The sequence below is a fragment of the Parasphingorhabdus sp. genome (genome assembly GCF_039968395.1).
Lineage (GTDB): Bacteria > Pseudomonadota > Alphaproteobacteria > Sphingomonadales > Sphingomonadaceae > Parasphingorhabdus.
On the sequence record NZ_JBDVPV010000001.1, the window covers coordinates 115,344 to 172,553 of the forward strand.

Here is a 57,210-nt window from a genome sequence, read left to right on the forward strand (position 1 = left end):
GCAGGGCGCTTCGATTGTGGCGGGCGGAAAGGTCGAAAATCTTGGTGGGGGTCTCTATCTCAGACCAACAGTGTTGACGGGCGTCACTCCGGATATGGAGATCATCAGCGAAGAGAATTTCGGCCCGGTCGTTCCCGTGATCATCTTTGATGATGTGGATGACGCGATCCGGCAGGCCAACGACAGCCAGTTCGGTTTGTCCGCCGCTGTCATCGGGGCTGATATTGCGGAGGCCGAGACGGTTGCTGCGCGGCTGAATGCAGGTGCGGTGTCGATCAACGACGGTTCGCTTACCTCGATGGTCTGGGAAGCAGAGAAATCCAGCTTCGGCTATTCCGGGCTGGGTGCCTCGCGCATGGGAGAAAGCGGCCTGATGCGCTTTTTCCGCAGGCAGGCCCTGATCCGGCAAACGGGTGACGCAGCCGTAATTGACGCCTTTGCGGAACAGAATTTTTGATAGCTGCTCTTGCCTTCAGTTGCGTGTAGCTATTGTACAATTGATCGAGATTTCTTGAGGAGCGAGAGTTATGGGCGTGGAACTGCAACATCCAATGAAACCCCAACTGACGGCTGATGAAGCGGCTAGAGGGCGGTTTGTATCGGGCATCCGGGCATTCATCCTGAATGATCTCGCAGGTGATATGCGCAAGGCCTATGATGATCGCGCGGCACCTGCTTTTGCACGGGAAAACGGCAGGGCGCCGGAAACCAGCAATGAAGCGCATCAGGCGATGCGGGGCGACCCGGCTTTCAATATATATTCGGCGATGCGGGTCCAGGCGCAGAAAATGGTCTGGAACGCGGCGGGTTCGGTGGTTGAACGCGACATTGCACGGATGGAGGCGGAAGCCGGCAAAGCGGATTCGCAGCCTGGCTCGCTGATGCTCGATCCCGATCTGGAGATTCCGCGCAACGTGGATGCGATTGAAGTGCATCTTATGCCCGGCAGCTACACGCGCGGCGGATCTTCGCTCGAAGCCGGAGCGGTCTATGATCAAGGCCTGGCTGTTTTCTCCATGGGCCTGATGGGGGCTAATCTCGATGATATCGGTCTGTCCATGGCCGCCTATGTGTCCGGCAAATTTCCGGACTTCAAACCGGAGCGGATACTGGATACAGGCTGCACCATTGGGCATAACACACTGCCCTGGAAGCAGACTTATCCTGATGCCCATGTCGAAGCGATCGATGCGGCTGCGGGCGGCTTGCGCTACGCTTCTGCACGCGCGAAAATGCAGGGGCAGGAGGTGCATTTCCAGCAAATGTCTGCGGATGCGCTCGACTATGAAGACGATAGTTTTGATCTGGTTTTCTCTTCGATGTTTTTGCATGAGCTTTCGAAAAAGGCGCGGGCTGCGGCGTTCGAAGAAGCCTATCGCGTGCTCAAGCCCGGCGGCTTGCTGCTGCATATGGAGTTGCCGCCCAATGACCAGATGAATGCTTTTGACGGCTTTTATCTCGACTGGGACAGCTGGTATAATTCAGAGCCCTTCTACAAGGGCTATCGCGACGAAGACCCAAAGTCGCTTTGTGAAGCCGGCGGTTTTGCAGCCAGTGACTATTTTCAGTTTGTTGTGCCCAGTATTGGAATATACGGCGCAGATGCCGTTGCCGAAGCCATAGCCAATGAAGATGCCAATGCTGTCGACAGCGAGACGACCGGACGATTGGCCGAGGGTATCATGTGGTTTGGGTTCGGGGCATGGAAACAGTAATGGCCGATCCTGTTTTCAAACCAGACGACACGCCAAAGGACATATATGGTCCGGATGGCCAGCCGCGATTTTTTGATGACCCCGGCATGGACCGATATGTCGCCGTGGTTATGAATATGGCGCAGGAAATGTGGGTGCAGGAAGAACGCCTGATGGCGCTCGAAGGCGGCGACGCATCTGCTGCCGATCGCGAAGCCAAGCTGAAGGAATTTGTTGACCGAATATTCGCGCCGCTACGCGAACAAGGGAGTGAAGACGCATGAGAGCATGGCAAATGGGACCAAAGACCGGAATTGACGGTTTGCAATTGGCGGAACACCCGGATCCGGTACCAGGGCCCGGCGAGATTCTTGTCAAAGTCTCTGCAGCAGGCCTCAACTATCGCGACTTGATGGTGTTGCGCGGAGATTACGGATCCGATCTACCGGAAGATCGCGTGCCCTTGTCCGATGGTGTGGGCGTGATTGAAGCGGTTGGTGATGGGGTTACCGGACTGGATGTCGGGACGCGCGTGATGGCGCCGCATTTTGTCACCTGGCTGGAAGGTGCCTACAGCATGGCCGTGTTCGGCAATGACCTTGGAGTTACGGCAAATGGCTGGCTAGCCGAGAAAATCATCTTGCCGGCAAATGCGGCGATCGCTGTACCGGAGAATATTCTCGACGCCAGCGCCGCAACTTTTTCTGTCGTGGGCAGCACAGTCTGGCACGCAATGATCGCGTTTGGAGGGGCCAAGCCCGGCGATCTGGTGCTTGCGCAGGGAACCGGGGGTGTTTCGATATTTGCCCTGCAACTTGCCAAGGCCATGGGCATGGATTTTGCGATCACGTCTTCCAGTGATGAAAAACTCGATCGCGCCAAAACAATGGGTGCGGACTATTGCGTCAATTATCGCGACCGACCGGATTGGGCAGCGGCGCTGCTGGAAGCGACCGGCGGACGCGGTGCCGATGTCGTGGTCGATACATTGGGCTTTCCGGCACTCGGAGAAACCATGGCGGCATGCGGCGTCAATGCGCGGATTGGCAGTCTCGGGGCGCTTTCCGGGACACCGCAAGACCCATCCAGCGCCAGTCAGGGTGCGATGATCGGCAAGAATCTGGCAATCAAGGGGATTGCGTCAGGAGACCGCCAGATGCTGCAGCAGGCACTTGAAATCGTGAGCGAGAACAATATCGAGCTTGTGGTCGAGAGCGTTTTTGATTTTGCCGACGCGCCAGCCGCGTTTGCCCATCTGGAGAGCGGGGCTCATATGGGCAAGGTGATGATTACCGTTTGAGCTCGACCAGTTCGTACCAGGTCATCATGTAACCACCGACGCCGCCTTGCACAAAAATCCCGTCTTCGTCATCTGTGATCCAGACATCATAGGCAGGATGTTCACCGGCCATCCCGCCTGTGCCGGGCACGATACTGGCATCATCGACAAATTGCAGATGCTTGCATTGGAAGGTTCCGGCTTTCACCGTGACTTCTTCCTTGCCCAGATAGACGGCGCCAATCTTGACCTGAGCGATCTGCGGCGGTGTGGCACCGCGATGATCGGGTGAGGGCAAATAGCAATTCAGAAGCCGCGCCTGTCCTTCGTCCCAATCCTTCATTGACAGCATATATCCGTCGGAAACGATAGGATGGGTGCCGAACCCGTCCAGCGGCAGTTCGGCATGCACTTGCTGGGACAGTCTGCCAATGGAAGGTCCGTATGATTCCATTTCAATCTGCTCGCCGTCAAAACGCATCCAGCCGGAACCCATGAATGCATCGCCAACCGTCAGCCGGACGTGCAGATCCATCGGCTGCTTGTGCTCATCAATGGCGTAAATAATATCCCGCATGACCGTTGGTTCGGGCTCGTAAATCTCGCAATGCGCGCGCATCGTGACCTTGCCATCGCTGTGATGGGTGAACATGAAAGTCTCGAAGCCGCGATTCTGGCCCTGCATTTCAGGCTTGCGCGATGTATATTCCAGACGCCCTTCGACGATGCGATGTTTCATGTTTTTCTCCTTGTTTGCTTCATGCCAGTGCATTTTTCTCTTGCCAAGAGGAATTTGTCCGGACAAATTGGAGGGGAGATGAATTCAGGTTCGAGGGGACGCAAAATATGGAATTTTTGACCGCAAATGAGCTGAGCATCCTGCGTTGGGTGCATATTTTGGCAATGGTTTACTGGCTGGGCGGCGAATGGGGCGTGTTTCAGACCAGCTATCATGTCACGAATCGCGAATTGTCGCTTGAAGAACGCCGCCGCCATATGGAAACCGCCTATCGAATCGACATATTGGCACGGACCGGGATTGTTCTTTTGCTTCCACTGGGTCTGCATATGGGCAAGCTGTACGGATTTGTTCCCTTCCTTGACGGTGCCGGGATTTGGCTGATGTGGCTGTTCTTCGCGATCTGGCTCGGCATGACATGGACTGCCTTTCTCAAACGTGAAACCGACATCGGGATTACGGTGACGATGCTGGAAGAAAAGCTCCGCTATCCCCTGATATTGGCTCTGTTTGTGGTTTCCTTCATGGCCTTTGGTGGCAGTGGACCCATCGAGTCAGGCGATGGCAATCACTGGTATCCGGCAAAAATGGCCCTCTATGCCTTCGCCCTGTGTATCGGATTGTTTTTGCGGCTGGTCATGCGGCGCTGGACAGAGCGGTTCCGGATATTGGCAGCGGGTCCCAACGCTGCCGAAGAGGCTGCGCTGGAAAAGGAAATCGGACAGGCGCGAATCGCTGCTTATATTTACTGGATCACGATCTCTGGTGTCTGTTTCCTGGGCGCCGTGAAACCGTTTTAGAACCGCAGCATGATCTTGCGCGCAAGTGCAGGAGAGATGCTGTTCACGAGCTGCAGGATTTTGACCATGCCGACATTGGCTTCGGGGCGGTTGCTTTCCATGGCAGAGACAATCTGACTGGCGCATTCCTGCGCTGACATTTTATTGCCGTCGCGATCTGCCGTCATACTGGTGTCGACAACGGGAGGTAAGGCCTCGACCACGTTTATCGAGCTATGCTTGAGATTGTGGCGCAGGGCTTGTGTAAAGCTTCTCAATCCTGCCTTGGCGGCACAATAGACCGGACCTCCGCCACGCGGAGCGAGCGCCAGTCCGGACGTAACGTTGACAATCATGGCTTCGGGGCGCGTCTGGAGCTGCGGCAGCAACTGGCCGATCAGATGAAGCGGCGCATTGAGATTGAGAAAGATTGCCTTGTCGGTCAGCGCGAGATCAAGCGGATCATCCGGTCCGAAATTGCCCGACATGCCGGCATTGTTGACCAGAATATCGATCGTTTCATTGTTCAAAGAACCCGCAAATTCACTGCATCCTTCAGCCGTGGAAAGGTCTGCTGCAATCGCTTTCAGACCTTCTTTTCGCGTTTCCTCGAGACGCTGTTCGTTCCGTCCACAAATGATCACGGATGCGCCTTTGGACTGGAGCAGGCGTGCAAGTTCAAGGCCGATGCCATCGCTCCCTCCGGTTACGACGGCGGTTTTGCCTGATATTTGCATCAAATCTCCCTTAGTTGACGACTCACCTCTTCCACCGGGAGTTCTGTCTGTTCCAGCTCCTCTACCATTTGATGGGGGCCGCGCATAACCCGGTAAATATATTCCCGGGTCATCGCGCCGCGCTCATAGGCGGCATCCTTGTCCGGGACATAGTTTTCAATATCCGCGCGACTGATCGATCCCTTGCTGTCCAGCAACCGCTCAACTGTGTCAAGGCGCTGGCGCATGACCGAAACTTCGCCAACCACTGCCATCAGGATCGAGAGCATCCGGTCGTCTTCCGGATCATCAAAATATTCCGGGCGCTTGCCTTTGGCTTTTTTGTTTGCTGCTGCCATCCAGTCAAATGCTGTATCGGTCATTCTGCTGCCTCCTGAATTTCATTGCTGTTCTTCCAGGCGCCATATGCATGCCAGAATGCGGCGCGTCCGTGATCCTCGTTATCGTCATTCTGATTGGTCGGGAATATGTCGGTATCGACGACCGCGCGGACCCCGCTCTCGAAAAGTTCGCTGCGATCAAACCCCGCCTTCACCATTTCGTCTTTCATATCCAGTGCATGCATTGCGGACCAGAAAGGTTCGTTATTGTTGAACGCGTCCCAGTCCCGGATAAACTGTTCGTACAACGGCATTTCATCCGAATATTCCGGTTGCTCAAGGTGGAACATCAGGCCGTTGTCAGCCAGAACGCGATAACCTTCGCTGATGATTTTCGGCAACGCCTTGCCGCTGGTTTCATGCAGGAACATTGTCGTCTGGACCCAGTCAAATGTCCCGTCATCCCAGCGCGACAAGTCTTCGGCATTTGCCTGGATAAATTTGATATTGGTCGCACCCAGCGACTGCGCGCGCGCATGGGCGTAACGCAGGATCGGCGCTGCGGTGTCGATCGCAATAAACTCGCAATTGGGGAACGCGAGCGCCAGCGGCACGATATTATGTCCAACTGTCGTGCCGATATCGAGCACGCGGCGTGGTTCCCATCCGGGGCGTTGTTCCTTGATCCATTTCACCAGTGCCTGTCCGCCGCCATCGGTCAGCGCACCCAGACCACCTCCAGTTGTCGCGAAGATGCCGCAATCATAATTGGCTCCGGCCGAAACATCACCGGCCAGTTCCTCGCCATGATAGCTGCCAGGCATGCAATGAATGTCCACGGCGCTCTGATAGCGGGGTATTTCAATCTCCGGATGAAGCTCCAGCGTATCACGGCCTTCATTAAATTGCTGCGCCTTGGCGTTCAGTTCGTCAATCTGGCGCAATGTGATCGCGCGCCCGTTTTGCTGGCGCATTTCCATCGAGTTGCGTTTCAGCGCGGACCAGAATTTGTGAAACGGATCCTTGTTCATTGCATGGCGGATTTCAAACCGGTCCTTGGGTTCGCGGCCATGTTCTTTCTGAAAGGCGGGCAAAACACGTTTGTCATAAGCCAGTTTGTTGCCGGTACCCAGCGCGCTGGCCATGAACTTGTTGAAGTTTGCAAGGAAATCAAACCGGGCCACCTCGTCATGATTGGGTTCGGCTGAAACGCCATGCCGGGCAACCGCACTATAGGGCGGAGGGACATCCAGTTTTTGATTGTCGGGTGTATTTTTCGTCATATCAGACCATCCTTGATCATGCGTTCGATTGTTTGTTCCTGGGTACGGAGGAAATAATCGCGATTCGCGGACCGGATTTCATTGTCCTGGATCAAACCATCGGCTTTTTGTACGGACAATTCGCTATAGGTCGCTGCAAACAGCTCGAGTCTCTGGCGGGCGAGGAAATTGGTCATTGCCGGTTTGCGTCGCGTGGCGCGCAATGCACCCAGATCGATGTCGGCAAAGGCGGTGAACGTCTCCCCGCTGTTCGATTCGGACATGACCCGGCCTTTGTAGTCGACGATCATGCTGTTCCCGTCGGCGGAAGCGAGGGGTAAGGTTGTTCCTTCAATACCGGCGGTATTTGCGGATATCACATAGGCCATATTTTCCTGTGCGCGGGCGCGCTTGCCGATATCCTTTGGTGTGTCCAATGGTGACCCAATTTCGGAAGAACTGTGCGCGAAAACTTCCGCACCGCGCAGAGCCAGGGCCCGGGCGATTTCGGGATAGAGAATTTCTTCCGAAGCAATTGCGGCAAGATTGCCGATTTCGGTTTTGGCGACCGGAAACACGCCATCGAGGCCGTAAATGTCGAGATATTTCGACCAGACATCATGAGGCGTCGGTGCGAACATGCTGTTGAGTCGGCGATAGCGCAGAACCACGTCTCCGGACGGGCCGATAATGAAGCAGGCCTGAAAATAGAGGCCGGGGAAATTGGCGTCGACTTCATAAGCATTGCCAGCAATAAACATGCCGAGCTTTTGCGCCATTGCACCCAGCGCTTCATATTCGGGCCCGTCAATTTCCAGGGCAGCCTTGTCGGCAAAATCGGGAATCGAAATTCTGCCCGGATAGCTCGTCAGCAGATATTCCGGCAGCACCGCGAGCTTCACAGGGGTGCCGGCATATTGCTGGATGAAAATCGTCGCGGACCGGATCTTGGTTTCAATATCGCCAATCATGGCCAGCATCTGCGCGCGGGCACCCGCTTTGTCCGGTGTCTTTTCTATCGAATGCGCGGCCAGTTGCATGGCCACCGCCGCGTAGTTTTTTGGGTCTGTCATAGCTTCTGATTTATCACTTTTCCCTGGTTGTGCCAAAACGCTGGTGTTCATGGCCGCACAAAGGGCCGCTGCCATCATCTGTCGGCGATCTATATTCATTCGCGATAGTCTGTGCGTGCTTGCATTTCAGTGTCCTGGTCTTGGTGCGGGCTGCTATGCCGTTTCCGTTGCAGGAGACGATGCAGGTTCCTCCTCTGATTCCGGAAAACTGTCTGGATAGCGGCCGAGGAACAGCAGCAGACCGCCGCCGACAATGAAGCCAAATAGCGCGACCTGTAAAATCGGATCATAGCTTCCCGTAGTATCGCGGACATAGGCATAGATGATCGGCGACAGGGCAGAGAAAAATCCGAACGGCATGTAGAGCATGCCATAGACTTTGCCGTAATGCGCCATCCCGAAATAGCGGCCGGTCAGATAGGCGACCAGATCACTTTCTGCACCCGCCGCAAATCCGAGAAGAAATCCGGCTATTGCCGCCATTGGAAAAGCGATAGTGTCACCGATCAGGACATAGCAGGAAATTGCCGGCAGGCAGAGCAGCGGAAAAGCCACAAACCCCTGCCAGAATCGATCTAGCAGAGCGCCGGTAATGATCCGGCCTGACAGGATACCCAAGCCCAATATGCCCATGACAGATGCCGCAGTTTGTGCTTCCAGTCCGCGATCTGCCAGCATTGTTGCCATATTGATAAACGCGCCGCCAAAGGCGGTTGAAATAATCGCAATTGACAGCCAGATAATCCAGAATCTGCGATCTTTCATCGCTGTTCCCAGGGTCACGCCGGTCAGCTTGCCACTGTCGCTGGAAATGGCCTTGGGGCGTTCTTCCGGACGCGGTTCGCGGAACAGAAAATAGCCAATCGGCAAGGCAACGAACAAAGGCAAAATAGCGACGATCGCGAACATGTTTCGCCAACCGTAATTTTCGATTGCCCAGACCGCGAGCTTAGGCACGACTATGGCGGCAAGGCTGGTCCCGAGAAGCAGGATACCCAGCGCAAGACCGCGGTTTTTGAAGAACCAGAGATTGATAGCGCGGCTCCAGCTGACCGGTGTTGACCCGATGCCAATCAGACCAACCACCACCCACATCGCGTAATAAATATAGAGCGTGGACGTGGCCTGCGCTGTCGGAGTCAGCGCGATAGCCGCGAAGGACAGGCCAAAGGCGAGCAGGGAATAGAGCGCAACTTTCCGTACGCCATATTTGTCCGCCAAAGATCCGAAAAACGGTGCCAGCAACGCGGCGATTATTCCGAAAATGGTAATCGGCAAAAGAATCTGGGTGCGGCTCCATCCAAATTCCTCGATCATCGGTTCTACGGTGAAGCCGATAATGTTGAACGGGATTGGCGAGGCTCCGCAAGCGACGCCCAATACGCCGGCCAGCAGGACTTTCCAGCCAAGTGAAAACTCGCCCGGCCCGTCGATAGCAGCAGCCGTTGCTGACGATTGTGTTTTGCTCATCGCTTTATTCTGCCCCTCGATACGATATCAGGCAAACTGCGCCCGTTCGCGGAAGGATCGCGGTTTTAAGACTGTTGGTCAAATTTATTCAATCCTAGACTATCATATTTGTCCGGACAAATTTACACGTTAGGTAGGTTTTGGCAAGAAAATGATTCTTGCATCATATACTGTCATACACTGTCCAAAATCTGGATACACATCCTACCCTGGGGGAAGCCTGATGGAATTTTTCGCGATGAGCTACTATCAATTACTGGTCTATGTGCACATTTTGCTGTTCGTGCTCTGGCTTGGTGCGGATGTAGGCGTGTTCATGCTTGGTCAGCATTTCCGCAAACGTGAGAAATATGACCTATCTCAGCGGTTGATCTTGCTGCAGTTACTGGTCAATCTCGATATGGTTCCGCGGTCTGCTTGGGCGTTGATGGTTCCGCTGACGATCACGGTGGTTGATGCCGGAGGTTGGTGGGATCTCCCGGGCTGGGCGGTTCTATTGTCCTGGGCGGTAGGCGGCTTGTGGTTGTGGCTGGTCTGGGATGCACATGCGCATGACCAGACTGATCGCGCAGCGCGGGATCGCAAGATTGAATCATGGCTCAGAATCGGGTTGACCGTTTTTTATCTGGGACTGGGCATATTGTCGCTGGTCAATGAAGCTCCGCTCATTCCCATCTGGCTCGCCACAAAAGCGCTCATGTTCGGATTGATCTTTGCCTCTGCGATTATGATCGATGTGGCGTTCAAACCAGTGGGGTCGCAGCTTGGCAAATTGATTGCCGAGGGCTCGTCGGATGAAACCGAAATACCATTGCTGCGGACTATGGATCGCACCCGGATTTGGGTGTGGATCGTCTATATCCTGCTGCTGGCCACCGCGTTCCTGGGCAATGTCAAACCGTTCTGAGTTAGACCCTTCTGGTAAAAAAGAGGCCGGCATTGCTGCCGGCCCCCAGGGAGAAAACTCTTTGATCTCGAAGATTATTTTTCTGCTTTGGCAGCTGCTCGTTCCGCGTCGATCGTTTTTCTGAATACTGTCCAGGTTGTTTCGTTTTTGCGCTGATCATCGCCGGGGGGCGGTGCCGTATATTCAGGATAGTTGAGTGTAATCTCATCCTTGATCACGTCAGGTAGTTCATCATAGTTTTTCAGCTTGGCACCCATGGCATTGAACACCATCTGCCCCTGACGACCGCGCATTTTCATCCACGGCATCCAGTCGGAAATCCGGACCCAGCTGATGGTCGGATAAGAGGTTGGATATTTGGTATCGAGCATTTCTTCGGCCAGAAAGGCAAAATCAAAAATTTCCATCGCGTGATATTTGTTGCCGACATAATCCTGATAATCACCTGCGAGCACGTTATGATAGAATAGCGGTACTTCGAACGGCATGAACATCCACTTGCCCTGACGGCGAAGTGTTGAAATCTTGTAGGGCTTGCCATCGGCACTATAAGGATAATTGGCACGGCTGTTCACTGGATCATTGGCGATTTGCATGACGTTGACGGTTTCACCGCTCCATGGGTTGTCCCAGGTCCGCAGCACTTCGTTGGTTTTGGGATCAAGATAGAACATTACTTCGCGGCTGACTTGCTTGTAACCCACGCCCCGTTTGGGGTCTTCGATCCTCACGCACTGACGAATGTTCATCCCTTCGCCATTGAACAGATGGCGATCCGGTTCACCGCGGACCCGCGAATAGACTTTGCCTGACCAGTGATAGACAGCAGCGACGCCATCTGCTTCGCCGCACTGGGTCCGTTTCATGATTTCCAAAGCATCTTCGGGTTTGTCGGGATCCAGTGTTCGCCCTGCGAGCGGCGTACTGATCACCGTTGCAATAACCGTTGCGGACATCAATCCGCGCTTTAAATGCCTGTTCATTTCATCATTCTCCCATCAATTGGATCAGTAAATATTTTCACTTTCTGGTTGACTTTAGATTTGTCCGGACAAATTGTGAAGAGGCAATATCAAACTCATAGCAAAATGGACCCCATGACCGGATTGACAAACTTTCTTTTCGCACCCGCCAATCGGCCCGAACGCGTTGAAAAAGCAGCGAAAAGTGGTGCTGATTTGATATGTATTGACCTTGAAGATTCCGTTCCGCCTGCGGAAAAATCCAGCGCACGCGAATCCGTGTTGTCGTTGTTAAGAGTGCTGGACAGGGCAAAAACAGCCGTTCGAATCAATGGATTGAAAACGGAAGCGGGCCTTGCCGACCTATTGGCACTATCCGCTTCGGAACATCTACCTGCACTCGTTTTTTTGCCAATGGTGGAAAGCGTGACCGAAGTCGAAATTGCGCATCACATATTGGGCGACCGGATTGCGGGGCTGATTCCGTTGATAGAAACAGTGAAAGGTCTGCGGGTCGGAGACGAGATAGCCGCGGGCCCGGGGATAGCCGGCATGATGTTCGGCGGTGGCGATTTTTCTGCCCAGCTGGGCACAAAGCTGGATTGGGAACCGCTTCTCGTGGCGCGAGGCGAGTTCATCCTGTGTTGCGCTTCTGCAGGTGTGGCGGCATTTGACGTGCCGTATATCAATCTGCAAAATGACGCGGGCCTGCGGGAGGAATGCGAGAAGGCCAAAGAGCTTGGCTTCCACGCCAAAGCTGCCATCCATCCCAAACAACTTTCCATCATCAGCGAGGTCATGCGGCCTTCGGTTGTGGAAATCGAAGAAGCCAAGGATGCGATAGCCGCCTTTGATGCAGCGGGTGGAAAAGCGGTTAGTCATAATGGCCGTATGCTCGAAGCGCCGGTAATGCAAAGATACCGGAATATCGTTGCAGCGGCCTCGATACGAAAATGATGATTTGAAATTTATCGAACAAGGACAGAAATTATGCGTGATGGAGTGATTGAAGTTAGCCCGGGTCGGTTCCGCGAAACATTCGGCCGATATTTTGAGGATTTTGAAGCGGGGCATATATATGAACATCGGCCGGGACGGACCATTACCGACACGGACAATGTGCATTTCACTTTGCTGACGATGAACACCCATCCCGCACATTTCGACTATGAATTTGCGAAGAAAACTGAATTCGAAAAGCCGCTTGTATGTTCACCGCTGACAGTTGCGCTGATGGTCGGAATGAGTGTGTCGGACACCAGCCAGAAAGCGGTAGCCAATCTCGGCTGGGACAAGATTCGCCTCACTCATCCGCTCTTTCCCGGCGACACACTTTATGCCGAAAGTGAAGTTCTGGAAAAACGGGAGTCATCGTCTCGCCCGGAACAGGGCATTGTGACGGTCAAGACGATCGGCAAAAATCAGGATGGAACGGTCGTGTGTACATTTGAACGGACGATGCTGATCTGGAAGCGCGGGTTTGGCGGAGCCGACGACTAATCAGAGTATGACAGCTGGCCGCTATGGTGCGGCAGCGACTAATTTTGGAGTATGACGATGGCCAGTGCAGTGGATGTGCCAACTGAAGAATTTGTTCCGCGGACGATTGATCCCGAGGATGAGCGTGCGTTTATGGACGCGATCGAAAAGTGGGTTGAAGGGGAGGTCAAGCCGGTGGTCATGGAGCATGACCATGGAGACATATGGCCGGAAAAACTTGTCGCACAAATGTCCGAAATGGGTCTGTTCGGCGCAACTATCGGTCAGGAATATGGCGGTCTGGGATTGCCTGCCACGACCTATGCCAAGATCGTAACCTATATTTCCTCATACTGGATGGCGATTACCGGCATTTTTAATTCTCACCTCATTATGGCGGCGGCTGTTGAACGGTTTGGTACCGAAGAACAGAAGCAGCTGTGGCTTCCCAAATTTGCGACCGGAGAAATTCGTGGGGGCCTGGCCCTGACAGAACCCAATGCCGGGACCGACTTGCAAGCCATCCGGACTGTCGCGGTGCGCGACGGCGATGATTATGTGATCAATGGCACCAAGACCTGGATATCCAATGGCATCAAGGGCGAGTGTTTTGCACTGCTGGTCAAGACTGATCCCAAGGCGGAACCGCGTTACAAGGGGATGAGCCTGATGATTGCCCCAAAAGGCGACGGCTTCACTGTCGGCAAAAAATTCGAAAAACTCGGATACAAGTCGATCGACAGTGCCGAGCTGGTTTTCGACAATTACCGCATTCCGGCAGAAAATTTGATTGGCGGCGTCGAGGGGGATGGTTTTTTCCAGGCGACAGGCGGCCTCGAACTCGGCCGCATCAATGTCGCGGCGCGCGGTGTCGGATTGGCACAGGGCTCTCTGCGATTGGCGACAGAATATGCGCAGCTGCGTGAAACCATGGGCAAGCCGATTTCCGAACATCAGGCGATTCAGCTGAAACTGGGCGAAATGGTCACCCGGGCGCGGGCATCCGAATTGCTGACCACCGACGCGGCAGAAACATATGATCGCGGTGAACGGTGCGACATGCAGGCGGGCATGGCGAAATATTTCGCTTCGGAATCCGCGGTACGCAATTCGGAAGAAGCAATGCGGATCCACGGCGGCTATGCCTATTCCAAGGAATATGAAATCGAGCGCTATTATCGGGATGCCTTGCTGATGTGTATCGGGGAAGGGACCAACGAAATGCAGCGCATGATTATTTCCAAACAATGGGTGAAAAGGAACCCGGCTTGAGCGTCAAACAACCCTTGAAAGGCTTTCGTGTCCTGTCGGCCGAACAATATGGCGCAGGACCCTATGGCACGATGTTTCTGGCTCAGATGGGCGCGGAAGTCATCAAGATCGAACCCCCCAAGGGCGGCGATACGGCCCGGCATGTCGGACCGCACTGGCTGCGGGAACAGGAAAGTCTGTACTTTCAGAGTTTCAACCTCAACAAGCGATCGCTGACGCTCGACCTGCGGAGCGCCAGGGGTGTTGAAATCCTCCACCAGCTGGTCAGCGAATCTCATGTCATGGCCAATAATCTGCGCGGCGATGTGCCGGCGAAAATCGGCCTGGACTACGGCTCTCTCAAAGCGGTCAATCCGGCCATTGTCTGCGCTCATGTCTCTGCCTATGGCCGGGACAATGAACGGGCAAAATGGCCGGGATATGACTATCTGATGCAAGCTGAGGCTGGCTTTTGTGCATTGACCGGTGATCCGGATGGTCCGCCGGTTCGTTTTGGTCTTTCGATGGTGGATTTCATGTCTGGCACCCAGATGGCGGTAGGCTTGCTGGCTGCCTTGCTGGATGCCCAGCGGTCGGGTGAAGGCTGCGACGTTGACGTTGATCTGCTGTCCGCGGCGGTGCACCAGACCAGCTATCCGGCTTTGTGGTACATGAACGAAGGCGATATTACCGGTCGCGCACCCAATGGCGCACACCCATCAGCGACGCCCAGCCAGATGTTCAAAGCTGCGGATGGCTGGATGTTTGTGATGGCGCAAATTCCGAAGTTCTGGCCGATTTTGTGCAACAAGATCGGGCATGATGAATTGATTGACGACCCGCGTTTTGACACACCGGCCAACCGGCTCGACAATCGTCCGGCTTTGTCCGACATATTGAACGCCATATTTATCGCGCATCCGATGGCGCACTGGCAGGCGTTGCTTGAAGGACTTGTTCCGGTTGCACCCGTCTATCAACTGGACCAGGCACTGGATAATCCCTGGCTCAAAACGATCGGCATGCGTGACACAATCAACCATCAGGACCGACCGGAAATGGATGTGCTGTCGAGCCCGATCAAACTCAATGGCGAACGTTTGCCCAACAAGGCGGGGCCGCTGCTCGGGGAAGACAGCGATGCGATCCTGGGCGACCTCGGTTACGATGCAGATGCCATTTCCGAATTGCGTGCCGGTGGGGTAGTTTGAATCCATGGGGAAACTTTCCGGCATAAAGGTCATCGACCTCTCGCTATTTCTGCCGGGACCGATGCTGACGATGATGATGGCCGATCATGGCGCAGATGTCATGAAAGTCGAACCTCCTGCCGGTGATCCTGCGCGACAGATGGAGCCGATGCAGGCCGGTCAGTCGGTCTGGTTCCGCAATCTGAACCGGGGCAAAAAATCTCTCGCGCTGGATCTGAAATCGGACGCAGGCCGTCAGCGACTCTGGAATCTGCTTGCCGAAGCGGATGTCATGATCGAAGGCTTTCGGCCCGGCGTGATGAAACGTTTGGGTTTCGATTATGAAGCCGTCGCGGCCAAAAATCCCCGTATCGTCTATTGTTCGATTTCCGCCTTTGGGCAAGAAGGAGAAATGGCGCATCACCCGGCACATGATCTGGCTGTGCAGGCGCTTTCCGGATTTCTGTCCGTAAATGACGGCCCGGATGGGATGCCGGTTGTACCCGGCGTACCATCGGCAGACATGGCCGCGGGACTGAACGGTTTGTCTGCGGTTCTCATGGCACTGATCGGCCGCGAGCAGACCGGCAAAGGCGACTATGTCGATATTGCGATGTTTGATTCCATGCTTCCCTGGTGCGCGCATATCGCCGGAGATGCGATCAGTGGCGGCGCGCCACCGGTGTCGCAGTCACAGCGGTCATTGGGCGGTGCGGCCTTTTACAATGTCTATCGGACTTTGGATGGCAAACATATTGTACTGGGCGCGCGCGAACTCAAATTTGCGAAGGTTTTGCTGACCGCTCTCGACCGGCTTGATTTGCTGCCTTTGGCGGAGCTGGAAGCCGGTGCGCCGCAACAGCCGCTGACCGATTTCCTGCGCGAGATATTTTCGGGTCGGACCCGCGCTGAATGGGTCCAATGGTTTGCCGACAAGGACGTGGCTTTTTCACCGGTCCTCAATTTTCGGGAAGCGCTGGATCAGACGTTTCTGCGCGAAAAGGGTCTGCTGGTCGAAGCGGATGGCGTGCATCAGATTGCGCCGGCATTCCAGTTTGCGTCAGAGAGTGACTGGCAGGCAAGTGATTCGCCTGCGCTGGATGAATCGCAATGACTGCGAGTTTAGCGACTTCAGTCGACCTCGATATGCATCGAGTAAGCGAAACGCTCGCCGGGATGATAGCTGGCCGAGATTTCAAACATCCGGTCATTTTCATCATAATAGCAACGCAAGATTCGCAGCACCGGATCGCCTTTTTCAATTCCCAGATCGCTGGCGAAATGGCGCGAGGCCGAGATCGCCTGAATGTCCTGGGTGACACGGCTGACGGTCACTTTGCCATATTCCTCGATCTGACGGAACAAGGTCGCGCCATCGAGATCAATCTGGTCTACAGCATCGGCCAGGTCGGGATTGATCCAGGCGACGGTGATCGCAATCGGGCGCTTCCGACCCGGTTTCAACCGCTTCCCGTGAAACACGAACCATTCGCGCGTCGGGTTGATACCGATCTGCTCAGCAATCTTGACGGGAATGTCCTGCGGATCCATTTTTTCAAAACTGATCGTGGTGTCATGCGCATATTGCAAAATTTCACCAACGTTACTCAGCGGCTGATGCAGGGCACCGGCCCGCGCAGTCGCCGGTTGCACGACTGTTCCCGAGCCTCTTTTCCGCGCGATCAATCCCTCAGACGTCAGCTTGCGCAGCGCTTCGCGAACCGTGAAGCGACTGACATCAAATTTCTTGCAGAGAACCGACTCAGTCGGAAACTCGCCAGGATCGGAAAAGTCGCCGCGCAGGACTGCCGTGCGCAGTTCGTCGGCCAGCTCGAGATAACGTGGCTGCTTTTTCGCAGGCTTTTTCGTGGCTTGGGTTTTTTGTCCGGACATATTCCTATCTTAAGGGCGGCTTTGTCATGACGCAAGAGAGCCTGACCGAGAAATTGGCCCATCATTTGACCCGTCCGGTCGATGAAGCGACCCGCCAGCGGGCGCGGTTGCATTTGCTGGATTGGTTGGGATGTGTGGCAGGGGCTCGGAAAAGTGATATAGCGCAAAGGCTTCGTGGAACGGGATGGTCGCGCCCGGATGACTTGATTCGCTTTTTGGGCAACCAATTGGAAATGGATGACGTTCATCGAACTGCCATCCTGCATCCAGGGCCGGTAATTTGGCCTTCGGTTTTAACGGATTCAGATGGAATGAACGCCATTTTGAATCGAGCTGTGCGTGGTTATGAAGCAATGATTGGTGTTGGCGCGACACTGGATGCGTATCATTATGCTTACTATCACCCCACGGCTACTGCAGGCGCATTTGGGAGCGTGGCTGCAAATATCGTCGGAGGCGACGCAGAAACCGGAATAATCGAGATTGATAAGACGTTTGAAGAATTGGTCAACGGCCTTGGTCTGGCGGGTTCGTTGGCTGGTGGACTATGGCAAATGCGCAACGAGGATTGTGATGCCAAGCAATGGCATGTGAATTGGGTTGTTTTCAATGCCTTCAATACTGCCTTGGCGGCTGTGGACGGGATAAAGGGCCCCCGCTTCATACTGGAAGGCCCGCAAGGTCTTTACGCGGCCACCTGTAAAAACCCAAAACCAATGACGTTCCCGGACGAGTGGCGGATCCACCAAGTCAGCTTCAAGCCATGGGGGGCTTGCCGTCATGCGCACCCTGCGATTGATGCGGCGCTGGAGTTAAAGTCCAGGCTGGGTTCGCTCGATGGCGATATCCAGGTGGAGACCTATGCGGATGCTGTCACTTTTTGTGATCGCGCCAATCCCGAAACCGTGATTGATGCCAAATTCTCCATCCAGCACGCGGTGGCTGTGATCGCAGAGCGGGGCGTCCCGCAGCTGGCGGATTTTGAGCTGGATGCTATTCCCCCTCTTGCGGGTGGGCGGGGCCGGGTGTCGGTTGCTGCAAATGCGGATATCGCTGCCCGTTATCCGGAACATTATGGCGCCCGGGTAACCTGCAATGGCGAAACCGCCGAATTGATTGATACGCTGGGTGATCCGGAACGGCCGTTGTCCAAAGAGGGTGTAATCGACAAGACGCGCGCTTTGATTGCATGGGGTGGTTTACCGGACGAGGAAGCGGATCGCGCGATTGATCTGGCGCTACACGGAGATGATGCTGGAGCGGTGAGTAAGCTGCTGGAGGACTGGTTGTCGTGAGTATGACGCAGAACATTCTGGCTTTTGCCGCGGCTGATCATCGCTTGCCTGATCCTGCCATTGCCAATGTCAGACGGCTGTTTGCCGATACGATGGCGGGCGGCGCTGCGGGAGCGGCTTCGGATGAGGCGCAGGCCATGCTGGGCGCCGTTCGCGGCTGGGGCGCTGGCGATGAATCGCGCTTGCTCGGCCTGGATGAAAGCCTTCCAACGCCTTCTGCCGCCTGGTTTAACGGCTTTGCGATCCACTGCCTGGAATGGGATGCGGTGCATGAACCTGCGGTTGTCCATGCCATGTCAGTCGTCACTGCTGCCCTGCTTGCCAGCGCGGATCGCTTGGGCGGATGTGAAGAGGATGCGTTTCTGACCGCTCTTGCAGTCGGTGTGGATATCGCCAGCGGGCTGGGAGTGTCCGCCAGCGGCGCAATGGAATTTTTCCGGCCAGCAACAGCAGGTGTTATTGGAGCCGCGCTGGCAGTTGCGCGACTGGAGAGCCTTTCGGCGGAGCAGTTCCCGGACGTCATGGGACTGGCTTATTCGCAGGCAGCCGGGACAATGCAGGCGCATGTCGAAGCGTCGATTGCCTTGCCTTTGCAGATCGCCAATGCGTCCCGCGCGGCAATCACGGCGGTGGATCTCGTCAAGGCGGGCATGAATGGGCCGCATGATGTGCTGGAAGGTCCGTTTGGCTATTACAAGCTGATCGAACCGGGAGATTTAACGGAATATGCTGCGACGCTTGGCCAGCGCTGGTTGATCGACGAAGTCAGCATCAAGCCGTTTCCATCGGGCCGCGCCAGTCACGGAATTATTGGAGCACTGGATGATCTGTTGCGAGATGAAGCCATTGATCCGTCCGATGTAGAATCCGTCTCGGTGCTAGCACCACCTCTGATCCACCGGCTCGTCGGTCGACCCTATAAGCAGGATATGACGCCTAGCTACGCACGTCTTTGTTTACCTTTTCTGGTGCCATTGATGCTGCGCGACGGGATTATTGATCCGCGCTGTTTTACGGCGCAGGAGTTTGCCAATCCCGATTTGGTAAAGCTGGGGCAGAAGGTGACGGTCAAGATCGACGACAACCCAGATCAAAATGCGCTCGCACCGCAACAACTGGTTATCCGTTCGGCTGGCGAATTCCAACTATCGCTGACGATCAACGACAATCTCGGCAGTCCGACGGCACCGATGTCCGATGCCCAGACCCGATCCAAACGCGACCTCGCCCGCAGCCTGGCTGATGCCGATTGCGACATTCGAATTTTTGACCATCCTCTTGCTTATGTGACGGAGCCTCGATGACCTTTCCAACCTATTTTGAAACATTTGATGCCAAAGCGATGCTCGATCAATATCCGATCGGGGACGATTTTGTGAACCGCTACACAGCGATGTCGCGCGATGAACTTCATGCAGTGCAGAACAAGCAGTTTTTGAAACTGATGCAGCGCGGCTGGGAAATTCCTTTCTACCAGCGCCTGTGGGGCAATCACGGGGTAGAAGCCGGTGACATCAAGGGGCTCTCTGACATCACCAAGCTGCCGGTCTATGACAAGACCGATTTAATGGCTTCGGTCAACGATTTTCCGCCTTATGGTGATTTTGACGGACGCGGCGATACGCCGGTCGTTTTCCATACGACCAGCGGCACAACGGGTCGTCCGCAACCGTTGATGTTCGGACCCAAGGGGCGCGAAATCACCAATTTGCTGGTCGGGCGGATGTACCGCTGGATGGGGCTGGGCCAGGAGGATGTGGTGCAGTCAGTCTATGGTCACGGCATGATAAATGGCGGACATTATATTCGCGAATCTGTCACCCATTTCACCAACGCACTTTTCCTGTCAGCAGGCACCGGCATTGAAACGCGCTCGATCAATCAGGTCAATCTAATGGCCGATTTTGGCGTGACCTGCATGGTCGGTTTTGTCGATTACATCCGCAAGCTGGCAGACACGGCGGCGGCGGAAGAGCTGTTCGACAAGATCAATCTGAAGATGATCATCGGCCATCTTGGTACCGAAGACCGGGCCTCGACCGAAGCCGCGTGGCAGGGGGCCAAGGCCTATGACTGGTACGGGGTTGGCGACACCGGCACGATTGCCGGCGAAGGGCCAGAGCGCGACGGCATGTATGTCTGGGAAGATGCGCAATATCTCGAGCTGCTCGATGTCGACAGCGGTGTCCCGGTCGCTCCGGGCGACACCGGGGACATGGTCGTCACCTGTCTGTTCAAGGATGATATCGCCCCGTGCATCCGGTTCAACACGCACGATATTACCGAAGAACTGACCGGCACCAACCAGACCGGAATGGTGTTCAAGCGCATTACCGGTTTCAAGGGTCGCAGCGACAATATGGTCAAGCTGCGCGGGATCAATATCTTTCCCCATGCCATCGGCGCGATCATCGAAGGCCGCAGCGAGCTGACCGGCGAATATGTTTGTCATGTCAATCGCGATGATGCGGGCCGGGATGACATGCATGTGACGCTGGAATGCCGGAGCGGCGGGGATCAGGCGGCGATTGCCGAGCTGCTCCGCAAGGGGCTGGGTATCGAAGTCGGGGTTACCCTGGTCGGAGCCGGTGACACGGCCACAGACACCCAAATTGAAACCAGGCAGAAACCGATTCGCCTGATCGATCAGCGAGGGCTATGAAGGAAGGATGATCGACTGGGATGATCTTGAGGCCGCGAATGCCGCACTGAATGCATTTACCGATTTTGACCGGAATGCCAGCGGCGGGCCCGGGGCGTTGAACGGCATGACGATCGGTATCAAGGCCAATATCGCGGTGCAGGGCATGCCGTGGACTGGCGGGCTGGAGGCCTATCGTACCCGCATCGCAAAGCAGGATGCCGAATCGGTGGCGCGGCTACGCGCTGCCGGAGCTGCCATCATCGGCACGCTCAACATGGAAGAAGCGGCTCTCGGGGCGAAGACCGATAATCCCTTTTTCGGACCGACCCATAACCCGCATCAAATTGGCCATACACCGGGTGGATCATCGGGGGGAAGCGGGGCTGCCGTGGCTGCCGGTCTGTGTGATGCGGCTTTGGGAACCGACACAATGGGTTCGGTGCGCATACCCGCTGCCTATTGCGGGATATACGGTCTGAAACCCGGTCGCGGTGCAATCAGTCAGGATGGTCTCGAACTGGTAGACGCGTCGCTCGACAGCATTGGTCCTCTGGCCCGTTCACTGGACACGCTGGACACTGTTTCAAGGGTTTTGATTGACGGCTATGACAATAGCCAAGCTATTGATAATATTATATTGTTGGATCAACTGGGCGGAGTGAAATGCGAACAGGCAGTTCTGGATGGTTACCAGATAGCCAAAACTGCAATGGCTGCGGAGCGGAGCTTTTCGCTTCCCCATCCCCTGACCCGGATTCGCTTTGCCGGATTTATCATGTCGTCATTGGGGCTGTCGAAAGAACTGGGCGACATCCTCGCCAACAATCCCGATGGCCTGTCCGCCCACCTCAAACATCTGCTGACCTTCGGACCAAAACGCAGCGCAGATGATCTCGCTGAAGACCGTGCCATATTGGCAGAGGTTGGTGATGCCGTGCAATCTGCGGTCGGCGAGACGGGCGCCCTGTTACTGCCAACCGCCCCGCAAGCGGCATTCAGCCATGACGACGCGGCCCCGGCCAATCAGGCGGACTTTACCTGTCTGGCCAATATTGCCGGATTGCCATCGATCACCATTCCCTCTGGCCGAAATGCCGAGGGAATGCCAGTCGCCGTGCAACTGGTCGGCGCGGCGGGCAATGAAGCCGGGCTGGTCGCCAAGGCTAAGGAACTGGATTCCAGCTTGTCGGCTTACCAACCGCCCGAAACATTTCTGGAACAATAGAGGAGAGAGACTATGCGCATCATCGTTTTGTTTAACCTGAAAGATGGCGTCAATATCGCCGAATATGAGGAATGGGCGAAGACCCGGGATATTCCGACTGCTAGCGGGCTGGCATCGGTTCAATCCTTTACCGTTCACAAGGCAACGGGCCTGTTTGGATCAGACGATCCGTCTCCTTATGAATATTTCGAGATTATCGATATCACCGGGATGGATGAATTTGTGACCGACGTTTCCGATCCGGCCTTCCAGGCGGCTGCCGCTCCGTTTCAGGATTATGCTGACAACCCGACCTTCATCCTGACAGAAGATCTTTGATGACACGCAAGTTCGAAGGCAAGACGATTGTCGTCACCGGCTCCGGCAAGGAAAAGGGACTTGGACAGGGTATATTGCAGCGCTTTGCAGACGAAGGCGCCAATTGTGTGGTCTCCGATCTCGGCATTGATGGCGAAGCCGAGGGTGTCGCGGAGGAACTGCGGAAACGCGGTGCAAAAGTCGCCAATATAGCCTGTGACGTCAGTGATGCCGAACAGTGTCAGGCGTTGGTTGATCAGGCTGTGGATGCCTTTGGTGCGGTCGATATTTTCGTCAATAATGCCGGGATCGGTTTCATGATGAAGCCGCTGCTCGATGTTGTGCCAAAAGATTTCGCGATGGTGATCGGTGTCAATCTCAACGGTGCGTTTTACTGCACGCAAGCCGCGGCGAAGGCGATGGTCAAGGCTGGCAAAGGCGGTCGTATCATCAATATCGCATCGCAGGCCGCCAAAACCGGCTTCCCGCATCTGCCAGCCTATGTCAGCTCGAAACATGGCATGGTCGGTCTGACCCGGGCGAGTGCAGTGGAACTCGGTGCGCACGGCATTACCGTCAATGCGATCTGTCCCAATCATGTGACCACGGCTCTGGGCGCAGAACAGAATGCCTATTTTTCGAAGCTTCTCGGCTTTGAAACGGTTGAAGCCTATCTCGCCAACATGGCCGCGAAAAACCCGATGGGGCGGCCCGGATTACCGTCTGATACCGCTGCTGCCTGTGCGTGGCTGGCGAGCGAGGATGCTTTTTATGTAACAGGTGAGGCGTTGAACGTCTCCGGTGGCGAGGAAATGCATTAGATTGACATAAACGGTTCCGGCTCTCTCCCCTTCCAAGCCACCCAGAGCTTATCCTCTCGGGTGGTGGGGAGAGAGCCGGAACCGAAAGTGAGCGAGAGCGAACAAAGAAGGAAGAATATGCAGGAAGAACGTATCGATTGGCCTGACGGCGCGAAGATGGCGCTCAGCGTTGTGGTCAATGTCGAAGAAGGCAGCGAGATGACAATCGCGCGCGGAGACCGCGGCATGGAACCGGTGGACGAGCTTGGTATCCATATCAAATCGCCGATCCGAAATTATGGCAATGAGTCCAACTATCTTTTTGGTATCAAGGCCGGCGCGCCGCGGATTATCAAACTTTTGAAGCAATATGACATGATGGCAAGTTGGACCGTCGCGGCGATGAGTCTCGAAAACCATCCGGAAATCGGAGCGGCCATTGCCGAATTGGGTCATGAACCGGTGAGCCATGGCTATCGCTGGGTCCATCAGTTCAAGATGGATGAGGAGAAGGAGCGGGAGTTTATCCGCAAGGCAGTGGCCTCGATTGAAAAAACCACCGGCACGCGGCCTTATGGCTGGCTGTCGCGCTATTTCCACACCGACAATACACGGCGACTGCTGATCGAAGAGGGTTTCGCCTATCACATGGATAATTATTCCGGCGATGTGCCCTTCTGGGATAAAGACACGGTGCCAGCCAAACCCATTGCCATAGTGCCTTATCAGCTCGACAATAATGACATGAAAATGTGGACCGATCCGGCGATGACGCCGCAAAGCTGGCTGGATTATGCGAAACAAAATTTCGATCAGGTTTACCGCGAAGGTGAGGAAGGCAATCCCAAGATGATGTCGCTGGGCCTGCACTTGCGGATCATTGGCCGGCCCGGACGGATCTGGGCGCTGGAAGAGTTTTTCAAGCATGTGCGGTCAAAACAGGATGTGTGGGTCACCACCCGCCATCAGATCGCGCAGCATCTGGCGAAAGTGGATCCGGCATGAGAGGAAATGGACAAATCCTCTCTGTGCGTAGCATGGCGAGGGGAACCAGCGCAGCTGGTGGAGGGGCATTGTCGCAACCTCATCATTCACGCCACGCGCGGTCCCTCCGTCGCACCTGCGAGGCGCCACCTCCCCAAAGCTTCGCTTCAGGGAGGATAATTCCGTGAACCTTCGCCTCGAGAAAGACGGAATGATCGCACGGCTGATCATCGACCGGCCGGACAAGCGCAATGCGTTTACCCAGGAAATGTGGGAATTGTTCCCAGAGCTGCTCGCTGACGCGATGGCCGATGAAAAAATCCGTGTGCTGACGGTCAGCGCCAGCAAAAAAGACAGCGCCTTTTGCGCCGGTGCGGATATCGGTGAATTCGGCACGGGTTCGACTGATCCGGAATGGCGTGCAAAGAACCAGGCGGCGATCGGCAAGGTCCAGCATGAACTGGCGCAAGCGGTCAAGCCGACCATGGCGGTGATTGACGGGGATTGTATTGGCGGCGGCTGCGGTATCGCGCTGGCCTGTGATATGCGGATTGCGGGACCAGCGGCACGTTTTGGTATTACACCGGCGAAGCTGGGCCTGGTCTATCCGCTGCACGACACCAAATTGCTGGTCGACGCAGTCGGGCCGTCTCAGGCCAAACGGATATTGTTCACCGGCCAGATATTGCCGGCGGAGGAAGCATTGCGCATCGGCTTGATCACGATGATGGCGGACGATCCCTATGCCGAAGCCGAAGCGCTTGCGCAGACCATGGCCTCGGTCTCTTCGCACAGTCAAAAGATGAGCAAGACAATTATCAAACGCATCCTCGATGGCCAGGCGGACGATGATGACGCCAGCCGCGCGCTTTTCGATGCGGCTTTCGAAAGCGATGATTTCAAGGAAGGCGTAAGTGCCTTTATGGCTAAAAGAAAACCGGAATTCTGATATGACACACGCACTGCAACATGGATCCATTCTGGGCGGTGTCGCCGCCGTCCCCAACCTCGCAGCGGCCGTGCGCGATTATCGCGATGTGCTTGGCATGACATTGCTAGAACAGGGCAGCCTGTCTGATGAATTGGCGGCGAGCTGGGATTGTTCAAAAAGTGCAGGCGCGGCCATGGCTGTGCTGCAACCAGCTAGCGGCGCAGACTGTTTTATTCGACTGGTCGAACAACCGGATCATTCCGATTTCAAACCAACCACCACTTATGGCTGGGCCGCCTATGAGTTGACCGTTCAGGATGTCTTTGGATGGCCGGACCGTCTCAAGGGGTCTGGATTTGATGTTGTCGGCCCGCCCAAAGAGCTCGAAGGCCTGCCCTTTTTTGTACCAATGCAGGTTCTGGGGACGGGTCGGGAAATGGTCTATCTCAATGAAGTGCGGGAAAATACGCCGTCATCAGATCTGCCCAAGGCGCGCAGTCTGACGGACCATATGTTCATCGTGATATTGGCGACACCGGACCGGGTGACTACCGTGGACTGGTATCGGGACAGACTGCACCTGACGGTTGGTGATACCTACACGCTGGAATATAGTATGATCAACGACGCGTTCGGGAAACCGGCAGGGACAGTGTCCGATCTGACGATGGTCCAAAATGACCGGCTGCCGATTGTCGAAGTTGATGACTATCCGGCGGAAGCCAAAGTGCGCGCACGGCATGCCGGAATGTTGCCGCCGGGCAATGCGCTGGTGTCGCTGGCGGTGGAAAGTTTGGATGTGATTGCACTGGACTGGATTTCACCACCGACCGCGCGAGATTCAGCGCCCTATAACGGAAGGCGTTCAGCAACTGCCTGGGGGCCGGCGGGTGAATTGCTGGAACTGATTGAAATCGGTTAGCCGGAAGGGCGGTCTGTCGCCTGCACATCTGGCGCCTGATTGTCCATATCGCGCCATAAGCGCCACTGGCCGGTCGCACTTTTCTTGTAGACAAGAAAAGATCGTCCCATCACGTCAATCACTTTGCCATTGGCCAGCGTGAGGGTCATCCAGTATTTCGCCGTGAGATAGGCCCGTTTGCCGTCGATGGTGATGTCTTCATTGGCGAAGTCGATGGTGACCTGATTGCCGGCGGCCTTGTTGCGGCCGAGGAAGGAAAGGATAGCGTCAACACCGACATGCGGTTCCGAACCGTGCGACATAAGCACAGCGTCGGGCTCGTACATCGCGCGCAGGCTCTCGGTATCACCCAGCTCGAACAGACGCTTCCAGTCGCGGCCCCATTGCTCGATCTGCCGGGTATCGCTGGCCGTCGTGGCGGCGTGATGATCGGCCAGCGCCGGCCCCGAACTGCCGATTGTGGCAGCAACCAGCGTGATAGCCACGGTAAAACGTCCAGCCTTCATATTCCTTCTCCTGACCATCGACTGGCCTTGTGTTTGCCCGCTTCCCAGTCTTTCCCGCGCAAGTTGGATTCAGCAAAATCGAGGGGAGCGGCTTCCAGCGTGGTGGCGAGCGTATCGTTCCAGCGGTTGAGAAAACCAAACAGGCTGATAACGCCCATGATTTCCATGATCGCCTGTTTTGGGAAATGCTCTTCCAGCTGCGTAAAATGATCATCCGTTGCCGCATTGGGTTGTTGCCCGGCGGCCAGCGCCAGATCAAGGGCTGCTCGCTCGGCATCGCTGAACAGGGGACTCGTTTGATATTCCCAGACAGCGGCAACCTTGTCGGCATCCGCTCCCGCCATTTTGACCGCACCATGGGCTGTATGCGCCTGACAATAGCGACATCCCGATGCACCGCTGATGATCGTCGCAATCATCCGCTTCAATGTGGGATCAAGAGCGCCCGGCTTGTAGATGACCGCGACGAGCGTTTGCATCGCACCGAGCAGTTCCGGCCAATGGGCCATGGTCAGAACATCATTGGGCGTGAATCCCATGAGATCCTGAGCATAGGCCAGGCTGTCCCTGGTTTCCTGCGGCAGTTCTTCAACGGTCAGAGGGGTGATGCGGGTCATGAAATCCCTTTCAGGGTTGTAAGATGGTTGCCCCGATGGTCTTGCGGTTTTCGAGATCGATATGCGCCTGTGCTGCATTCTCGAGTGCGTAGCGCTGGCCAATGCTCACCTTGACGACGCCGCTTTGAACCATCTCGAACAGCTTGCCCATGCCAGCTGCGCTGTCTTCGGGCGTGGCATAATAGTCGAACAGCGTAGGACGAGTGACGAAAAGTGATCCTTTGCCGGCCAGAGTTCCCAGACCGACGCCGGTCACCGGTGCGTCGGCATTGCCAAAGCTGATGATCAGTCCGCGCTGTGCACAGCTATCCAGCGAGCTTTCCCAGGTCGCCATGCCGATACCATCAAAGACCACACGAACACCCTTGCCACCGGTGATTTCTTTCACACGCTTCGCGGTATCTTCGGTCTGATAAAATATAACATCATCTGCACCCGCCGCTTTGGCCTTGGCTGCTTTTTCCTCTGTGCTGACTGTCCCGATGACATGCGCGCCGATATGCTTGAGCCACTGGACGAGCAGCAAGCCGGTGCCACCCGCTGCCGCATGAACCAGCACGGGCCAGCCTTTTTCGACCTTGCCGCAACGCTCTGCCAGAAACTCGGCCGTGCAGCCCTTGACCATGATCGCCGCAGCGGTTTCGTCGTCAATGTCATCGGGCAGGGGAACCAGCGCGGACTCCGGCAGCACGCGCTCGGTGGCATAAGCCCCCATGACGCCGAACGTAGCGACACGATCTCCGGGTTTGACACGGGTGACACCCTCGCCAACCGCCTCGACAACCGCAGCCCCCTCAATGCCGAGCCCGCTGGGCAGCTCCAGCGGATAGAGTCCGGTGCGATGATAGGTATCGATATAGTTCAGGCCGACCGCCGTCATCCGGACATGGGCCTCGCCTGGTCCTGGCGCCGGCAGTTCGACATCAATCCACTTGATGACCTCCGGCTCCCCAAATTCGGTAATCTGCGCGGCACGGGCCATGGGTTTGTTCCTTATTCAGAAAGTTCGTAAAACTCGGTCAGATTGCCATCCGGATCGCGAACGGCAAAAATATCGACAAGGCCAATCGAACCAATCGCAACCTTGTCCGCAGCATATTCCACCTTTACGCCGCGCGCTTCAAGCTGTTTGCGGTAACCCCTAAGACTTTCGACAGGATAGCGAACCGACAATATGCCGAAATTGGGAGGACCGGCAGCCTTGCTGGCGTCCAGTCCTTCAAAGCCTTCAATCTGCATGACTTCGACACGCCCGATCTCGCCCGGCTGAGGTTGCAGAGCAGCTGCGGATCGCTTGATTTTGGGCGTATAGTTTAGCGGAATTCCGAAATTGGACGGGGTTGGTTTTTCGCTTTCGTTGGCGGAATCAAACAGGAGCTGAAAACCAAGCTTCTCCTCGTAAAATTCCCGCGCTATCGGTTTGTTGCGGACCATCCGCATACTGTTAAATGCCTGACTGACCGGGCCTACCGGAAAGGCCGTAAAATCCGGACTGATCCGCTCGTAGACCGCCAGATTAACCCCGTGCGGCCCGGTAAGCACAACATTGCGCAGGTCAGACGTGCCGAATTGAAAACGAATGGGCGGGCTTTCGGCCCACCAGCCAAGCTTCAACGCATTTTCATACAGCTGCGGGACATTGTCAGAACGCACCATGACCGAGAAAATTCCGCCGGTATCCCAAGCCCTGAGCGCTGCCCGGATCGGCTTTTGTTCTCCGGCACCCTGAAATTTCACAAACCGGATGCAGCCAATTCTGGCTTTGGGGGCGCAGATGAGCTGAAAGCGGCCGGACGCTGTTTCCGGTAGTTTCCAGTAGCGCAGTTCAGCGGCATCAACTGTGTCTTCGCGGACGACCCGCCATCCACCCAGATCACGAAACAGTCTTGAAGATGCGTCCAGGTCATCGACGCTGATAACGGTTTCGGTCCAGGGCAGGACTTTTTGCGCGGACGCCGTGCTCGCAATGCCAGCGCAAATCGCACCCAGTACAAGCCAGGGCTTCACCAGATTTTTCCGCCGATCCAGTCCCCGGCGGCGGGCATGAATTCGTTGATTCTGATTTCGGCCCAGATGTCGGCGCCATAATAGGGATCTGCTTCGAGCTGGCGGCGGGCATCCGCAGCATCCGTTGCTTTGACAATCAACAGCGATCCGATGGTTTCGCCCGCTTCATTTTTCATCGGACCCGCGATCAGATAATTGTCCAGCGTTTTTTCAACATGGGCCAGATGTGCCGGGCTGGCATCGCCGCGCTGTTGTCCGGTGCCGGGCTTGTCTGTGCAGTAAATCGCAAATGGGATTCTGTCGCTCATGATGGGTCCTCGCTCAGGAATTGAATGATCTCGGATGCGATGGTCTCCGCCGCTTCATCCAGCACCGCACGATTGATGTCCAGTCGCTCGACCAGTTTTGCCGGCGGCATGTTCTGGCCAGCCCATCGGGTGGCGTCCAGCAGCTCTGATTGGGTGGCCAACGCCAGAGTAGGATGCTGAACCTGCGGCAATCGGCCATAAACATCGTATGTAAATGCAGCATGGAAGGCGCAATGCATGTGGCGTCCCGGTCGCAACTGTTCGGTAAACATTTCAAAACTGCGATCCGGCCCCTGACTGTCAATTCGATTGGTTATTCCGCGCTTCCATGGTTTTTCCAGACAGTTCATCTCGGGCGTAATATCAAAGGGCTGGGCCGCCATCGCATGATATCTGGCGCTGGTTTCTGCATCAAAAGCCGGGATGTCGACCAAAGCCAGCTGCCCAACTTTGTCCGGAGCCATCAAAGCCATTTCTGCCGCCACCAGCGTGCCGGTATGAAATCCCATCAGATCGACCGGCCGGTCATCGGAGATATCTGCAATCACCGCAAACATCGCTTCGCCATATTCCGCAATCACAGGGTCTGCCTTGAACGGGTCCGACCCGCCAAAACCGGGATAGTCAGGGGCAATGACCCGACGATCTTTGGCGAGATGAGGCATGATGCCGGTAAAGGCGATGCCGCTATAGGGTCCGGGGTGCAGGCAATAGAGGTCGGGATGTGATGCCGGGCGGTCTGGCTCGGCTACCCGCCAGTGCAATTGTCCAAACGGGCCGTCGCTATAACCTTTACGGATCATTCTGAAGCATCTCCCAACCGAATCATTTGCTCGCGATAGAGGCGGCGCGTGAGCGGCATCATGACAAGTGGTATTATAGCGAAAATGACCGGTACACTGGCGACAGCATAGCGCAAATTCTCTTCACCAAACAGGCCGCTGGACAATTCGCCTACGGCAATCGGCCCCAGCGAACCGAACCAGCTGATTGCGAGATAATAGATGGCGACAACCTGACCGCGAACCTGCGCCGGCGTGATCACCAGCAAAGATGTGACACCAATGGCGGAAACGATTCCGATGCCCACGGTATTGATGCACAATATGGCGAAGGCAAGTTCGGCGCTCGGCATCAGCAGCGGCAGGGTTCCGGTGGGGACCATGATGAAAAAGCCGATATAAAGCAGCCGCAGGGACGCATCCATGACACCCTTGTTCGTCCACCAGTCCGAGATAGTGCCGATGATCAGCATGTTGAGCGGCCCGATGATCAGGATCGCAATGCCGTTGATCGTCGCGTATTTCTCTGGCGACCAACCCCATGTCCGTTCAAATACCGGCGCCAGAAATCCCTGACTGTAAGCTATGGCGGTCATGGTGCAGATGATCAGGACAAAGCCGCTATAGAGTGTCCGGTTACGCCAGATATATTTGAGTGCATCCATAAAGCCACTGCCGCCGATGACTTCGCTCGAGGCGGTGGCTGGACGGCGGGCCGGTTCCTTCATGCACAGGAAGAAGACTGCAAAGACAATGCCCGGCAATCCCACCAGTATCAGGGTGAACCGCCAGGGTTCCAGCTCGCCGAAAAATGGCAGGGATTGCGTCCCGCTGGATGCGGTCCAGGCTATGATCGCGGCGCTGAGAAGCGATGCTATGCCGGCACCGATCGGAAGCGCAGAGGAATAAAAGGCAATGGGTTTGCCGCGTTTTTCGGTCGGAAAACTGTCGCCAATCATTGAAAATGTGGCGGGGCTCAACGTGGCCTCGCCGACTCCGACACCCATGCGCGCGGCGAAGAGCTGGCCGAAATTCTTGGCCATGCCTGTGGCTACGGTTGCGGCCGACCACAAGGCCACACCGATGGAGACAATCCAGATGCGCTTGCCGCGGTCAATCATCCAGCCCATGAAAATACCGACAAAGCCATAAACCAGTGTGAAGGCGCTGAGCAGCCAGCCAATCTGGCGATCGGACAGGTCAAATTCCGCCTTGATCGGTTCAATCAACAGCCCGAGGATGTAGCGGTCTACAAAGCTGAAAATATATGCCAGCGTCAGCATAACGACAAGAAACCAGCCCGCGGTCGCACTGGGATATGGTTTGGGTTCGGAAGCAGCCGCCGCTGCTGGAGCATCAGCCATTATGTCGCGTCCGGAATGAGGTAAATGACGATCAGATTATCGTCGAAATCGACAATGCCGATCTCCCGGCCGATCCGTCCGTCATGGGTTTCCAGCCGGCCTTCTTCATAGACATGCAGGCCCAGCGCACGGGAATCGGCCATGACTTTGTCGGGGTCGGCGACATCCAGAACAATGGCTCCGCGGCGGGGGTAGGGCACTGGCGGCATCGGAACGTTGGCGATTTCGGACAATGCCATCACCCGCGGCTGGTTCGGTAGCGACAGGATTGCAAAACCCAGCTCCGCTCCGTCAGGGATTTCGAACACGGGTATCGAGTAGCTGTCGGGATTATGCCCCTTGCGATAGGTCACTTCAAAACCGAGCACGCCTTCATAAAAAGTCAGCGCGCGATCCAGGTCGCTGACGACAAAATTTCCGCGCTGAAAACGTGTCTGCTGTTTCTTGATCATCGCGATTCTCTCCAAAAAATCCCTAGTTCCATTCGTTCGGCTCGCCCCTTACGGAGCAACACTGGATGCCGACATTGCGACCATAATATAAGTTCGCAAGCGCACGCGGCATGTGCTGAAAACCATCCTCAATATCCTGAACCGGCTTCAACTTGCCATCATGGATCCAGCCCGCCAGATCATCCATCACCGCTTCCCAGCGATTGACATGATTATAGACAAAAAAGCCCTGCATCCGTGTTTCGGTTGCACGGAGCCGGGTATAGTTGGACAGCTTGAACGGCTCGTCGCGGGTATACTCGCTGATCGAGCCACACAGTACCACGCGGCTGTTGAGCCGCAAGCGTTCGAGGCATGCCTCCAGCGTTTCTCCGCCGACATTGTCAAAATAAAGATCAATACCATCGGGACGCAACGCATCGAGCCGCTCCTCAACATTCTCGACCTTATAGTCAATTGCCTGCGAACAGCCGTGTTTCAAGATGAAGTCGCATTTGTCTGTCCCGCCCGCCATGCCGACAACATCACAGCCAGAGACATTGGCGGCCATCTGGCTGACCATTGAACCGACCCCTCCGGCAGCGCCGGAAAGAACCATAAGATCGCCCTCCCGAGGATCGCCGCAGGCAAACAGGCCGGCATGTGCGGACAGTCCGGTCATGCCAAGGACACCGGACCCAAGGGCGGCCGGCAAGCCGTTGGGCGGCATGCGATAGAATTTTTCCTGCGGAGTCATTCGGGAAACCTTATAGGTCTGCCAACCCATTTGCCCCTGCACCATCTCGCCTTCACGCCAGTCAGGATGCCGGGATTTGACCACCTGTGCCACACCGCGCCCATGAATGACATCGCCAGGCTCAAGCACGCGTTCGCCAGCCGCGCCCGTCCCCTGCATGTAAAAACGCATAACCGGTGCCAGGCCGAGATAGTGGGTTTTCAACAGCACCTCACCATCATCCGGTTCGGGAATATCGGTAACAGCCCATTCAAAATCAGCAGGCACGACATTGCCGACCGGCCTCGAGGCAACGCGCCATTGAAAATTGGCATTGTCATCGATGCGCTTGTCTGACGCCAGCGCGTCAAATTCAGTCAGGCCCGACGGGGACCCGGACATTAATCGTGCACCTTCACGACCTGATTCACTTCGTAAAAATAGCCATCCAGATCCCAGAACGAGCAACCGATCATGTCTTTCTGCTTGCCGTCCGCACCGGTGACAGTCCAGTCACGCGGTTCACTGTGGATCGTGGATCCCAAAGCGCGTGCCCGTTCGAGAGCTCCGGTGGCATCTTCCGACGCGACAACAAAGACGGGTGTTCCAAAGGCTATCTCGGTCGGCAGTTCCGCCGGTGCATCCTGTTTGGGGTCGATCCATTCCAGCAAACCGATCATGCCAATCATGTCATGTTCGCATTTGAGGATGATCAATCGGGTCTGGTCGCCCTTTTTGCCTGCGGCCAGCTGGGTGCCTGACAATGTGAACGGCGTATCCATCCAAGCGGTCATGCCGAATACCTGTTCGTACCAGTTTTTGGCCTTGTCGCCATCGCGGACCATGATGGTCGTGCGCTTGATAATATCAGCCATTGATTTTTGCTCCCTCGATCAAAAGGACCTGACAATCAGCAATCCCTTCGCGTAATTTTTTGACATCCTGATATTCCGGACTGTCCCAGAAGGCGCGTGCTGCTGCCTTGTCCGGCCATTCGGAGATAACCATTGATGCTCCGTCGCCAAAATTGCCTTCAAGCAGATCAGCTCCCGGACCGCGCAGCACATATTTGCCGCCCATTTTTTCGACGAGTGCGCCGGCAGCCGCGCCATATCCTGCGATGAAGGCATCGCGATCCTTGATGCTGGCAGTCACCACCATATAAGCTGGCATGAACGATTCCCTTTCCTAAGTTGTCCGGACAAATTACGCACAAGCCGGAATATTGCAATCTCTATTTTGACGAGGTCGGACAATGGGTGTCCTGGCGCCTATTCGTCGAGAAAAGCGCGCACGACGTCTGCCAGTTTTTCCGTGTGCAGATCGAATCCACCCAGCGTGATTTCCGGGATGTGCACCAGTTCCGACTTTTTGAGATATGCCCGGGCGGCCTCGGTTTCTTCCTTCAAACTGCCGGCATTTGTGATCAGCAACACGGGTTGGCTTATTTTTGCGAGCCGCTGTTCGGTGGGATAGGTGAAAACGGCATGATAGGCTTCCCAGCAATGCGGATAGCATTGCATCGAGTCATTGAAATGTTCCTGACCACGCTCGAGGCTGAGGCCAACATTTGTCGCACCGGTTGAGAATTTCCATTTCGGAATCAGATGAGATCCATCAACCTCGATGGCATCTGCTTTTACATTTTCCTCATAAGCTGCCTTTCGTGCGTCTCCGATGTAAAATGGCAGGCCGGGTAAGCCGATGCGGCGCACCAGACCGGGCCGGATGATGGCCAGTTCCGCAGCGATCAGACCCCCTGTGTGGTAGCCCAGAACATCGATTTTCCGAACCTTCTCTCCGGCAATATCAAGCGTGTCGAGAACCGCAGATGCTGATGCAGCATAGTCACCAATTGTTGGGAGGGTGGTGGGTCGATCGGAGTCGCCATAACCCGGCGTGTCGATCGCGATGACAATCCTGTCCTTCGCCATGGCTTGCATGAAGGCGGTGAAATAGTCGCTCGAATAAGGCGTGGGATGAAACAGAACCAGCGGCGGACGTGCACTGGTTTCCGCTGGGGTTTCCGCTGGGGTTTCCGCTGGTTTGGCGATCCGGACATGCACCTGGCCAAATGGCCCGGTCACGAAATCCCGCTTGATCAAGACAGTGTTTTCACTCGCGGCTTCTTGCGCCAGAGAGATCTGGCATGCCGGCAGGATCGCCATGATTGCAGCCATGGTCCGGATCAAAAATCTCGAAAGTGTCATGCATCAGCTCCGATCAAATGTTCAGACGCTGCATGACATGAATCTCCAGAATGTCAAAATTTGTCCAGACAAATTATGACTTGAGAAAAGTGTAATGACAGGTCACTATCCGACCCGATGGCCGTGCGGATGAATTTTTGGTTCCCGGTCGAACATGGGAGAAACAGGATGAAACCAGGTCAGATGATTTTGCCAGTCGCCATAGCTGCGATTGCCTTTGGTGCCGGTTTGGTGTGGAATATGGATGGCCGTGCCGAAGCGGAAGATGGAACGCCAAAAGACTTTCCTGTACTGGTACAACCCGATGGCAGCTATCCGGTCAAACCGCTGGAAAAGGATAAGGTGGTCCTGAAGGTACTCCAGACGACGGTCGATTCCCTGTCTGATTTTCCAACCGTCGAAGAAGGGCTGGAACATAATCTCAAGCATATGGAAGAGATGGCAGCCAAGGCCTGTTCGACGGGCAAGAAACCCGATTTTCTTCTCTATCACGAATTTCCGCTAACCGGCTATTCGGGCGGCACGCGCACGGAGAAGCTGAAATATACGGTCAAGATTCCCGGGCCTGAAACCGAGCGACTGGGAAAGATCGCGAAAGATTGCGACACGTATCTGGTGTTTGGCACCTATGCCACTGACGACGACTGGCCAGGCCATATTTTAAGCATCAACGCCGTGATCGGACGTGATGGCGAGCTGGCGAAGGCTTTCTGGAAATCACGCAATATCAAGCGCATCTATCCGGATCGTGAAATCACCACGACAACAATCGAAGCGGTGCGTGACAAATATCGCGCCATGTACGGTCCCGAAGAAGAGTTTCCCGTGCTGCAAACCGAATATGGCAATATTGCAGTGAGCACTGTTCAGATGGATCCGTTCATCTTTGCCGCATTCGCGATGCGCGGAACCGAAATCATGATTCGCACAGCCACTCTTTTTGCGGAGGAAGACGTGACATCGATGGCCCGGATCAACAATTTCTATTCGACCATGACCAATATCGCCTTTCCGCCAACCGACAAATACAAGGCGGGAGAATCCATCATCGTCGGCCCGAAAGGGGAGATTCTCGCCAAGGACCCAAGTCTCGATCAGGATGGTATTATCGAAGCAGAGATTCCGATCGCGAAATTTCGCGAGGGGCGCAAAATACCAAATTATGCGCTGGATATGGTGAAGCCGGTTCTGGAGCAATATGTGCAGGAATTCCCGCTGAACCATCTCGATATCCCGCGCGAAGATCTGCCGGAAACCGGTGAAGCAATGAAGGAATTGATGGAAGGCGTCAGCCGGTTCAACAACTAGGGCACGCTAGAGCTGCCCGAGCACGCGTGCAGCGGCGCGTTCACCGGTCTCCAGTGCACCTTCCATACCGGAACTTTCCTGCGACAGATGTTCGCCGGCAAAATGCAGACGTTCACCCTGATATAGGGCAGCTGCAGCCAGATCAGACCCCTGACCGGTCCCGATATGATGGTACATGCCGCGCGCGAACCGCTGCTTTTGCCAGCTGAACATGCGCAGGAAAGTCAGTTTCCCCCTGGCCGATGGTCGTGCCTGTTCGATCTTTGAAACTATTGCCCGTCCGGCCGCCGCGTCATCCATCCGGTCGACTTGCGCGGCGCTCGCACCATTGATCCAGACCTTGATCATGGCCGGATTGTCCCCGAGTACAAACACTCGGCCCAGCAAGGGATCATCACTCCAGATGGTTTCCGGCAAACCGTCATTTTTCCAAAACGGCTCGCTCGCCGAGATATAGGCAAAACTGCCCTTGGTATATGGTAGGGCGGATGCCGCATTGCGCAGTTCCCGGGGCAGGTTGGCTTCGATCCGCATCTCGCGGACAACCGAGAATGGCGCAGTACAGATGACATGACGCGCACCATATTTCGGGCCGCTTTTCAGACCCAACTCGACCCCGTCCCCTTCGTCCTGGATGATCTGCACTTCGCTGTTCAGCATGATCTCGCTCCGCAATGCATTTCCCATGGCATCGGTCATGCGCTGCGATCCGCCGCGGATATATTGGGTTGGTCCGCTGCCCGCCCTGAAAACAGCAAGGCTGCGGATCATGTGGAGCGCAGATTGTTCGGACAGGCTGTTGCCATTGAAATTGGCCTCCATCAGCCGCAAAGCTTCAACCGATGCGCCCTGCCGAGTGAGAAAATCGCGCAATGAAACATCATGCCGCCAGGCATCCGGTTGCATCCAGTCCGTAACCTTGGCCAGTTTTGGCAGGGCATTCAGATAGGAGAAGAACAATCGGTCCGGCGGGGTCGCCTTGTCTTTACCGCCAAGCAGGTTCTGTTCTGCTTCGGGCCATTGCGTTGCTGTCAAAGATGCTCCGCCGATATTGTAGAGCGAACCTCGGCCGGATGGCGACGGAACATAGCGTTCAACCCCCAGCCGGTCCGCAATCGCATGAAAGCGTTTGTAGCTCCCGCCAATCTGGATACCACCCGCATCCTGTCCGCCGGGCAGATTGTCGAGGGTGTAGAGCCGCCCGCCAATCCGGTCATTTCCTTCCAGCAAGATCACTTTATATCCGGCTTGCTCGATTATGCTGGCGGCATGAAGACCGGACAGCCCCGCGCCGATGACAATCACATCGGCAGTGGTTTTGCTCCATGTCCGGCGCGGAGCGGCACAGGCGATGAGAGATGCGCTCATGCCTCCGACAAAGGCACGGCGCGTGATACGGTTTGATATAATGTTGTTCATGCGTCTATGTTGACAGATACGCCCCGGTCGAGGCAAGATAAATTTGTCCGGACAAGTTATATAAGGTGGTTCGCAATGCTTAGATATCTCGTCATTCTGATTGCACTATCGGGTATGCAGCCGGTGTTCGCAGAAGAACTTGATGGAGCCCGGATCCTGGCTATGGCCCGCGAAGCTGCTGGCGGTGATGGCTGGGCCAACGCCAGATCCCTGACCTTGTCCGGTACGGCAACATTCTATGGCTCTGACAGCCACAAGCCGCGCGTGATCGCAACCGATTATCGGATGTGGCGAATATTCGATCCTGATCGGGATGTTGCACATGGCGCCGATGGAAAAGTTCGGATCATTGCAAAGAGCACCGAAAAAACACTTTTCGAAGTCGGATTTGACGGCGAGACGACCTGGACCGAGAGAGGTATCACCCCCAAGGCAGAGGCCGACAAATTCTGGGCCAGCAACTTTGGTTTTGGAATTATCCGCCAGGCCGGCAAGCCGGGCTTTGTCGCGACGCGTCTGCCCGATGACAGCATCGCCGGACACGCGCTTTACATGGTTGAGCTGACCGATCCGAAAGGCGGCAAAACACTGTTCGGCATTGATCAGAAAGGCGGCATGATCCGGAAAATGGGTTTCCGGACCCCGCGCGGCTGGCATGTGCGGACATATGATGATTTTGTCACGCTCAGCAATCCGCGCTGGTTGCAGGCCCGGCATGTCACGCTCTATTATGACGGACGCAAATCAAATGAAGTGTTCTGGAAAAACACCAAGGTCAATTCAGAGATTGATGCTGCGGTTTTTACACCGCCAGCCCAATAAAATCAGCCGCAATCCTATCCGCGAAAATTCGTCGGCGTGACTTCGGATGAACGCTCCGCGCCCTGGATTGTACAACTGGCCTGCATCCAGCGCAGATTCAATCCGACCCGGCTGGCATTGATATCGGCCCAGCTGTAGCTGACCGCGCGGTCGGGATCATCGGGCTTGTGAACGTACAGCACCATGCTTGGGCGGTTGGTACTTGGCGGCGGCCAGTGCACCGCGCGCATCCGCAATATCACCCCTTCCGCGCCGCTGTCGCCGCCGCCGATCAGGACACGGCCACCCTGATCATGGAGAGTGAGCTTCTGGGCAAATAGCCAGTCGGTGCTGCCGTCTTCCTTCTTCGCTGTTTTGGGCACAGCCCCCCAACATTCCACGGTCCGGGCGCGCTTCAATATGGTTTCTGTGCCATCGGCCATGCGCAAGGTGATGCCATCTGCGTTTACGCCGATAATCTGCCAGGATTGCTGGCACAGTTTCCGGTTCTGGATCGCACTGTAACTCCAGCCGGTTGCGGTCCTGTCAAAATTTCGCGAGCAATTACCGACCGTGATGATATCGCGATCCGATCCGTGGGAGACTGTGACGTCCTGCTGCTCAGAAGTGGCCGAACCAAAGGCATCGACCTGATGGACAATCATCTTGTCATCACGTTTTTCAATCCGCAGCGAAATCCATGGCGGCGGCGTCCGGCCCGCATCTTTCTCGAAATAATTCTGCTCTTCGTTGGAAAAGGTACCAGTCAGAAGAGTGTCGAGCGCGCGGCCTTCTTCATGATGGGCGACCATGGCGAGCGCCGAAAGCGTGACGGTAGAAAACATGAGATATCCTCGCAAATAATTTGTCCGGACAACACTAGCGATCTGGCCCGTAAAGGCAATGGCGCACCCGAGAGGATTCGAACCTCTGGCCTCTGCCTTCGGAGAAATCTAACATTGGCGGAAGTTTAACGAAAATCAAGGATTGAGTATTCCCACTAGGGTTCAATTACTGACTTTTGGGATGGATAACTGCCACGAAACTAACACAATGAACTTTTCGATTGCGTTAAATATAGATTCGTTCCAAATTCAAGTAGATGGATGCAATCGAGAGCCTCTATATTTGGTCTGATTTGAGTGCCCAATGGTTTTCCATTTTATTTTGTTTCTTTGTCGCATGGGTTGTTTCTATAGATGCAGTGGCATTGACATTCTGTCAGCAAAACGACTTTAGAGTTCGATTTCGAGGAGAGAATGACGAAACGCGCAATGTTTTTGGCGCGGGCATGCGGCATGCATTTTGGCACGCCTTCCTGTTTTTTTCCTACATGGCATTGATAGAGCTATTCTCTTGGACCACGTTTCTGTTTGCCTATCTTTTTTCGGGTGCCTTCAATGCTTTGATGGAATGCCTGTCGGCCTTGGCCCCTTTTTTTGAGTTGTTCAAGATTGAGGACTTTGACGATTTCATGAGAGCATTTCGCAGAACATTCAATACTGCGATCGGCGTGGGAACGATTATTCTTGTCTGGTTGACTTACCGCGAAAAAGTTATCGAAAACCATAAACTAAAGCTTGAAGACGGAATATCATTTGGTCGCCGAAAGGACATAGAAGGATTGTTCCGAGCGTTACGCTGCCTGCCGTTCATAAGAAGGTTTGCGGATCACGCTCTCGCATTAACCGTTGCTATTGATATGTTGGCTGTAACTGCTGTAATCCGGGTTAAGTTTGCTTGGGTTTCTGACGCCGCAGAGGGCGAGGGATGGCATTTTAGTTTTTGGAATATTCCATCTTGGCCTGGACACATTGCAGATTTTTTCACCTTCATTTTTATCCTTACTATCGTGGTATTCTTCTTTACAGCGATCAGCGGTATTATCGTTTGGGGCATGCAAGCGATTAAGACTAAGGTTCCTCCCAACGGGACACGGCTTAGCGAACGTGCAGGTATATTTTGCCTGACTGCTTTGAGTAAACTTAAACCGTATTTTCTCTTTGTGCTTCGTGCTTTTGAGCCGTTTCTAATTTTTGTTATACTGGGAACGACCATTTCACACATGTTCGTAGGCCCATTACATACCGGAGCAATCAATTGGCCGCTAAGCGATCAAATTCTGATTGTATTAGGGTTCGGAGTTCTCTTGACCGCTTGTTTGGTCTTTACGGTTAGGCCTAGCGCGATGTGGAAAGCGGTCAAAGATGGCAAAACCGTTACGATCAGAGATCACCCTCAATTTGACGGTTTGAAGCTGGGTGAACAATGGGTGATTTTCCGAGCTTTTTTTTCCACAATCCCATGGAGACCTCTGGCCAAGTCGATCATAGTTTCGTTCTGCCTATTATTGCTCATCTTCATGGTTGGCTATGTTCAGAACGATGCTAGGCAAAGTCTAGCAAATTTCAGTCTCAACGCAGCCGTGGTCGTTGGCGGGATAAGCATACTCTGTTTGGTTTCTCCCGAAAATTGGTTCCAACAAGAACGATTGATCAAAAGCGTATCGTCATCACAACTGCACATTGGCAAAGCCTTTTGTTCAAGATTGCATTTGGGATTTATCCTCAGTGCTACAACTGTTCTTGGTTATCTTCAGATCATTTTTGCTGGTAATGCTTCGGCAGCATATTCGTCAATTGATCCGGTGGTCGGAGCTTTAATCCTACCCATTTTTTTGTTTGAATGCGCCTTCTTGTTCCTTGTTTTGCGTTCTATCCGTGCTTCGATAGGTGGAACTCCTTATATTATAACAGCTTCCGAGTTTTGGACGGCAATTTTGGCTGCAATATTTTTGGCACAGTTGGGCGTCAGGCACGCGCCAAATCTCTCAGCCATCAACGAACATATACAGATGCAAAATTTCCTCTTTCCTTCCATCCTTATGGGCCTCGGCATTGCGATTGATGTGGCAATCGCCACCGTTGCACGTTTTAGAGACAACACAATGACGTTCAAGAGTTGGACGTTGCCAGTAGCACTTACACATATATTGCTCCCGGCGTTTGGCTACTATGGATGGTGGTTCTTGGGTCAGCAATTCGAGGGGCTTGGGCTAATCTTAGGACTATTGGCGTTCGCGATGATCGCCGTATTCGTTTACGAAGCAATATGTGAGTGGATAGGTGCTAAGCCAATCGTTTCGTTGGAGCCTCTTACCAACTGGATATTCCGAAATGCAGACCAACAATCACGTGGACGATTTGTTATGATCATGGCTGTATCCATGGATGCCCTTTGGTCCGGCCCCGCAAAGGCGGCGCAAGCCGCTAGTGGCCAATGGTCTCCTTTTGAGGTGTTCGTCTCGTTCTTCATCGCAGGTGTAGTAGTGGCAGTTGTTGCACAAGTTTCACTTCTGGCCGCATTTGCTCTGAGGAGGTCGTCGTTTAGTAACAACCATCATCTCGCCATATACCTAGTGGGAGGTAAATATTTTGAAGCTACGATCCTTTTTGCTTTTGGTCTGCTCTCACTTTGGAATGCATTCGCACTTTGGGTCGGTTTGGGCACTCTGGCGGATTGCATCATAGCATCTGGTGGATTGATGCTCATAGTTTGGTGGGTGTTTCGCAGACGGCTCATGCGAGAACAGGTAAAAGAACTTCAGACATAGCTATCGCTTCAATTGGAACTAAAATTGTCGCCCCTCAAGCGCTTGCTTTGCGTTGGTAAGAAAGTCAGGGTGATGATGCGCGTATAATTCTACGGTCCGCTCGTTGCTTTGTCCCAACCAACCGCCAATCTCAAAAAGCGAAACGCCTTGTTGGGCCAACCAAGTTCCGCAGGTATGACGAAGTGTGTGAGGCGTAACTTCAAATACTTCTGCTTTTATGCAGGCGCTCGCGAAGCTATGCTTCACATCATCGATCTTCTTGCCATCGCGATGGATAACATAGTCAAGATCAGACCCCCGGTAACGCGCCCGTTTCAAATGCCCTAACAGCTTGTTTGGGATGGGTATCTTGGCACGCCTCTTGTTACTCTGTCGTTCACCGGGAGGTAGGAAATCAATAAGGCCATTTTCCAAATCAATCTGTGGCCATCGCAGCGACAGGATCGCACTCTTCCGAGCGCCGGTGTAAAGACCCATTAAGATGAAGAGAGGTAGATAAAGTCTTACGGGTCCTGATGCCGTTCTGGCAGCGTTGAGCAGCATTGCGGCCTCACGGCGGGTCAACCACCTATCCTTGCCAGGTGTCTTTGGTGGGAGCAGCACTGGCGGGACATAAATAAGCCTGCCTTCGCTATGAGCGAAATTCAATGCAGCCCTTAGAACACCGAGTTCTCGGCGCATGGTGCCATGGGATTTTGCACGTTCCCGCATGTAGGCTCCACATGTCTGCTTGGAGATTTCAGCAACGGTGTTGCTTTCCCAAAAATCGATCAACGCCTCGCTTGCATAGGCGATGCGGTCAGGCGATTTTGTTTCTGGAGCGTGAAGCTCAGCATAAAGAGCAAGCGCGTCAGAAATCAGATACTGGGACGGATCGGCTGGACCGTTGGGTTGTTCTCGGATTTGGCGTTCTCGGATGAAGTCCGCGATGATGACTTGAGCCTCCTGAAGGTCGCTCGAGCCTGTGCTGCGCTTCTTGCGTTTACTAGCAGGGCAAAACAGATCACCAACAAAATTACTCCACCTAACGCAAACCATAGACAGCCGTTTGATTTCTTCTTTTGCTTCGCTTCATTTTGTTGATCCACATTCATTCTCTCACAAATAACCCATTATGGGATAACCCAAAATAGGATTTATGTGAAGCGCCAACTTCGGAAAGTTGGAGCCGCAATGCCTCGATCTATGTTCTCAAAAGACTATGCAATTTTGATCCAGCTGATGGCGGACATCAGGAAAGAGATGGGAAAAACACAGGTCGATGTCTCGACAGCTCTCGGAAAGCCTCAATCATTCATTTCTAAGATTGAAAATGGCGAACGGAGGATGGATTTGATTGAGATGATCGCGATAGCCGATGCTATCGGAATGAACTCTCAACAGATTTTGAAACGTTTAGAAAATGAAATCCAACGGCCAGTAGAAATTTAACTCAATCGTCCAGGATATCCAACTGCAGCTTTGCAAAAGTCGTCAAAATCGCTGTAATGTACTTGCATCCAATGCTTGTTGTAAGTTTGCCTTGAGTGTTGCATCCCTAGATTTATCAAAACTTGCCTTTAGGTTAGACCTTGTTTGTTCAGACATCGGGCTAAGCAGTTTAGATTTGTTGATCCCAACTGCGACACCTAGTTGCGTCCTGTAAGTTTCGTCGGACAAATTTTCAGTGAACTTATCGAGCTGTTCGGGATTTTCTGTCTCAGAGATATATTTTGCCAATCTTACTCGAGCATCTCTTCTTTTTGCCGTATCTTCAGAGTTAAGATCCACCTTGATTCTTTGGAAATAGTCGGCCAATAATTGCTCATCAGCAGCCGGTGAAAGGCTATATATCCTCTCTTTGGCCAGCGTGAAGTCTTCCACGGGACGGATCACATTGGCTGGATAGTGCTTGGCCACTAGCGCTTTGTCGAGTTCCGAAATTGAAACGCTTCTCCGGTTTATGTAGCACTTATTTTGTTTTCCATCTTTCAATACTTGCCACGGTATCTGATAAGACATGATCGAGTTCCTCAAATCCTCCTCACCCGATACTGCCCCTGGCCATTCACTTATTGCCAATGCTAGGTTCCTCTTTGTTTTGGTTTCACTCCAACCCGATCTTTGGCGAAAGAAATCATAAACGTTGTTCGGTCCGGTCTTGATAACCTCATCCCAGCAGTTTAGCTTCGCGCTTTGATGTTCATGTAACAAACCTAGTGCATGACCAAACTCGTGAATGATCGAGCTTTTTCTTCTTTCGTCAGCACGCAAGACTACATTATCGATTGTGAAACCACTGAACGGACTAAAGGTTGAATCGTAATGTTGAAAGTTCATGGATGGCTGCCGGCTGGTTGCCTTCGTCACGGCGTCTTTACCTACAAGAGACCAACGACCAGGAGCCGAAAAACCTATCCTAATGGCAGAAAATCCAAACTTTGGATCGAAACAATCGTATCTTGCTCCTTTGGGACCAAAATCGAACTCAATATTGGCATGTTCAGTCCATTGGGACGCTACAGCCGCAATCAGTTCATGCACTGGAGCCCCTCCCCCAAAAAAGCAAATTTGCAACCGCTGGCCGGGCAACCAAAACGTTTCAGGCAAATAGAGTTGCTGCAAAGATTGGGGATTTTCTAAATCTCCAGCATTTTGCATGTACAAGTAATGTTCGGGTAACCCTTCCATGGCATCCGGTTCTTGAGCTCGGGCCATTTGGATCGAAAAGATGAGTAAAATGATGAAAGATATAGTTTTCATTTGCCCCCCCCGGACGCTGACACATATGCGATGCTAAAATACGCAGAATTTTGACTAAATTATTGAAAGACTAGCCCAAAATGGGTCTATTTCGGCATCATCAGTTGCGCTCGCACGTTGCTTACACCACTATTTGGCCTGTGAAATAGTTATCGGGGGGAAATTTGATGGTTAGGTTAAAAGGAATTGCGGCAACTCTGTTGATGCCCATTGTTCTGGGAGCATGTACAACAACCTTAGGAATTTCCAAAGATACCAAGACCACTGATCGAACGAAATATTTGGCGGGGGACGCTTATAGTCTTCCTGTTTTGCAATATGAGATGACGATAAATCGCACTTTAACTCAATGCGAGCAAGGTGCCGGTGCCAACAAAACTGATAATGTTAAGTTTTCAGTGAAGGTGGATGCAAAATCGAATTTTCTGCAGGGTGAAACCTATCGGGTGGACACACGGCGATTGTCAGCCCCCACTAAGATCACAACGCTTACTCTCGAGCATTTTGAAAATGGAAACCTAAAGTCAATCAACGCGTCAGCTCAAGACAAAACTGGAGAGATTGTAGGTAACACGGTGAAAATCGGATTGGGACTGGTCGCATTGGCCGCCGGTGTGCCCCCGGTTTCTCTCATTGCTGCGGCTGATCCTGATGGAGCCAATAAAAAAACTGAATGGAAAAAAATGTCATGTACCACGCAGGCCAAGGCTGCACTAGCAACTGTAGCGACGAAAACGGGAATCCTGAAAAGAGCGAATGCAGAAATCAAAAAAACTAACAAAGAGATTTTACTTTATACCAATCAAGCTAGCAAAGGTCAGTTAAGCGATAGTGACAAAGCTGCTTTGTTAGTGCTCCTGAAGCGATTGGACTCAGAGACAGTTGCACAAACCAGTGCCTCAAAAGCTGTTAAAACGGCACTAAGCAAGATATCGGTTGAGACTAAAATACTCTGGCCGAACAGCAATTCAGATACGTTATCTGGGGACAATCAGCTGACGCTGGAAGATCAAAAAAAGCTAATGAAACTCTTAACAGCGGTTCCGGGCTCGCGTGACAAATCGGAATCATGCCCATTCGACGTTCTCACAGTTGATAAAGATAAGATTCGTGTACCGGCATCGGTTCAAGCTGATAGTGCCCAAACGAAACTGAAAGAATGTTTAGTTAGGGATTTGGATTTGAAATATGCGATTGAAAGATTGTTTGATAAAGGGGCAGAGACAGTTGATGGTAAATCGGTTGAGGAAGTTAGCGGCGGGCCCGGCGGTATTTTGATAAGACCTCCTGAACAGGGAAGGTTGATAGTCTGCCAAACTCATGATGGCACGTGTGATAGTACAACTTCCAAAAAGCTCGTAAAGTACACAAGTCCGCCAGAATTTATACCTCAACTTGGTCAACTCAGGCTGTTACCATTTGAGAACGGACCATTTGAAAATAGCGCAATTACGGTTCTGTTAAGGGAGAATGGTTTGGTTGAAAAGACCGAGTACAAAGCTATCAATGCTTCTGCATTGGATGCTACCACCGCAGCACTAACGGTGGTTGACGAACTGACAAAGCTATCTCAAGCAAAAACTGCCCAAGACAAGGCCGATGAAGCTGATCGTCTAAGTAGAATTGAAGCGGCAGAAAAGGCTGAAAATGAAAGACTGAAGAGGGAGTTGGAGAACCTCAAAAATATCAAAGAGTATGCAGACGAGAACAGTCCCGATGAACCCGAGAAACCGACCGCCCATGAAGCAGAGTTGGCATTGTTTGACGAACAGATTGCCAAGAAAGAGAGAAAGCTGCGTCTGAAGGAATTAGATGCAGCATTGGTCAATTGAGCATTGATGGAGAATTGAATTGCGATCTTTCGGAACAGTTAAAATGCTTCTTGGAGTTTATTACAGCCAATCCACTCCATTTTTTCTATGCCTATAGATCGACTGACGGGGAACAAACCTTTGTAAAAGATTCCTCGAGCAAACCTTCTGCTGCTGATGAGGGCTGGCAATAGTCAGATTAACATCCAATCTCTGCGTTTGAGCCCAAAGCGGATATTGGCCTTACATCCCAAATGGCAAAATGGAGTACTGGCTGCAAAGCGAAAACGAATTGTTATCGTCGCAAAAGGGTCTAGGGATTGCAAAAAACCAGCGAGTTGAAAAGAAAACAATCTCAGTGGGACGGCTTTGCAACCAGTTGCAAAACCTCAGTAGGGCAGGGTGCTGTGAGACGATTATCGATACACCCATATTGGGTTGATTTTGAATTTCGTTGGGGCCACTGGTTTTTGATCTTCGTTCAGAACGAATTGCCGCTTTGCTCAAATTCTCGTATTGCGAATGTAGTTAGGTTGCCGACATCAGCCTGAAACCTCGTGAAGGCTTGCTGGTCATCATGATATTCGGCGCGGATACGCCCCTCAAGTGCCTCGGTACTTATTCCGTTATCTGTCGCTACAACAGGAATTTTACTGCTTGATCGATCATATGCAAGCAAGTTAAACATAAGCAAAATTTAGTTCGCTTCTTAGCCGAGGTTCGAACCTGACCTAACCAAGTTGGGAAATGCGATGTTCAGCTACGAGTTGGCGAGTTAAGTCAAAGGTCAGCGCAGTTCAAGTTCGATTCAATCTTTGAAATCAGTGAAATCGCCTACCAATCGGATAACTCCTTTTGTGAACAAATAGACTAAAATTGATAATGGTATCATCGTCGCCAATAGCAGCGTTTTCTTGCTGGAAAGCCCTAGTCCCAAATCCAGAATCAAATCTGCCAAACACATTCCTAGAAATATTATGGCAAAACTCATGATCGCCAAAAAAACTCGATTAACTGATCCAAATACAAATTCGTAGAAGTGTTTCATGGCATCAAACGATCATTTGTTTTTCAGATCCTCACTGAACTTCCACATTTCGTTACAGAGCCAAACCGGCTTGCCAAGCGGTTCCACCAATTCAATTTGGGAAATCATCACGTCGTGTCCAAAAGTCTGGGAGCTAGTGTTTCCTATAACCCCTTCTAGATTGACTTTGAAATACTGCCCCCCCAGATAGGATCTATCGTTTTGCTCTCGAAGAGTGTTTCGAAAGTTAAACTGAATATCTCGATCGTCGAAGACAGCGTTTAGTTTGTGGTTGTTACAACTGGTTCCATAGACGGAAAAAGGACCATCAGGGTTAAAATAAATTATTGCGAAACCTTTGACTTTTGTTCCCGGTTCCAAGACATAGTTTCCCCAACAAGGTTCAAGTTGCACATGCTTTTGTTTCTGTTGCTGCTCAGAACAACCGAACATTAAGATAAATATTGAAAATATTAGGACATTTTTCCACATTTTTATCTCCTCATTGTCCCAAGAACCCCGCGACAAAAAGCTTCGGTATTTCCCTTCGAGTTTCCGCAGGACCTGATTGCTCCAGCTTCGACACGCCCCTCAAGTGCCTCGGTACTTATTCCCGCTTCCCAACTACTGGGTGAACTCACTCCGAGACCTCTTAGTGTAAGTGCTTCAACTCGATAGCCACTTATTTCTGCTTTTAAACGAGGAGCTGTACCACGTTTGATCGGCCCCCACCAAATGTGATCTGCTTCATGTGCCAACGCTGAAGCTCCTTTAGCTAGAACAGCATCGCCATATCCTATGCCATTCATCTTTTCCACGCTACGGGAATTTGAAGCAAGTTCGGCCCAATCTATTGTGATTGTGCCTCTATTTAATCCTTCTTGTTTTGCACTCATTGTCGCACCCGACAATTCACCGGATTGGATGGCAACTCCTTTTTGCCCAGGTTTGCCCAACATACGTACCGCATTGCGTAATTGTTTACGCTGGATTTTCGACAAGTCCTTAGAGTTGGCAGCTTTTGCGATCAGTCTAACCATGCCGGAAACCGCAGCGCATTCATCTTTCGATCCTTTGCAAGTATAAAGGCCTTTGGGATCTAGGAAATTCATCGGATCATTCCCCACATAAGCATAGAGATTAAACTGATCATCATAGCCAATCGGATCAGTCTGCAGGAACCTTCCCAGATAGGGCGAATAAGCCCGCGCCTTGTAGTGATAGATGCCCAGTTCCGGGATGATGATCTGGCCGGTATACTGGAACCGCCCGAGGTTGGTGTCATTGGGAATACCATATGCATCATAGGCATTGACCTGGAGCGCATTGCCGCTGCTGTCGGTGATCGCAGAAATGCTGCCCTGCCAGTTGGCGAACAAATGGCGGCGGGTGGTGCTGTTTACCGCGCTGCCATCATACCAGACCAGCGGCTGGTCTACGCCATTGCCATGAACATAGCGCGCGGTGACCGTGCCGGATGTGTTATATTCAGCGACCAGCGCATCACCATCGTACAGGAACGTCGAAATGCCTCCGCCGCTGCCATTATTGACCTCATAAAGCCTCCCCAACGGGTCGTAGATCAGTTGCGCGGTCTTCGTCCCGCTCGCGCCCGTGAGGCGGTTTTCAACGTCATAGGTGAACGTAACAGAACCATCGGTGATGAGATTTCCATTGGCATCGTGCAGGAACGCTGCAGAGCCTGCTTCGACATATTGGTTCAATCCATTGGCTTCATAGTCTTTCGAGACGTTGAAGTGAGCGGTATTGGCATATTGGTTGTTGCTGGTGGTGCGGGTCTTGATCTGGCTGGCAGGGGAATAGGTGAAGCCAAATATGTTGTCGTCGGCAGTGCCCGAAATATTGATATTTGAGCTCGTCAGCCGCCCGACATTGTCAAAACCCAGTGTCTGCGCCGTACCGGATATGCGCCAGTTATAATAAAATTCGCCTTTTGACGTGTAAAACCGTGAGCTGATTCCGGTTGAGCCCTGCTCGCGAGTAACCTTTTGTCTGTTCAGTCCGTCATAGCTGTCTGTAAAAAACTTGCCATCAGTCGCCCTTAATTCCGCAAATACACCAAATTGCATCACCGCCATTTAGGCTAGAATCCCTTCCAATTCAGCTTTTTGCAGTACTTGTAGCAGAACTACACACTGCTTCTCTGACGGAATTTTTTTGGGAATCTGTTCTGCGATACTGAGCACACTGAGTTCTTTCGGTTGGAAGAGGTTCTTTTGCTCACCCAGTTTCTTCACTTCCGACCATTTTTCGGCCGGAAGCTCGAAGACTCTTTTCTGTGCATTTATTCCGTTATCGATCTTTTGCGTCTTTTTGGCTGACTTGACTTGAGCAGTCAAAACTTCCTCGGAAATGAGGCTCGACCAAAAGGCTTGATCAAGGCCAGTCTGGAACTCTTGGATACCGTGGAGCAGCCTTAGCCAACAGCCCTCCTTTTTACACCATTCAGAGATGTTCGAAATTCCCAGCGGGGGATTGGCGATATCGTCATTGACGAATTTCGCAGCGAGTGTAAGCGCATCTTTCAGAGCATCTGGCAAAGTTTGAGTGTCCCAAATTGATGTGTAGTCCAAGCTCATTTTTGTACGCTGACAACATTCGTTGATCACTGCAATTGCATATGCGACGATATTTGCCCGATAACCACCATTGTACCAGGACTGTGCCGATACGAGCTTCTCTACTAGGCGGAAAACAATGCCTCTGGCAATAACCCGCTTGTAATAATACTCGTTGATCTTATCCGGAGATTTAGACCATTCCTTACCGAGCCGAGCAGCGTAGCGGGCAAAATTCTTTTGCGCCCCAAGGTTCACCCATCTTGGGTGTTCATCCCACACGTTCTCAAACTTGGCGAGGTCTGTCTTCGTAAACATCTGTGGCTTCGGATACTCTGCTTGGAAGCGTCTCTTTTCTCCTTGGGTTAGCTTCGATTGCGCATCGGCATATTGGCCTCGAGCACGTTCATAGAACCACTTCGTTTCTCGCTGTGCACCCTGCTTTGCGGGTGCCCACAATCTCCGCGAGAATTCCTCAATTCGAATGTGGAAAGGATGATTTGAAAAGAAGTCGGCGGCATTCACACGATTCTGAGTATTAGCGTACTCCGAAATTTTTGGGACAACCGCTTCGCCAGCTTCACTGGGAATCACGGATAACTTCATTTGAACAAAGACGCCCTCAAGAGAGGCCTTGTCCTTCCGTTGAGTATGGAAGAGTGACGCCGTGGTCTGACCACCATTTACAATCTGTAAGTCGACCAGCCGGGTGATCTCAAGCCCACTATCGCCGTTCTCTGTTTCTACAGTCAGCGCTGTCGCAGTTATACCATTGTTGTAAGCGAAGAACATATCCGGCTCATTGAGAATTGTTGCCCGAATACCTTTGTTTACTTTACCACGCGCTTGGAGAAAGGACCGAACATTCTGCTCAAGAAGCCGCGAGCCGTAGCGCCCATAGAGTGATGCGAGCATTTCACCGGGAATAACTATCAAATAGGATTGATACGAAGCTGAACCTACGTGAGCGGGAAGACATGGTAACCCTGCACCGAAGGATTCCACGAAATTGATGTCTAGTGCTTCTTTATGCCCTTTTGAGCTTCGTTGCCGTTGGAGTCGAGAAACGTCCCAGACATGATAGGACGCCGCAATGCCGTCAATCTCTTTATTTTCAATTGCTTGTAGTCGGTCACTGAGGACACGTTCAGAGAGAATGTAGAAATTTACCTTATTGGTAGTAGCTTTCCTATCAGCGATATCTCTTGAAAGTCCATATTCTGGAGACGTTTCTTCCAAATCCCTGTACAACTGTTTTTTGCAACTAGCTTCGAAGAAGTTCAGCAATCTCTTAAAAAGAGCATTGACTTCAGTCTGAGTAAGTGATGCGAGTTCAAGTCGACTTTCAAAATCGGCAATGAACAAGTCCAATCCACCTTCATCGTTAAACCAGTATCCATCTACACGGACACCACGTGGTGTTCGATAGTGACAGAACTCGAAGCCATCAATGAATCCTGTTTCCATAAGCTCTTCGGCGAAAGCTTCCATAAATTCGGTAAGCTGAAAAGCACTGTTCGCTTCAGCTCCTGCCATCAGTTCCTGTCTGAAATCGTGAAAGAACTCCTGTGTGGTTTGCTCCAACTATGCCTCCCCTATTTCATCGGGGTCACATTCAAATGCTTTAATATTCTCCAATTGAAGTTCGTAACTCAAACGGACAATTCCTTCAGGCAACCCAGATCGCACGAGACGAGGAAACTGGCCATTGACGCGATATGCGCATCGATTCATCACCACAAACTGTGGCTTGTCATACTCAGCCATCTCGACATACCCGTAAGCGGCAAGCCGCTGAAAAAAGCTCTCCAATGCTTCAGCGTTATTAAGCTCAGCTTCTATTTCTCGGACTAGGCCATTCAAAGAAAGCGCATGGTCAGAATTTGGTAGATCACTCAGCCGATAAATCAGAAGGTAAAGATTGTCGCACAATGCTTCGAGCTGATCTTCAGACGAAATCCTTACCGTGCTTCGCTCCTTACCGGATATAACTTTGATCTCGACAGCGGTGTTATGGAAGATAAAGTCTTGGTGTGCACCTTCTGGACCGCCCCAGGCAGAAATCGCTGAATTCTGATCGAGGTGAGTCTGATAAAGAGATCTCAAAAAGAGTAGTTCGCCAAACAGCCCACGGATCTCTTCCGGGCTCAATAGTCGACTCTTTTTACCGGCTAGAAAGGTCTTCCAGCGCTTGAGATGAGCAAGTGCCACGGCCAGACCCGTCGAAGAATCTTGAACAATCTTGAGACTCGATATCATTGTTTCACAAAGACCCTGAAACAAGTCACTATCGACTTGCTTTTCCAAAGTCAGAACCAGGCCTTGTTCCGCGCCGGAGCCGAACGTTCTAAGATCCACATCGATACCGTGAACTGACGTTCCGTCAGTCTTGAACTGGGCGGTGTGATCGCCATCGAGTTCTACCACAAAAAGGCAATGTCCGGCGGAATCCCTACCCCAGTAAAGTGGTACGATCCCGGCATCGGCAACTCGCCGCACATTGTAGTCAGACGCGGGTACTCCAATAATCTGCCACGGGTTTTCAGTATTGGTCAAAATCGTCCTCCTCATCTGGATTATCGACTTCACTTCCCAGCATTTGTTCAAGCCAAACCGAATTCGCTACTACGTTGACAGATTTATCGTAGTCCCCGCCTGGGAAACTGATCCCAAATGCGGGAACTCGTTCTTGAGTCTCATCCTTACCAATAAGTTTCATGAGATGGAGCATGAGCAGTGGCTTGTTTCTGATCTCACGGTAATGTGTATCGGACGGGGCCTTTGCTCCCTGGTCTGCAGCAATAGCGATTGCATTGTCACGCTGTGGGTCTTTGAGCCCTAACTTCTCATCTCCTCGGCTTGCCACGCGATAACCGGCTGTAAGCCATCCGTTATCCTGTCTTCGGCTCTTACGTTCTTGAAATCCGAGACGGAATTTTTCCGCGTCTTCGCCATTTTCGCTAATGGAAATCAACAGAACATCCCCAATCGGATGGTCCCCCGAAATCTCATGAAGATAGTCCAATGCTGCACTTTTTTGGACCGCATAACCCGGGTGCGCCTGAAACTTGGTCAGAAACTCTTCGATGGTTTCAAAAAGCACATCTTCAACAAACCAACCCTTGCCTGAGTTTTGGATAACCTTTCCGCCAAAACCATTTTCCCAATACTGGGCAATCAGCTTTTCATTCTGGATGTTGACCTCGCAGTCTGAAGGCAATCGATAACTTTCCAGCTGTTTCAAACTGAAGTTCTGTTTCATGGTTATCATCTCACCACTTCGCATCTTATTGGCAGCGGTTATCAGAAGACTATCCGGGTGTGCCTTAACATAAAGACCAAACTGTTTTGGACTCAGCCCGTCGCGTCTCATTCGCTTGATCTGCTGACGCAATTCTTCAGACGCTTCAGCAATATGGGCATACCAGTCAATAGAATCAGGAGACAGGTGAACTTTACAAACGTCTTCGTATCCGGGACGGTATCCGAACCAGCGGCCCATCTGCATTAGCGTGTCATACATGCGAGTATTCCGATACATGTAACTCACGCAGAGACCTTCAATCGTCAGACCACGGGACAGACTCAGTCCACCGACTGCAATTGCCGTCAGGCCGTCGCCGCTCTTTTCATATTTCTTGTAGTCTAAGGCCTCGTCGGACTTACTATTCACAACGAATAAACGAAGGTTATCGAATACACTGAAGAGAGCGGATTTCACCTCTTGCCATTCGAATCCGCAATCTCCAAAATCATCAGCGAAACTCAGCTTTAGCGCTTGCATGTAAGTATTCTTTTCGGATATTTTCTCGGGCATAGCGTAATTGGCTTTAACGGCCTCACGCAGCTTCTTTTCATAGATACTAATAAAGTCCCGAACCAGTTTCTGAACATCGACAAAACGCGAGACGTTTACCATCATAGAGCAATGTTTGTTCGATTGCCCCCGCAGATTACGGATGGCTCTTGCGACGATGAACTGATTGATGGCACGGTAAAGGCTGGGTGGAAGTTCAAATACATCGTGATCCTTCTTATGAGAGAAGGGAAGATAATCTTCACAATCGACTATTGGTTCAACAATCTCTGTACTACGTGCCTCTTCCAGAAATACGACGTCAGGACCAACGTAGGTGTTTGGGGCATCGAGGCTGTAGATGAAATCACGAGGGAATAGTTCATCATACACTTCTTCATCATATGCCTCTGGATTGATGAAGATGTTTGCAAACGGTGTTGCGGTGTATCCAACGTAGCACGACTTCGCAAAAAGCCCTAAAATTCCGCGGATCATAGAGTTAGTGCGTGTTGGATCGATTTCCGGCTTATTTGTATTGATGGAAGCGTTGTCGGCTTCGTCATCAATCATCAACACGGGGACATCTGAGATTTTCCCGTCGCCCTGTGCATTCATTTCCTTCAACCACTTATGCAGTGCAGCCAAAGTATGCACGTTCTTCTTGATGACAATTACAATGGGTTTCGTGAAATCATTTATTTGCCAACCGCTCTGATTTGCAGTGTTTTTGTTAAAGTCATCGTTTATCGTCGTCAAAGTGACGGGGCGCGAGTAATCCCCAGTTAGACCAACTCCAACTTTGATACGGTTATCCGGGTCGCTTGATAGGCCAATAAACCCTTCGTCAATACGTTCTTGGGTTTGCTTCCTGAGATTGTTGTGAATCCCGGCGATAACAATGATGAACTTGTACCCAGCATCAGCTGCCCTTGCAATCACGCCCATATAGTTGGCTGTCTTACCAGACTGGACATGGCCAATAACGAGGCCACGACGATCCCAAGAGCCCTCACTCTTGGGGTCCTGCAAATGTCCCAGGATCTTGGCAGCAACATCACTCAGCGAGTTTACGACATTGGGGTGCCACCCTTCGGACTTCAGGTATTTCTCGTAAGCGTCCGCATATGTCCACTCCTCGATGTCGTCCCGCTTGAAAACCCATTCATCGTCATGCTGTGCCTCAACATCAACCAACGATGTCCCAGCTCCCATTCGGGTATCAATTGCGATCATGGCTTCGTTGACTATCGGATTGAGGTCTCCCTTGTATCCACTCAGATTTGCCAGACTTTCTGCAAATTCTTTGATCTCCTCCTTTGTTGGAGTTCCCCCTCTGACAGCGAGGCTCGAAATAAGCGAAGCAGCGAAATCCTTCTGTTCTTGGAATGGGTTCAACGTCATTCAAGCTCCCTTGCTATAAAGTTTTCAACAACGTCCTTGTTTTCGTGGAACATTCTTGTTGATTTTACTACATCTCTAAAGTCATCGGAGTTAAAAATACTTTCTGCAAACATTATTTTCTTTAGTATAGAAAGTCTCTCCAAAATATCTTCCACCTTTAATTGAGACTGATCTATGTCTTTAGGATTGGTAGAGAAGTCTGAGTAAATCATCTCCACGGGTAGTGATGATGCAACTGCATCGATCAGAGTTTCAACTGCCTTTCGTCCATCTGTGTCGAGACTGGCGGATAAAGAGAGAATCAGGGGGTGTTCCGAGTTTAGTGAGTATCTGATTGTACCTTTTTCTGCGTACCGTTCCCAAAGCGGTGCGCTGGTCTCTTCAAAGAGCCGCTTTCCTCGTCCTCTATGAACGGTGGTACTGCGCCCAGTGATACGCGTAATTATTTGCCTTAGTCGCTCACGAACCGGATGGGGCGGGCGCGCACGCGACTTCTTTATGTCGATGGTCCACCTCTCATCTAGGCTATTCGGGAAATCGATCTGTACCCGTGCGAGCTTGGTCGCCTCACCCTTTGGCACGAGCCGGAACCAGTCTCCCCATGCCATAAGACGTCCATTCCGGTAAACGTAAGCTCCTTGGTTTGAAAGAAAGTCACTCCGGTTTTGGTAATAGTCATACTCTTTGGCGGTCAGCTTACTGTGATGAGGCAGAATGTAAGGCTGCAGTCGAACTTCGGTACGATCAATTCTGACAATTTCTTCTGGCAAAACCTGTGTCGCTGGATTCCTTCGGCAGAAAGGATCAAACGGCTCCACATTGTGGCCATTGACAGCTATCGATATTTTCTTCCATCCTCTGACATCTCCCGACAGATATCTGTGGAAAACTAAAGCAAGATGCTTTTCCAAAATGTCAAGCTTTTCATTGACGATCTCAGCACGTTTGCCTCCCGTTTCATCTTCGAAAAGGCGGTCGAGGTTCCGCCACAGGACTAAGGTTCCATCCCCGACAATTTGATCCACAAATGGTAATTCTGAGATTTCGTCTTCTTCGAGAATTGAGATCAGCCAGTCATCTTCTTGGTCCACAAGATCGAGATTCCACTCGGCAGCAACAAATTTTCCTTTCTTGGAGCTAACAAGTGTCATCTGTCGACATTGGGAGAAAGAAGCTGTCTTCAATCCCAGTCCAAACCGTCCTAGATCGTCAGCTGAACGCTCCTGCCTGGGATTAACAGAACCATGACGCATCGCGATCAGTATTTCTTCGCTGTCCATGCCTCGACCGTCATCAATGATTGCGAGTGTCGGTTGTCTCGATGCCGTATCACAAAAAACCTGTATGAACTCAGACTTCGCAGAGATGCTGTTGTCAATTAGGTCTGCTACAGCCGTCTCCAACGAATATCCGAGATCACGCATTGAGGCAGATAGGGTCGCGGCACTTGGAGGCAACCGATGCTGTCGCATCACGTTGTCTCCCTAATTTGACGCTTCACGCGCTCGACAATGGCTAAGGCATTATTCTTCAATTCGCACTCCCAGACCGTCAGGACACACCAGCCTAAGTTAGTTAACTGCGCGGTCTTTTCTTTATCGCGAGTGATTGTTGCC

The 57,210-nt window shown here is 52.8% G+C and carries 56 protein-coding genes (2 of these 56 running past the window's edge); 25 read left to right on the plus strand and 31 right to left on the minus strand.

Going from position 1 to position 57,210, the window contains the following annotated elements; genetic code table 11:
- The 4 genes from ABJI30_RS00520 to ABJI30_RS00535 form a co-directional block, all read left to right on the plus strand.
- A protein-coding gene (locus ABJI30_RS00520; protein ID WP_348014941.1) for an aldehyde dehydrogenase family protein crosses the window boundary here: on the plus strand, window positions 1–457 show its end. The gene continues 965 nt to the left of window position 1, outside the view; 457 of the gene's 1,422 nt are visible here — the last part of the coding sequence; the start codon falls outside the window, past its left edge; the stop codon is at window positions 455–457.
- A gap of 94 nt (window positions 458–551) precedes the next feature.
- Window positions 552–1,715: a class I SAM-dependent methyltransferase gene (locus ABJI30_RS00525; RefSeq protein WP_348014942.1), complete on the plus strand. Its 1,164-nt coding sequence runs from the start codon at window positions 552–554 to the stop codon at window positions 1,713–1,715.
- On the plus strand, window positions 1,715–1,978 hold the full coding sequence (locus tag ABJI30_RS00530; RefSeq protein ID WP_348014943.1) for a hypothetical protein: 264 nt from the start codon (window positions 1,715–1,717) through the stop codon (window positions 1,976–1,978). Before ABJI30_RS00525 ends, ABJI30_RS00530 begins: the two co-directional genes overlap by 1 nt.
- Window positions 1,975–2,994, plus strand: a complete 1,020-nt coding sequence (locus ABJI30_RS00535; protein WP_348014944.1) for an NAD(P)-dependent alcohol dehydrogenase — start codon at window positions 1,975–1,977, stop codon at window positions 2,992–2,994. Before ABJI30_RS00530 ends, ABJI30_RS00535 begins: the two co-directional genes overlap by 4 nt.
- Here the strand turns inward: ABJI30_RS00535 and ABJI30_RS00540 are convergent.
- Complete coding sequence (locus tag ABJI30_RS00540) at window positions 2,984–3,712, minus strand: hypothetical protein (RefSeq protein ID WP_348014945.1); 729 nt, start codon at window positions 3,710–3,712, stop codon at window positions 2,984–2,986. The two genes, ABJI30_RS00535 and ABJI30_RS00540, sit on opposite strands and share 11 nt — an antisense overlap.
- Window positions 3,713–3,819: 107 nt before the next feature.
- Between ABJI30_RS00540 and ABJI30_RS00545 the strand changes: the two genes are divergently transcribed.
- The gene (locus tag ABJI30_RS00545; RefSeq protein WP_348014946.1) at window positions 3,820–4,512 is read left to right on the plus strand and encodes a hypothetical protein; all 693 of its coding nucleotides are present in this window, start codon (window positions 3,820–3,822) and stop codon (window positions 4,510–4,512) included.
- Here ABJI30_RS00545 and ABJI30_RS00550 read toward each other — a convergent pair.
- From ABJI30_RS00550 to ABJI30_RS00570, 5 genes are all read right to left on the minus strand, one after another.
- Window positions 4,509–5,228 carry an SDR family NAD(P)-dependent oxidoreductase gene (locus ABJI30_RS00550; RefSeq protein WP_348014947.1) on the minus strand — a complete coding sequence of 240 codons (720 nt, stop codon included), beginning with the start codon at window positions 5,226–5,228 and terminating at the stop codon, window positions 4,509–4,511. The genes ABJI30_RS00545 and ABJI30_RS00550 overlap by 4 nt on opposite strands.
- The gene (locus tag ABJI30_RS00555; protein ID WP_348014948.1) at window positions 5,228–5,590 is read right to left on the minus strand and encodes a hypothetical protein; all 363 of its coding nucleotides are present in this window, start codon (window positions 5,588–5,590) and stop codon (window positions 5,228–5,230) included. Before ABJI30_RS00555 ends, ABJI30_RS00550 begins: the two co-directional genes overlap by 1 nt.
- Window positions 5,587–6,831 carry a class I SAM-dependent methyltransferase gene (locus ABJI30_RS00560; protein WP_348014949.1) on the minus strand — a complete coding sequence of 415 codons (1,245 nt, stop codon included), beginning with the start codon at window positions 6,829–6,831 and terminating at the stop codon, window positions 5,587–5,589. Before ABJI30_RS00560 ends, ABJI30_RS00555 begins: the two co-directional genes overlap by 4 nt.
- Window positions 6,828–7,883 (minus strand): nitrilase-related carbon-nitrogen hydrolase, encoded by a 1,056-nt coding sequence (locus ABJI30_RS00565; RefSeq protein WP_348014950.1) that lies wholly within the window; start codon window positions 7,881–7,883, stop codon window positions 6,828–6,830. The genes ABJI30_RS00560 and ABJI30_RS00565 overlap by 4 nt, the downstream gene beginning before the upstream one ends.
- A gap of 153 nt (window positions 7,884–8,036) precedes the next feature.
- Window positions 8,037–9,353, minus strand: coding sequence for an MFS transporter (locus ABJI30_RS00570; protein ID WP_348014951.1), 1,317 nt, complete (start codon window positions 9,351–9,353; stop codon window positions 8,037–8,039).
- Window positions 9,354–9,576: 223 nt separating this feature from the next.
- On the opposite strand from ABJI30_RS00570, the gene ABJI30_RS00575 reads away from it, so the two are divergent.
- Complete coding sequence (locus tag ABJI30_RS00575; RefSeq protein WP_348014952.1) at window positions 9,577–10,260, plus strand: hypothetical protein; 684 nt, start codon at window positions 9,577–9,579, stop codon at window positions 10,258–10,260.
- Window positions 10,261–10,334: 74 nt separating this feature from the next.
- Here the strand turns inward: ABJI30_RS00575 and ABJI30_RS00580 are convergent, their stop codons facing one another.
- Window positions 10,335–11,243, minus strand: coding sequence for a DUF1838 family protein (locus ABJI30_RS00580; RefSeq protein WP_348014953.1), 909 nt, complete (start codon window positions 11,241–11,243; stop codon window positions 10,335–10,337).
- Window positions 11,244–11,357: 114 nt separating this feature from the next.
- Between ABJI30_RS00580 and ABJI30_RS00585 the strand changes: the two genes are divergently transcribed.
- From ABJI30_RS00585 to ABJI30_RS00605, 5 genes are read left to right on the plus strand one after another with little or no spacing between them, the layout of a single operon-like run.
- A complete protein-coding gene (locus ABJI30_RS00585; RefSeq protein ID WP_348014954.1) occupies window positions 11,358–12,179 on the plus strand; it encodes a CoA ester lyase in 822 nt (273 codons plus the stop codon).
- 33 nt (window positions 12,180–12,212) lie between these two features.
- A complete protein-coding gene (locus ABJI30_RS00590) occupies window positions 12,213–12,722 on the plus strand; it encodes a MaoC family dehydratase (RefSeq protein WP_348014955.1) in 510 nt (169 codons plus the stop codon).
- Window positions 12,723–12,779: 57 nt separating this feature from the next.
- Window positions 12,780–13,973: an acyl-CoA dehydrogenase family protein gene (locus ABJI30_RS00595; protein WP_348025344.1), complete on the plus strand. Its 1,194-nt coding sequence runs from the start codon at window positions 12,780–12,782 to the stop codon at window positions 13,971–13,973.
- Window positions 13,970–15,163 (plus strand): CoA transferase, encoded by a 1,194-nt coding sequence (locus ABJI30_RS00600; protein WP_348014957.1) that lies wholly within the window; start codon window positions 13,970–13,972, stop codon window positions 15,161–15,163. Before ABJI30_RS00595 ends, ABJI30_RS00600 begins: the two co-directional genes overlap by 4 nt.
- A gap of 4 nt (window positions 15,164–15,167) precedes the next feature.
- Window positions 15,168–16,256: a CoA transferase gene (locus ABJI30_RS00605; RefSeq protein ID WP_348014958.1), complete on the plus strand. Its 1,089-nt coding sequence runs from the start codon at window positions 15,168–15,170 to the stop codon at window positions 16,254–16,256.
- A gap of 17 nt (window positions 16,257–16,273) precedes the next feature.
- Here ABJI30_RS00605 and ABJI30_RS00610 read toward each other — a convergent pair whose 3' ends face one another.
- Window positions 16,274–17,035, minus strand: coding sequence for a GntR family transcriptional regulator (locus ABJI30_RS00610; protein ID WP_348014959.1), 762 nt, complete (start codon window positions 17,033–17,035; stop codon window positions 16,274–16,276).
- 26 nt (window positions 17,036–17,061) lie between these two features.
- On the opposite strand from ABJI30_RS00610, the gene ABJI30_RS00615 reads away from it, so the two are divergent.
- From ABJI30_RS00615 to ABJI30_RS00655, 9 genes are all read left to right on the plus strand, one after another.
- On the plus strand, window positions 17,062–18,330 hold the full coding sequence (locus ABJI30_RS00615; RefSeq protein WP_348014960.1) for an MmgE/PrpD family protein: 1,269 nt from the start codon (window positions 17,062–17,064) through the stop codon (window positions 18,328–18,330).
- Window positions 18,331–18,332: 2 nt separating this feature from the next.
- Window positions 18,333–19,634, plus strand: a complete 1,302-nt coding sequence (locus tag ABJI30_RS00620; RefSeq protein ID WP_348015216.1) for an MmgE/PrpD family protein — start codon at window positions 18,333–18,335, stop codon at window positions 19,632–19,634.
- Window positions 19,631–20,992, plus strand: coding sequence for a phenylacetate--CoA ligase family protein (locus tag ABJI30_RS00625; protein WP_348014961.1), 1,362 nt, complete (start codon window positions 19,631–19,633; stop codon window positions 20,990–20,992). Before ABJI30_RS00620 ends, ABJI30_RS00625 begins: the two co-directional genes overlap by 4 nt.
- Before the next feature lie 7 nt (window positions 20,993–20,999).
- A complete protein-coding gene (locus ABJI30_RS00630) occupies window positions 21,000–22,199 on the plus strand; it encodes an amidase family protein (protein ID WP_348014962.1) in 1,200 nt (399 codons plus the stop codon).
- 12 nt (window positions 22,200–22,211) lie between these two features.
- Window positions 22,212–22,517, plus strand: coding sequence for an REDY-like protein HapK (locus ABJI30_RS00635; RefSeq protein ID WP_348014963.1), 306 nt, complete (start codon window positions 22,212–22,214; stop codon window positions 22,515–22,517).
- Window positions 22,517–23,317, plus strand: a complete 801-nt coding sequence (locus tag ABJI30_RS00640; RefSeq protein WP_348014964.1) for an SDR family NAD(P)-dependent oxidoreductase — start codon at window positions 22,517–22,519, stop codon at window positions 23,315–23,317. Before ABJI30_RS00635 ends, ABJI30_RS00640 begins: the two co-directional genes overlap by 1 nt.
- A 117-nt stretch (window positions 23,318–23,434) precedes the next feature.
- Window positions 23,435–24,301, plus strand: a complete 867-nt coding sequence (locus ABJI30_RS00645; RefSeq protein WP_348014965.1) for a polysaccharide deacetylase family protein — start codon at window positions 23,435–23,437, stop codon at window positions 24,299–24,301.
- Window positions 24,302–24,464: 163 nt separating this feature from the next.
- Entirely contained in the window at window positions 24,465–25,229 is a 765-nt protein-coding gene (locus tag ABJI30_RS00650) for an enoyl-CoA hydratase-related protein (protein ID WP_348014966.1), read from the plus strand.
- A 1-nt stretch (window position 25,230) separates the two neighbouring features.
- On the plus strand, window positions 25,231–26,133 hold the full coding sequence (locus ABJI30_RS00655; RefSeq protein ID WP_348014967.1) for a VOC family protein: 903 nt from the start codon (window positions 25,231–25,233) through the stop codon (window positions 26,131–26,133).
- Here the strand turns inward: ABJI30_RS00655 and ABJI30_RS00660 are convergent.
- The 12 genes from ABJI30_RS00660 to ABJI30_RS00715 all read right to left on the minus strand — a co-directional run bounded on the left by ABJI30_RS00660 (window position 26,130) and on the right by ABJI30_RS00715 (window position 35,094).
- Window positions 26,130–26,639, minus strand: coding sequence for a DUF4440 domain-containing protein (locus tag ABJI30_RS00660; RefSeq protein WP_348014968.1), 510 nt, complete (start codon window positions 26,637–26,639; stop codon window positions 26,130–26,132). The two genes, ABJI30_RS00655 and ABJI30_RS00660, sit on opposite strands and share 4 nt — an antisense overlap.
- Entirely contained in the window at window positions 26,636–27,256 is a 621-nt protein-coding gene (locus ABJI30_RS00665) for a carboxymuconolactone decarboxylase family protein (RefSeq protein WP_348014969.1), read from the minus strand. Before ABJI30_RS00665 ends, ABJI30_RS00660 begins: the two co-directional genes overlap by 4 nt.
- Before the next feature lie 10 nt (window positions 27,257–27,266).
- Window positions 27,267–28,238, minus strand: coding sequence for a quinone oxidoreductase (locus ABJI30_RS00670; protein ID WP_348014970.1), 972 nt, complete (start codon window positions 28,236–28,238; stop codon window positions 27,267–27,269).
- A gap of 11 nt (window positions 28,239–28,249) precedes the next feature.
- Window positions 28,250–29,263: a VOC family protein gene (locus ABJI30_RS00675; RefSeq protein WP_348014971.1), complete on the minus strand. Its 1,014-nt coding sequence runs from the start codon at window positions 29,261–29,263 to the stop codon at window positions 28,250–28,252.
- A complete protein-coding gene (locus ABJI30_RS00680) occupies window positions 29,260–29,571 on the minus strand; it encodes a YciI family protein (RefSeq protein WP_348014972.1) in 312 nt (103 codons plus the stop codon). The genes ABJI30_RS00675 and ABJI30_RS00680 overlap by 4 nt, the downstream gene beginning before the upstream one ends.
- Entirely contained in the window at window positions 29,568–30,374 is an 807-nt protein-coding gene (locus ABJI30_RS00685) for an alpha/beta hydrolase (RefSeq protein WP_348014973.1), read from the minus strand. Before ABJI30_RS00685 ends, ABJI30_RS00680 begins: the two co-directional genes overlap by 4 nt.
- Window positions 30,371–31,717 carry an MFS transporter gene (locus ABJI30_RS00690; RefSeq protein ID WP_348014974.1) on the minus strand — a complete coding sequence of 449 codons (1,347 nt, stop codon included), beginning with the start codon at window positions 31,715–31,717 and terminating at the stop codon, window positions 30,371–30,373. The genes ABJI30_RS00685 and ABJI30_RS00690 overlap by 4 nt, the downstream gene beginning before the upstream one ends.
- Window positions 31,717–32,169: a VOC family protein gene (locus tag ABJI30_RS00695; RefSeq protein ID WP_348014975.1), complete on the minus strand. Its 453-nt coding sequence runs from the start codon at window positions 32,167–32,169 to the stop codon at window positions 31,717–31,719. The genes ABJI30_RS00690 and ABJI30_RS00695 overlap by 1 nt, the downstream gene beginning before the upstream one ends.
- Before the next feature lie 22 nt (window positions 32,170–32,191).
- Window positions 32,192–33,286 (minus strand): NADP-dependent oxidoreductase, encoded by a 1,095-nt coding sequence (locus tag ABJI30_RS00700; protein ID WP_348014976.1) that lies wholly within the window; start codon window positions 33,284–33,286, stop codon window positions 32,192–32,194.
- Window positions 33,286–33,759 (minus strand): VOC family protein, encoded by a 474-nt coding sequence (locus ABJI30_RS00705; RefSeq protein ID WP_348014977.1) that lies wholly within the window; start codon window positions 33,757–33,759, stop codon window positions 33,286–33,288. Before ABJI30_RS00705 ends, ABJI30_RS00700 begins: the two co-directional genes overlap by 1 nt.
- On the minus strand, window positions 33,752–34,057 hold the full coding sequence (locus ABJI30_RS00710; protein ID WP_348014978.1) for a DUF1330 domain-containing protein: 306 nt from the start codon (window positions 34,055–34,057) through the stop codon (window positions 33,752–33,754). Before ABJI30_RS00710 ends, ABJI30_RS00705 begins: the two co-directional genes overlap by 8 nt.
- Before the next feature lie 98 nt (window positions 34,058–34,155).
- Window positions 34,156–35,094, minus strand: a complete 939-nt coding sequence (locus ABJI30_RS00715) for an alpha/beta hydrolase (protein WP_348014979.1) — start codon at window positions 35,092–35,094, stop codon at window positions 34,156–34,158.
- Window positions 35,095–35,262: 168 nt separating this feature from the next.
- On the opposite strand from ABJI30_RS00715, the gene ABJI30_RS00720 reads away from it, so the two are divergent.
- Window positions 35,263–36,402 carry a nitrilase-related carbon-nitrogen hydrolase gene (locus tag ABJI30_RS00720; RefSeq protein WP_348014980.1) on the plus strand — a complete coding sequence of 380 codons (1,140 nt, stop codon included), beginning with the start codon at window positions 35,263–35,265 and terminating at the stop codon, window positions 36,400–36,402.
- Between the two features lie 6 nt (window positions 36,403–36,408).
- Here the strand turns inward: ABJI30_RS00720 and ABJI30_RS00725 are convergent, their stop codons facing one another.
- On the minus strand, window positions 36,409–37,821 hold the full coding sequence (locus tag ABJI30_RS00725) for an NAD(P)/FAD-dependent oxidoreductase (RefSeq protein WP_348014981.1): 1,413 nt from the start codon (window positions 37,819–37,821) through the stop codon (window positions 36,409–36,411).
- Window positions 37,822–37,896: 75 nt separating this feature from the next.
- Here ABJI30_RS00725 and ABJI30_RS00730 point away from each other — a divergent pair, with 75 nt between their 5' ends.
- Window positions 37,897–38,643, plus strand: coding sequence for a hypothetical protein (locus tag ABJI30_RS00730; RefSeq protein ID WP_348014982.1), 747 nt, complete (start codon window positions 37,897–37,899; stop codon window positions 38,641–38,643).
- Window positions 38,644–38,657: 14 nt separating this feature from the next.
- Here the strand turns inward: ABJI30_RS00730 and ABJI30_RS00735 are convergent, their stop codons facing one another.
- Window positions 38,658–39,467, minus strand: coding sequence for a hypothetical protein (locus ABJI30_RS00735; RefSeq protein WP_348014983.1), 810 nt, complete (start codon window positions 39,465–39,467; stop codon window positions 38,658–38,660).
- Window positions 39,468–39,724: 257 nt separating this feature from the next.
- Here ABJI30_RS00735 and ABJI30_RS00740 point away from each other — a divergent pair, with 257 nt between their 5' ends.
- A complete protein-coding gene (locus ABJI30_RS00740) occupies window positions 39,725–42,235 on the plus strand; it encodes a hypothetical protein (protein ID WP_348014984.1) in 2,511 nt (836 codons plus the stop codon).
- Window positions 42,236–42,253: 18 nt separating this feature from the next.
- Here the strand turns inward: ABJI30_RS00740 and ABJI30_RS00745 are convergent, their stop codons facing one another.
- Entirely contained in the window at window positions 42,254–43,273 is a 1,020-nt protein-coding gene (locus ABJI30_RS00745; RefSeq protein WP_348025345.1) for a site-specific integrase, read from the minus strand.
- Between the two features lie 102 nt (window positions 43,274–43,375).
- Here ABJI30_RS00745 and ABJI30_RS00750 point away from each other — a divergent pair, with 102 nt between their 5' ends.
- The gene (locus tag ABJI30_RS00750) at window positions 43,376–43,666 is read left to right on the plus strand and encodes a helix-turn-helix transcriptional regulator (RefSeq protein WP_348014986.1); all 291 of its coding nucleotides are present in this window, start codon (window positions 43,376–43,378) and stop codon (window positions 43,664–43,666) included.
- Window positions 43,667–43,708: 42 nt separating this feature from the next.
- Here ABJI30_RS00750 and ABJI30_RS00755 read toward each other — a convergent pair whose 3' ends face one another.
- The gene (locus tag ABJI30_RS00755) at window positions 43,709–44,977 is read right to left on the minus strand and encodes a hypothetical protein (RefSeq protein WP_348014987.1); all 1,269 of its coding nucleotides are present in this window, start codon (window positions 44,975–44,977) and stop codon (window positions 43,709–43,711) included.
- Window positions 44,978–45,144: 167 nt separating this feature from the next.
- Here ABJI30_RS00755 and ABJI30_RS00760 point away from each other — a divergent pair, with 167 nt between their 5' ends.
- Complete coding sequence (locus ABJI30_RS00760) at window positions 45,145–46,809, plus strand: hypothetical protein (RefSeq protein ID WP_348014988.1); 1,665 nt, start codon at window positions 45,145–45,147, stop codon at window positions 46,807–46,809.
- A 1,039-nt stretch (window positions 46,810–47,848) separates the two neighbouring features.
- Here the strand turns inward: ABJI30_RS00760 and ABJI30_RS00765 are convergent.
- The 7 genes in view from ABJI30_RS00765 to ABJI30_RS00795 are tightly spaced (at most 2 nt apart) and all read right to left on the minus strand, a layout consistent with a single transcriptional unit that may run on beyond the window.
- Window positions 47,849–48,307: a hypothetical protein gene (locus tag ABJI30_RS00765; protein WP_348014989.1), complete on the minus strand. Its 459-nt coding sequence runs from the start codon at window positions 48,305–48,307 to the stop codon at window positions 47,849–47,851.
- Window positions 48,308–48,309: 2 nt separating this feature from the next.
- Entirely contained in the window at window positions 48,310–49,914 is a 1,605-nt protein-coding gene (locus ABJI30_RS00770; protein ID WP_348014990.1) for an RHS repeat-associated core domain-containing protein, read from the minus strand.
- The gene (locus tag ABJI30_RS00775; RefSeq protein ID WP_348014991.1) at window positions 49,915–51,978 is read right to left on the minus strand and encodes an AIPR family protein; all 2,064 of its coding nucleotides are present in this window, start codon (window positions 51,976–51,978) and stop codon (window positions 49,915–49,917) included.
- The gene (locus tag ABJI30_RS00780; protein ID WP_348014992.1) at window positions 51,979–52,950 is read right to left on the minus strand and encodes a PD-(D/E)XK motif protein; all 972 of its coding nucleotides are present in this window, start codon (window positions 52,948–52,950) and stop codon (window positions 51,979–51,981) included.
- Window positions 52,937–55,594, minus strand: a complete 2,658-nt coding sequence (locus tag ABJI30_RS00785; RefSeq protein WP_348014993.1) for a Z1 domain-containing protein — start codon at window positions 55,592–55,594, stop codon at window positions 52,937–52,939. The genes ABJI30_RS00780 and ABJI30_RS00785 overlap by 14 nt, the downstream gene beginning before the upstream one ends.
- A complete protein-coding gene (locus ABJI30_RS00790) occupies window positions 55,591–57,066 on the minus strand; it encodes an ATP-binding protein (protein ID WP_348025387.1) in 1,476 nt (491 codons plus the stop codon). Before ABJI30_RS00790 ends, ABJI30_RS00785 begins: the two co-directional genes overlap by 4 nt.
- Window positions 57,066–57,210: the final stretch of a very short patch repair endonuclease gene (locus ABJI30_RS00795; protein ID WP_348014995.1), read on the minus strand. 275 nt of this gene lie beyond the right edge of the window; 145 of the gene's 420 nt are visible here — the last part of the coding sequence; the start codon falls outside the window, past its right edge — the gene reads right to left on this strand; the stop codon is at window positions 57,066–57,068. The genes ABJI30_RS00790 and ABJI30_RS00795 overlap by 1 nt, the downstream gene beginning before the upstream one ends.

Bases quoted from the DNA above. Each gene is read 5' to 3' on its own strand.
- ABJI30_RS00525 (WP_348014942.1), top strand. From the start codon at position 552: ATGAAACCCCAACTGACGGCTGATGAAGCGGCTAGAGGGCGGTTTGTA.
- ABJI30_RS00530 (WP_348014943.1), top strand. From the start codon at position 1,715: ATGGCCGATCCTGTTTTCAAACCAGACGACACGCCAAAGGACATATAT.
- ABJI30_RS00535 (WP_348014944.1), top strand. From the start codon at position 1,975: ATGAGAGCATGGCAAATGGGACCAAAGACCGGAATTGACGGTTTGCAA.
- ABJI30_RS00540 (WP_348014945.1), bottom strand. From the start codon at position 3,712: ATGAAACATCGCATCGTCGAAGGGCGTCTGGAATATACATCGCGCAAG.
- ABJI30_RS00545 (WP_348014946.1), top strand. From the start codon at position 3,820: ATGGAATTTTTGACCGCAAATGAGCTGAGCATCCTGCGTTGGGTGCAT.
- ABJI30_RS00550 (WP_348014947.1), bottom strand. From the start codon at position 5,228: ATGCAAATATCAGGCAAAACCGCCGTCGTAACCGGAGGGAGCGATGGC.
- ABJI30_RS00555 (WP_348014948.1), bottom strand. From the start codon at position 5,590: ATGACCGATACAGCATTTGACTGGATGGCAGCAGCAAACAAAAAAGCC.
- ABJI30_RS00560 (WP_348014949.1), bottom strand. From the start codon at position 6,831: ATGACGAAAAATACACCCGACAATCAAAAACTGGATGTCCCTCCGCCC.
- ABJI30_RS00565 (WP_348014950.1), bottom strand. From the start codon at position 7,883: ATGACAGACCCAAAAAACTACGCGGCGGTGGCCATGCAACTGGCCGCG.
- ABJI30_RS00570 (WP_348014951.1), bottom strand. From the start codon at position 9,353: ATGAGCAAAACACAATCGTCAGCAACGGCTGCTGCTATCGACGGGCCG.
- ABJI30_RS00575 (WP_348014952.1), top strand. From the start codon at position 9,577: ATGGAATTTTTCGCGATGAGCTACTATCAATTACTGGTCTATGTGCAC.
- ABJI30_RS00580 (WP_348014953.1), bottom strand. From the start codon at position 11,243: ATGAACAGGCATTTAAAGCGCGGATTGATGTCCGCAACGGTTATTGCA.
- ABJI30_RS00585 (WP_348014954.1), top strand. From the start codon at position 11,358: ATGACCGGATTGACAAACTTTCTTTTCGCACCCGCCAATCGGCCCGAA.
- ABJI30_RS00590 (WP_348014955.1), top strand. From the start codon at position 12,213: ATGCGTGATGGAGTGATTGAAGTTAGCCCGGGTCGGTTCCGCGAAACA.
- ABJI30_RS00595 (WP_348025344.1), top strand. From the start codon at position 12,780: ATGGCCAGTGCAGTGGATGTGCCAACTGAAGAATTTGTTCCGCGGACG.
- ABJI30_RS00605 (WP_348014958.1), top strand. From the start codon at position 15,168: ATGGGGAAACTTTCCGGCATAAAGGTCATCGACCTCTCGCTATTTCTG.
- ABJI30_RS00610 (WP_348014959.1), bottom strand. From the start codon at position 17,035: ATGTCCGGACAAAAAACCCAAGCCACGAAAAAGCCTGCGAAAAAGCAG.
- ABJI30_RS00615 (WP_348014960.1), top strand. From the start codon at position 17,062: ATGACGCAAGAGAGCCTGACCGAGAAATTGGCCCATCATTTGACCCGT.
- ABJI30_RS00620 (WP_348015216.1), top strand. From the start codon at position 18,333: ATGACGCAGAACATTCTGGCTTTTGCCGCGGCTGATCATCGCTTGCCT.
- ABJI30_RS00625 (WP_348014961.1), top strand. From the start codon at position 19,631: ATGACCTTTCCAACCTATTTTGAAACATTTGATGCCAAAGCGATGCTC.
- ABJI30_RS00630 (WP_348014962.1), top strand. From the start codon at position 21,000: ATGATCGACTGGGATGATCTTGAGGCCGCGAATGCCGCACTGAATGCA.
- ABJI30_RS00635 (WP_348014963.1), top strand. From the start codon at position 22,212: ATGCGCATCATCGTTTTGTTTAACCTGAAAGATGGCGTCAATATCGCC.
- ABJI30_RS00640 (WP_348014964.1), top strand. From the start codon at position 22,517: ATGACACGCAAGTTCGAAGGCAAGACGATTGTCGTCACCGGCTCCGGC.
- ABJI30_RS00645 (WP_348014965.1), top strand. From the start codon at position 23,435: ATGCAGGAAGAACGTATCGATTGGCCTGACGGCGCGAAGATGGCGCTC.
- ABJI30_RS00655 (WP_348014967.1), top strand. From the start codon at position 25,231: ATGACACACGCACTGCAACATGGATCCATTCTGGGCGGTGTCGCCGCC.
- ABJI30_RS00660 (WP_348014968.1), bottom strand. From the start codon at position 26,639: ATGAAGGCTGGACGTTTTACCGTGGCTATCACGCTGGTTGCTGCCACA.
- ABJI30_RS00665 (WP_348014969.1), bottom strand. From the start codon at position 27,256: ATGACCCGCATCACCCCTCTGACCGTTGAAGAACTGCCGCAGGAAACC.
- ABJI30_RS00670 (WP_348014970.1), bottom strand. From the start codon at position 28,238: ATGGCCCGTGCCGCGCAGATTACCGAATTTGGGGAGCCGGAGGTCATC.
- ABJI30_RS00680 (WP_348014972.1), bottom strand. From the start codon at position 29,571: ATGAGCGACAGAATCCCATTTGCGATTTACTGCACAGACAAGCCCGGC.
- ABJI30_RS00685 (WP_348014973.1), bottom strand. From the start codon at position 30,374: ATGATCCGTAAAGGTTATAGCGACGGCCCGTTTGGACAATTGCACTGG.
- ABJI30_RS00690 (WP_348014974.1), bottom strand. From the start codon at position 31,717: ATGGCTGATGCTCCAGCAGCGGCGGCTGCTTCCGAACCCAAACCATAT.
- ABJI30_RS00695 (WP_348014975.1), bottom strand. From the start codon at position 32,169: ATGATCAAGAAACAGCAGACACGTTTTCAGCGCGGAAATTTTGTCGTC.
- ABJI30_RS00700 (WP_348014976.1), bottom strand. From the start codon at position 33,286: ATGTCCGGGTCCCCGTCGGGCCTGACTGAATTTGACGCGCTGGCGTCA.
- ABJI30_RS00705 (WP_348014977.1), bottom strand. From the start codon at position 33,759: ATGGCTGATATTATCAAGCGCACGACCATCATGGTCCGCGATGGCGAC.
- ABJI30_RS00710 (WP_348014978.1), bottom strand. From the start codon at position 34,057: ATGCCAGCTTATATGGTGGTGACTGCCAGCATCAAGGATCGCGATGCC.
- ABJI30_RS00715 (WP_348014979.1), bottom strand. From the start codon at position 35,094: ATGACACTTTCGAGATTTTTGATCCGGACCATGGCTGCAATCATGGCG.
- ABJI30_RS00720 (WP_348014980.1), top strand. From the start codon at position 35,263: ATGAAACCAGGTCAGATGATTTTGCCAGTCGCCATAGCTGCGATTGCC.
- ABJI30_RS00725 (WP_348014981.1), bottom strand. From the start codon at position 37,821: ATGAACAACATTATATCAAACCGTATCACGCGCCGTGCCTTTGTCGGA.
- ABJI30_RS00730 (WP_348014982.1), top strand. From the start codon at position 37,897: ATGCTTAGATATCTCGTCATTCTGATTGCACTATCGGGTATGCAGCCG.
- ABJI30_RS00735 (WP_348014983.1), bottom strand. From the start codon at position 39,467: ATGTTTTCTACCGTCACGCTTTCGGCGCTCGCCATGGTCGCCCATCAT.
- ABJI30_RS00740 (WP_348014984.1), top strand. From the start codon at position 39,725: ATGGATGCAATCGAGAGCCTCTATATTTGGTCTGATTTGAGTGCCCAA.
- ABJI30_RS00745 (WP_348025345.1), bottom strand. From the start codon at position 43,273: ATGGTTTGCGTTAGGTGGAGTAATTTTGTTGGTGATCTGTTTTGCCCT.
- ABJI30_RS00755 (WP_348014987.1), bottom strand. From the start codon at position 44,977: ATGAAAACTATATCTTTCATCATTTTACTCATCTTTTCGATCCAAATG.
- ABJI30_RS00760 (WP_348014988.1), top strand. From the start codon at position 45,145: ATGGTTAGGTTAAAAGGAATTGCGGCAACTCTGTTGATGCCCATTGTT.
- ABJI30_RS00765 (WP_348014989.1), bottom strand. From the start codon at position 48,307: ATGTGGAAAAATGTCCTAATATTTTCAATATTTATCTTAATGTTCGGT.
- ABJI30_RS00770 (WP_348014990.1), bottom strand. From the start codon at position 49,914: ATGGCGGTGATGCAATTTGGTGTATTTGCGGAATTAAGGGCGACTGAT.
- ABJI30_RS00785 (WP_348014993.1), bottom strand. From the start codon at position 55,594: ATGACGTTGAACCCATTCCAAGAACAGAAGGATTTCGCTGCTTCGCTT.
- ABJI30_RS00790 (WP_348025387.1), bottom strand. From the start codon at position 57,066: ATGCGACAGCATCGGTTGCCTCCAAGTGCCGCGACCCTATCTGCCTCA.